Annotated in this window: 35 protein-coding genes and 3 pseudogenes (1 of these 38 cut by a window edge); 13 read left to right on the top strand and 25 right to left on the bottom strand. The window is 70.6% G+C overall.

Features of this window, described 5'->3' with window-relative positions; genetic code table 11:
- The first annotated feature begins 327 nt into the window (after window positions 1-327).
- The gene (locus ACFZDK_RS20445; RefSeq protein WP_390974223.1) at window positions 328-1,143 is read left to right on the top strand and encodes a hypothetical protein; all 816 of its coding nucleotides are present in this window, start codon (window positions 328-330) and stop codon (window positions 1,141-1,143) included.
- Between the two features lie 53 nt (window positions 1,144-1,196).
- Here the strand turns inward: ACFZDK_RS20445 and rfbC are convergent, their stop codons facing one another.
- The 5 genes from rfbC to ACFZDK_RS20420 all read right to left on the bottom strand — a co-directional run bounded on the left by rfbC (window position 1,197) and on the right by ACFZDK_RS20420 (window position 6,375).
- Window positions 1,197-1,790: a dTDP-4-dehydrorhamnose 3,5-epimerase gene (gene rfbC / locus ACFZDK_RS20440; RefSeq protein WP_355726320.1), complete on the bottom strand. Its 594-nt coding sequence runs from the start codon at window positions 1,788-1,790 to the stop codon at window positions 1,197-1,199.
- 4 nt (window positions 1,791-1,794) lie between these two features.
- The gene (locus ACFZDK_RS20435) at window positions 1,795-3,825 is read right to left on the bottom strand and encodes a glycosyltransferase (protein ID WP_390974222.1); all 2,031 of its coding nucleotides are present in this window, start codon (window positions 3,823-3,825) and stop codon (window positions 1,795-1,797) included.
- A gap of 122 nt (window positions 3,826-3,947) precedes the next feature.
- Window positions 3,948-4,532, bottom strand: coding sequence for a hydrolase (locus ACFZDK_RS20430; protein WP_390974221.1), 585 nt, complete (start codon window positions 4,530-4,532; stop codon window positions 3,948-3,950).
- Window positions 4,533-4,540: 8 nt separating this feature from the next.
- Window positions 4,541-5,941: an MFS transporter gene (locus ACFZDK_RS20425; RefSeq protein WP_390974219.1), complete on the bottom strand. Its 1,401-nt coding sequence runs from the start codon at window positions 5,939-5,941 to the stop codon at window positions 4,541-4,543.
- On the bottom strand, window positions 5,938-6,375 hold the full coding sequence (locus ACFZDK_RS20420) for a MarR family transcriptional regulator (RefSeq protein WP_390974217.1): 438 nt from the start codon (window positions 6,373-6,375) through the stop codon (window positions 5,938-5,940). Before ACFZDK_RS20420 ends, ACFZDK_RS20425 begins: the two co-directional genes overlap by 4 nt.
- A gap of 103 nt (window positions 6,376-6,478) precedes the next feature.
- Here ACFZDK_RS20420 and ACFZDK_RS20415 point away from each other — a divergent pair, with 103 nt between their 5' ends.
- Window positions 6,479-6,979, top strand: coding sequence for a YfcE family phosphodiesterase (locus tag ACFZDK_RS20415; protein ID WP_390974262.1), 501 nt, complete (start codon window positions 6,479-6,481; stop codon window positions 6,977-6,979).
- A gap of 9 nt (window positions 6,980-6,988) precedes the next feature.
- Here the strand turns inward: ACFZDK_RS20415 and ACFZDK_RS20410 are convergent, their stop codons facing one another.
- From ACFZDK_RS20410 to ACFZDK_RS20375, 8 genes are all read right to left on the bottom strand, one after another.
- A complete protein-coding gene (locus ACFZDK_RS20410; protein ID WP_390974216.1) occupies window positions 6,989-8,443 on the bottom strand; it encodes a hypothetical protein in 1,455 nt (484 codons plus the stop codon).
- 121 nt (window positions 8,444-8,564) lie between these two features.
- The gene (locus ACFZDK_RS20405) at window positions 8,565-9,179 is read right to left on the bottom strand and encodes an SRPBCC domain-containing protein (protein ID WP_390974214.1); all 615 of its coding nucleotides are present in this window, start codon (window positions 9,177-9,179) and stop codon (window positions 8,565-8,567) included.
- A gap of 15 nt (window positions 9,180-9,194) precedes the next feature.
- Window positions 9,195-10,301, bottom strand: a complete 1,107-nt coding sequence (locus ACFZDK_RS20400; RefSeq protein ID WP_390974213.1) for an XdhC family protein — start codon at window positions 10,299-10,301, stop codon at window positions 9,195-9,197.
- Window positions 10,294-11,454, bottom strand: coding sequence for a VWA domain-containing protein (locus ACFZDK_RS20395; protein WP_390974211.1), 1,161 nt, complete (start codon window positions 11,452-11,454; stop codon window positions 10,294-10,296). Before ACFZDK_RS20395 ends, ACFZDK_RS20400 begins: the two co-directional genes overlap by 8 nt.
- Window positions 11,455-11,460: 6 nt before the next feature.
- On the bottom strand, window positions 11,461-12,336 hold the full coding sequence (locus ACFZDK_RS20390; protein WP_390974210.1) for an AAA family ATPase: 876 nt from the start codon (window positions 12,334-12,336) through the stop codon (window positions 11,461-11,463).
- Window positions 12,337-12,351: 15 nt separating this feature from the next.
- Window positions 12,352-13,206 carry an FAD binding domain-containing protein gene (locus tag ACFZDK_RS20385; RefSeq protein ID WP_390974208.1) on the bottom strand — a complete coding sequence of 285 codons (855 nt, stop codon included), beginning with the start codon at window positions 13,204-13,206 and terminating at the stop codon, window positions 12,352-12,354.
- A complete protein-coding gene (locus ACFZDK_RS20380; protein WP_390974206.1) occupies window positions 13,203-15,566 on the bottom strand; it encodes a molybdopterin cofactor-binding domain-containing protein in 2,364 nt (787 codons plus the stop codon). Before ACFZDK_RS20380 ends, ACFZDK_RS20385 begins: the two co-directional genes overlap by 4 nt.
- Window positions 15,563-16,045 (bottom strand): 2Fe-2S iron-sulfur cluster-binding protein, encoded by a 483-nt coding sequence (locus tag ACFZDK_RS20375; RefSeq protein ID WP_390974205.1) that lies wholly within the window; start codon window positions 16,043-16,045, stop codon window positions 15,563-15,565. The genes ACFZDK_RS20380 and ACFZDK_RS20375 overlap by 4 nt, the downstream gene beginning before the upstream one ends.
- Before the next feature lie 283 nt (window positions 16,046-16,328).
- On the opposite strand from ACFZDK_RS20375, the gene ACFZDK_RS20370 reads away from it, so the two are divergent.
- Together ACFZDK_RS20370 and ACFZDK_RS20365 are read left to right on the top strand one after the other, a co-directional pair.
- The gene (locus ACFZDK_RS20370; protein WP_390974203.1) at window positions 16,329-18,548 is read left to right on the top strand and encodes a GTP-binding protein; all 2,220 of its coding nucleotides are present in this window, start codon (window positions 16,329-16,331) and stop codon (window positions 18,546-18,548) included.
- A 77-nt stretch (window positions 18,549-18,625) separates the two neighbouring features.
- A complete protein-coding gene (locus ACFZDK_RS20365) occupies window positions 18,626-20,482 on the top strand; it encodes a cellulase family glycosylhydrolase (RefSeq protein ID WP_390974202.1) in 1,857 nt (618 codons plus the stop codon).
- Window positions 20,483-20,550: 68 nt separating this feature from the next.
- Here the strand turns inward: ACFZDK_RS20365 and ACFZDK_RS20360 are convergent, their stop codons facing one another.
- The gene (locus ACFZDK_RS20360; RefSeq protein ID WP_390974200.1) at window positions 20,551-21,798 is read right to left on the bottom strand and encodes a YncE family protein; all 1,248 of its coding nucleotides are present in this window, start codon (window positions 21,796-21,798) and stop codon (window positions 20,551-20,553) included.
- A 174-nt stretch (window positions 21,799-21,972) separates the two neighbouring features.
- Here ACFZDK_RS20360 and ACFZDK_RS20355 point away from each other — a divergent pair, with 174 nt between their 5' ends.
- Window positions 21,973-22,638, top strand: a complete 666-nt coding sequence (locus ACFZDK_RS20355; RefSeq protein WP_390974199.1) for a TetR family transcriptional regulator — start codon at window positions 21,973-21,975, stop codon at window positions 22,636-22,638.
- A 34-nt stretch (window positions 22,639-22,672) separates the two neighbouring features.
- Here ACFZDK_RS20355 and ACFZDK_RS20350 read toward each other — a convergent pair.
- From ACFZDK_RS20350 to ACFZDK_RS20340, 3 genes and pseudogenes are all read right to left on the bottom strand, one after another.
- Window positions 22,673-23,341, bottom strand: a pseudogene (locus ACFZDK_RS20350) (glycosyltransferase); the annotation flags it as partial.
- Window positions 23,342-23,690: 349 nt separating this feature from the next.
- Window positions 23,691-24,803 carry an alkene reductase gene (locus ACFZDK_RS20345; protein ID WP_390974197.1) on the bottom strand — a complete coding sequence of 371 codons (1,113 nt, stop codon included), beginning with the start codon at window positions 24,801-24,803 and terminating at the stop codon, window positions 23,691-23,693.
- 446 nt (window positions 24,804-25,249) lie between these two features.
- Window positions 25,250-26,596, bottom strand: a complete 1,347-nt coding sequence (locus ACFZDK_RS20340) for an aldehyde dehydrogenase family protein (RefSeq protein WP_390974195.1) — start codon at window positions 26,594-26,596, stop codon at window positions 25,250-25,252.
- Between the two features lie 169 nt (window positions 26,597-26,765).
- Here ACFZDK_RS20340 and ACFZDK_RS20335 point away from each other — a divergent pair, with 169 nt between their 5' ends.
- Window positions 26,766-27,119 (top strand): helix-turn-helix transcriptional regulator, encoded by a 354-nt coding sequence (locus ACFZDK_RS20335; protein WP_099919897.1) that lies wholly within the window; start codon window positions 26,766-26,768, stop codon window positions 27,117-27,119.
- Window positions 27,120-27,757: 638 nt separating this feature from the next.
- Here ACFZDK_RS20335 and ACFZDK_RS20330 read toward each other — a convergent pair.
- A pseudogene (locus ACFZDK_RS20330) lies at window positions 27,758-28,693 on the bottom strand (NAD(P)-dependent alcohol dehydrogenase).
- Window positions 28,694-29,007: 314 nt separating this feature from the next.
- On the opposite strand from ACFZDK_RS20330, the gene ACFZDK_RS20325 reads away from it, so the two are divergent.
- The 5 genes from ACFZDK_RS20325 to ACFZDK_RS20305 all read left to right on the top strand — a co-directional run bounded on the left by ACFZDK_RS20325 (window position 29,008) and on the right by ACFZDK_RS20305 (window position 34,924).
- Window positions 29,008-30,720 (top strand): CocE/NonD family hydrolase, encoded by a 1,713-nt coding sequence (locus ACFZDK_RS20325; RefSeq protein WP_390974193.1) that lies wholly within the window; start codon window positions 29,008-29,010, stop codon window positions 30,718-30,720.
- Window positions 30,717-32,360: an AMP-binding protein gene (locus tag ACFZDK_RS20320; RefSeq protein WP_390974191.1), complete on the top strand. Its 1,644-nt coding sequence runs from the start codon at window positions 30,717-30,719 to the stop codon at window positions 32,358-32,360. Before ACFZDK_RS20325 ends, ACFZDK_RS20320 begins: the two co-directional genes overlap by 4 nt.
- Window positions 32,357-33,145 (top strand): enoyl-CoA hydratase-related protein, encoded by a 789-nt coding sequence (locus tag ACFZDK_RS20315; RefSeq protein WP_390974189.1) that lies wholly within the window; start codon window positions 32,357-32,359, stop codon window positions 33,143-33,145. Before ACFZDK_RS20320 ends, ACFZDK_RS20315 begins: the two co-directional genes overlap by 4 nt.
- A complete protein-coding gene (locus ACFZDK_RS20310) occupies window positions 33,142-33,900 on the top strand; it encodes a 3-oxoacyl-ACP reductase FabG (RefSeq protein ID WP_390974188.1) in 759 nt (252 codons plus the stop codon). The genes ACFZDK_RS20315 and ACFZDK_RS20310 overlap by 4 nt, the downstream gene beginning before the upstream one ends.
- A 334-nt stretch (window positions 33,901-34,234) precedes the next feature.
- Complete coding sequence (locus tag ACFZDK_RS20305) at window positions 34,235-34,924, top strand: TetR family transcriptional regulator (RefSeq protein WP_390974186.1); 690 nt, start codon at window positions 34,235-34,237, stop codon at window positions 34,922-34,924.
- Between the two features lie 528 nt (window positions 34,925-35,452).
- Here ACFZDK_RS20305 and ACFZDK_RS20300 read toward each other — a convergent pair.
- The 4 genes from ACFZDK_RS20300 to ACFZDK_RS20285 all read right to left on the bottom strand — a co-directional run bounded on the left by ACFZDK_RS20300 (window position 35,453) and on the right by ACFZDK_RS20285 (window position 38,897).
- The gene (locus ACFZDK_RS20300) at window positions 35,453-35,992 is read right to left on the bottom strand and encodes an NAD(P)H-dependent oxidoreductase (RefSeq protein ID WP_390974184.1); all 540 of its coding nucleotides are present in this window, start codon (window positions 35,990-35,992) and stop codon (window positions 35,453-35,455) included.
- A 130-nt stretch (window positions 35,993-36,122) separates the two neighbouring features.
- On the bottom strand, window positions 36,123-37,103 hold the full coding sequence (locus ACFZDK_RS20295; protein ID WP_390974183.1) for an aldo/keto reductase: 981 nt from the start codon (window positions 37,101-37,103) through the stop codon (window positions 36,123-36,125).
- A gap of 390 nt (window positions 37,104-37,493) precedes the next feature.
- Window positions 37,494-37,976 (bottom strand): nitroreductase/quinone reductase family protein, encoded by a 483-nt coding sequence (locus ACFZDK_RS20290; protein ID WP_390974181.1) that lies wholly within the window; start codon window positions 37,974-37,976, stop codon window positions 37,494-37,496.
- Window positions 37,977-38,051: 75 nt separating this feature from the next.
- Window positions 38,052-38,897 carry an SDR family NAD(P)-dependent oxidoreductase gene (locus tag ACFZDK_RS20285; protein ID WP_390974179.1) on the bottom strand — a complete coding sequence of 282 codons (846 nt, stop codon included), beginning with the start codon at window positions 38,895-38,897 and terminating at the stop codon, window positions 38,052-38,054.
- A 247-nt stretch (window positions 38,898-39,144) separates the two neighbouring features.
- Between ACFZDK_RS20285 and ACFZDK_RS20280 the strand changes: the two genes are divergently transcribed.
- Entirely contained in the window at window positions 39,145-40,104 is a 960-nt protein-coding gene (locus tag ACFZDK_RS20280; protein WP_390974177.1) for a helix-turn-helix domain-containing protein, read from the top strand.
- Window positions 40,105-40,356: 252 nt separating this feature from the next.
- Here the strand turns inward: ACFZDK_RS20280 and ACFZDK_RS20275 are convergent.
- Window positions 40,357-40,519 (bottom strand): annotated as a pseudogene (locus ACFZDK_RS20275) (glycosyltransferase); the annotation flags it as partial.
- A 221-nt stretch (window positions 40,520-40,740) separates the two neighbouring features.
- Here ACFZDK_RS20275 and ACFZDK_RS20270 point away from each other — a divergent pair.
- Window positions 40,741-42,720, top strand: coding sequence for a ricin-type beta-trefoil lectin domain protein (locus tag ACFZDK_RS20270; RefSeq protein ID WP_390974175.1), 1,980 nt, complete (start codon window positions 40,741-40,743; stop codon window positions 42,718-42,720).
- A 73-nt stretch (window positions 42,721-42,793) separates the two neighbouring features.
- On the opposite strand, the gene ACFZDK_RS20265 is transcribed toward ACFZDK_RS20270, so the two are convergent.
- Both ACFZDK_RS20265 and ctaD read right to left on the bottom strand, forming a co-directional pair.
- Window positions 42,794-43,129 (bottom strand): hypothetical protein, encoded by a 336-nt coding sequence (locus ACFZDK_RS20265; RefSeq protein WP_390974173.1) that lies wholly within the window; start codon window positions 43,127-43,129, stop codon window positions 42,794-42,796.
- A protein-coding gene (ctaD, locus tag ACFZDK_RS20260) for a cytochrome c oxidase subunit I (RefSeq protein WP_390974171.1) crosses the window boundary here: on the bottom strand, window positions 43,126-43,382 show its 3' portion. Its footprint extends 1,324 nt past the window's final position; the window shows 257 of its 1,581 coding nt (coding positions 1,325-1,581); the start codon falls outside the window, past its right edge; its stop codon occupies window positions 43,126-43,128. The genes ACFZDK_RS20265 and ctaD overlap by 4 nt, the downstream gene beginning before the upstream one ends.

Raw genomic sequence — 43,382 nt, 5'->3', positions numbered from 1 at the left:
GCGCCGCGACCCGGTCCGCGTCCAGGTCGTACGCCTGCCCGCCCGCTTCCTCTCCGGCCAGGCCTCGGCCCTGGTCCGGTATCTCTCCGGCGGCGGGGGGCCCCCCCCCCCCCCCCCCCCCCCCCCCCCCCCCCCCCCCCGGGGGGGCCCCCCCCCCCCCCCCCCCCCCCCCCCCCCGGCCGCCCTGTGCCGTATCACCGGAATAACGGGAGCCCGTCCGACCTTTTTTCGGTTGTCTCTGTGTTCGCCCCTTGTGGATTGCCTGGCATCACTACCATGATGCTTTGAATGTCTTGTGAGCCGGGTGCGGAAAGGATTTGTCCCGCGATGTCGATCCGAGCGACCGTGAAGTCTGTATTGGGTGAGAAGAATGTGCGGGTCCTGCGACGGGTGAAGCGGCGCTTCTCCGGCCGGCCGCCGGTGAAGCCGCCCAAGCCGACCGGACTCGACGCGATCTCCGGTGACCTGAACAAACTCGCCCAGCACTTCAAGACGGACAAGTGGGGAATACACCGCTACACCCAGCACTACCAGCGCCACCTCGGGCACCTGAAGAACGAGTCGTTCAACCTGCTGGAAATCGGCATCGGCGGCTACAACAGGCCAGGCCAGGGCGGTGCCTCGCTGCGCATGTGGAAGCAGTTCTTCCCGAAGGCGCGGATTTTCGGAATGGACATCCAGGACAAGTCATTTGTCGACGAGGATCGCATCACGACGTTCATCGGTGACCAGTCCGACCCGACGTCACTGAACACCGTCGCGGACAAGATCGGTGATCTGGACGTCATCATCGACGACGGCAGTCACCGCAGTCCTCATGTGCTCACGACGTTCGCCACGCTCTTCCCCCGGCTCAAGGACGGTGGCATCTACATCGTCGAGGACACCCAGTCCTCCTACTGGCCCGAATGGCAGGGCAGCGAGGACCTCGAAGCCGCGCACACCAGTATGGGGATGCTCAAGCGGTTGGTGGACGGGCTGAATTACGAGGAATTCGTCACGGAGAACTATCAGCCGACGTACACCGACCTCAATATCGTCGGCATGCACTTCTACCACAATCTCGTGATCATCGAGAAGGGCAGGAATGCCGAGGGCACGAACAAGCGGAGCGCGCTGAAGCAGCGTTACGCGAAGTCCTGACACGCGTTCACCGAGGAGCCGAACCCGGGCCGGGTTCGGCTCCTCGGCCGTGGTCAGCCGCGCAGTCGCTCGTAGTACGCCACGCAGTCCGCGTACGTCGGCAGCAGGCCCGAAGCCGCGGCCTCCGCGAGGGACGGCGCCTCGGCGTCCTTCTCCGACAGCACCGGTGCGAGGCCCTCGGGCCACTCGATGCCCAGCTCGGGGTCGAGCGGGTTGATGCCGTGCTCGCGGCCCGGCGCGTATCCGGCCGAGCACAGGTACACCACGGTGGCGTCGTCGGTCAGCGCCATGAAGGCGTGGCCGAGGCCTTCCGAGAGGAACACGGCGTGCCGGTTGTCGTCGTCGAGCCGGACCGCCTCCCAGTTGCCGAAGGTGGGGGAGCCGACCCGGATGTCCACGATGACGTCCAGGACGGCACCGCGTACGCACTTGACGTACTTGGACTGGCTCGGCGGCACGTCGGCGAAGTGGATGCCGCGCAGCACGCCCCGCCGGGAGACCGAGCAGTTCGCCTGGGCGAGGTCGAGGTCGTAGCCGAGGGCCTCGCGGAACTCCCCGGCCCGGAACCACTCGTGGAAGCTGCCCCGGTCGTCGGGGAAGACCTTGGGCTCCTGGATCCAGGCGCCTTCGATGCTCAGCGGTCGCACGGTGTCACTTGCCTTCCTGTCGTGCGGTGGGTGCGGTCCTGCCCCGGCCCAGGGCTCTGGCCAGGGCCCGGCGCACCGGCAGCGGCAGCTTACGGGCCAGCCTGCGGGCGGCGCTCGGCTTCGGCTTCGGCGCCGGCTTGGGCGTGGCCGCCGCGGGCTTCTTCGGCGCCGGCTTGGCGACCTTCAGGCCCTCGGGGGAGTTGCGCACGACGAGCGGCAGCGTGAAGAAGCGCGGCTCGGCGGCGTCCGCGACCAGGCACAGGGCCGGCCGCCAGCCGCCCTGCTGCAGCGACCGCACCGGCAGCGGGGCGTCCAGCACGGCCCCGCCGCCCTCGGCGGGCGACAGCGTGGCCGGCACCTCCAGCACCTCGGCGGCGGGCTTCGGACCGGTCAGCCGGAGCGCCGCCTTGACGTCACCGGCGACATGGAACGGCAGCACCGCGCGCAGCCGGTCACCGGCGACCGTGAAGTCGGCGGGCTTGAACTCGCCGAAGCCGAGCCGCTTGCCGGCCATGTCGACGTCGAGGGCGAAGTTGTTCTTGACCGTCCAGTACGGCAGCACCCGCAGGCCGCCGACGACACCCGGGACCGGCATCGCGGGGAGCGGCTCCCCGGAGACCGGGAACAGCCGGTACTCGCGGGTCCAGCCGCCGATCGTCAGCCGGACGAACGCGTCATACAGCCCGGCCGGCAGCGGGGTGCCGCTGGCGGCGGTGGCCGGGTCCACGGTCGCCGTCGCCTTCACGACCAGGCGGACCCGGTCCGGCTCGCCCTCGACGGGAACGGTCTCGCGGGTGAACTCGATCGGCTGGAAGAACTGCGCGTGGGTCTCCCGCTCGCGCATCATCAGGTCGACGTTGGCCCGGTCGAAGCGGGCGGCGGTGCCGCGCTCCAGCCATGCGATGGCCTCGGCGACGGTCGCCGACGCGCCGTCGAACGGGACGGGCGTGGTGTCGGCCGGGTAGGTCTTGGGCGCGCCGGCGGCGCTGTACTCGGCGCTGAAGTCGATCTTCAGGGTGCCGCCGTCCCAGGCGACGCTCTCCAGCGCCGTCGAGGGGCCGATGGACGCCTCCCACTCGGCGACGGCGAGCACGTCCTCGTAGCGGCCGGCGCCGGCCAGCTCGGTGGCCACCCGATGGGCCGGTTCGAGCAGGGCGAACACGGACGGGCCCATGCGTTCGGCGATCACCTTGTGGATCTCGTCGAAGAGTTCCCTGCGGTAGTCGTCCGGCAGCTTGAGGAACCGGTTGCCGCGCAGCCGCTCGCCCATCTCGCTGCGCAGCCAGCGCCGGAACATCCGGTCGCGGGTGGGGCCGGGCTCGGTGTAGCGCTCGACGACGTCCAGGGCCTCGCGCAGATTGGCGAAGTAGCCGACCGGGTCGAAGCGCTGGAAGCCGGCGTTCGAGGCGTCGTCCCGCTTGATGTGGTAGTAGCACACGTAGTCGCCGAGCACCGAGATGTTCGACGCGCGCAGGTAGGCCTCGGCGACGAAGACGTGGTCCTCCAGCCGCCTGCGGCCCTCGGGGAAGCGCAGCCCGATGCGGTCCAGGAAGGACCGGCGCAGCATCTTGTGCGGGGTCAGGCTGTCCATCAGCGGGGCGTTGTCGACGGTGGCCCGCGGGTGGTTGCGGCGGAACAGTTCCACCGGCACCGGGCGGCCCTTGCCCGCCATCTTGCCGATGATCAGGTCGGCCTCGTTCGCGACGCCGTAGTCGTACATCCGCTCCAGGGCCTCGTCGCCCAGGAAGTCGTCGTTGTCGACGAACATCACGAACTCGCCCTGGGAGGCGGCGATGCCCACGTTGCGGGGCTTGCCGGACCAGCCGGACGGCTCCTGGTGGATGACGTGGATGTGCGGGTGCTCGGCCGCGAGCGCGTCCAGCCGGGCCGGGGTCTCGTCGCTGGAGCCGTCGTCCACGAAGATCACTTCGTACTCGTCGCGAGGCAGCGACTGCCGGAGCAGCGAGGCGATGCAGTCCTCGATATAGGGCCCCGGGTTGTAGACAGGGACGACAACACTGACTTTGACCGGCATCCGGCTTCCTAGCCCCCTGGATAAAGCCGCCGGTTTCCCTGGACGGCACGTGCGTGTGGCCGAATGCTAACCCGGTCGTGGCCCAGGACTCGCCTCGGCCCGGGCCAAGACCGGGTCATGAGTCAGCTGTGCGTCTTGGCCAGCAGCTCCAGCACCTCCGCCGTGGTACCGGACTCGCCGAGGCGCGGGAAGATCCGTTCCACGGAGCCGCGGTGCGCGTCGGGGTCGGCGTCGGCCATCGCGTCCGTGGCGAGCGTCACGTGGTAGCCGTGCGCGTAGCCGTCCCGGGCGGTGGACTCCACGCCGATGCTGGTGGCGATGCCGGTCAGCACGATCTGGGTGATGCCCCGGCGGCGCAGCTGGACGTCCAGGTCGGTGCCGTGGAAGGCGCTCCAGTTGTGCTTGGTGACACGGATGTCGCCGTCGTGGCCGGACAGTTCGTCGACGACGGTGTCCCAGCCCTCCGGGAAGGCGAGGCCGCGCGCCTGGCGCTCGGTGCGGCCCGGGACGGCGTCGGCGAAGTCGGCGGCGAAGGAGACCCGGACCAGGACCACGGGCAGGCCCTTGGCGCGGAAGGCGTCGGCGAGCTCGGCCGTGCGGGCCACCACCTCGGCGCCGGAGTACGGCTGGGTGGGCATGCCCACGATGCCCTGCTGGAGGTCGATGACGACGAGCGCGGTGCGGGGGTCGAGGGTGCTCAGAGACATGGGGTGGATCAGGCCTTTCGGGGGGTGGGTGTGAGCCGGGCCAGGGACCGGTCCGGCAGCGTGATCGCCAGCAGCAGTGCCGAGCCGGCGAGCATGAACAGGGCCAGGCCGTGCAGCCCGCCCGTGTCGGCGCGGTGCGGGAAGAACGCCGCGGTCGCGGCGGAGGCTCCCAGCGCGCCGAGGTACATGAAGGTCCGCAGCAGCCCGGCCGCGGAGCCGATCCGCTCCGGGTCGGCCTGCCGGTACAGCGCGGTCTGCGCGGCGAGCCCGAGCAGCCCCTGCGGGACGCCGAGCAGCGCGCCGACCGCGAGGAGCGCCCAGACCGGGCTGTCGCCGTCGACCAGCAGCAGCGCCGCGCAGCCCGCGATCTGCAGCAGCGAGCCGACCAGCAGCTTGCCGCGGACGGCCTCCCGGCGGCCGGTGACCGTGGCGGTGACGAGCGCGGCGGCCGACAGCGGCAGCAGGACGAGTCCGGCGGCGGAGGCGCTGAGCCCGCGGCCCTGCTCCAGCCACTGCGTGTAGCCGTACAGGAAGGCGTACGAGGTGGTGTACGCGAGGAGTTGGCGCACATAGGTGACGACGAGCGGGACGTTGCCGCCGAGAACCCGCAGGTCGACGAACGGGTCGGGCACCCGCAGCTCGCGGGCCGCGAAGACGGCGGCCGCCACGAGGGTCAGCGCCGGCAGGTACCAGCGGTCGGGCCGCGGGCCCATCAGGAACAGCATCAGCGAGATCAGCAGGACGGCGAACAGGGCCATGCCGGGCAGGTCCATGCGCTGCCCCCGCTCGGGCGCCCCGGACCTCGGCAGCCACTTGACGCCGAGGACCAGACAGGCCGCGGAGAGCGGCACGTTGACGGTGAACACCATGTGCCAGCCGCCGGCGCCGATCAGCACCCCGCCCAGCGTCGGACCGACCACGGCCACGGTCTGCGCGGACACGGCGAGCGCGGTCAGCACCCCGGCCGGGCTGTCCTGCCCGGTGCGCTCGGCCTCGCTCCGGGTCAGCCGCATCGCCGCCGGATACGCCGCCGACGTGCCGAAGCCGAGCAGCACCCGCGCCGCGATCAGCACGCCCAGCGTGGGGGCCAGCGCGCCCAGCACTCCGGCGACGCCCACCAGCCCAGTCCCGACGAGGTAGAGGCGGCGCGGTCCGTACATGTCCACGAGCCGCCCGATCACCGGCTGCCTCACGGCGGTCGCCAGGTAGAGCGCGGTGACCAGCCACACCGTCTCGGCGGGCGGCGCCCCGAAGGCGATCCCGATCGGGACCAGGGCCACCGCGATCATCGAGGAGTTGATCGGGTTCAGTACGGAACCCAGCACCATCGGCGCGATCAGTCGCCGGTCGAAGCCGGCGGGGGACGGGCGGGTGCCCTTGCGGGTGGCCGCGGCCGACCGGGGTATCACGGCCGCGACAGCCGTTCGAGCAGCTCGATGGCGGTGAGCAGGGTCCGCCGCTCGTCCTCGGTGTACCGCTCCTGGAAGGCGCGGGCCAGCCACTCGTCGCGCGCCTGCCGGTTGCCTTCGACCCGGGCCTGGCCGGACTCGGTCAGGGTGACCAGCTGACGGCGGCCGTCGGTCGGGTCGGGGCTGCGGCGGATCAGTCCCTGCTGGTCGAGCGCGGCCAGCGTGGCCGCCATCGACTGCGGCCGCACCCCCTCCGCGGAGGCCAGCGCACTGGCCGTGGCCGCGCCGTGCTTCGACACCAGGGTGAGCGCCGACTCCTGCGACGGGGTGAGGTCCGCGTCCTGGGCGACCTCCCGGATACGGCGGCGCAGCCTGCTGAACATCACGCGCAGATCGCGCGCCGCGCGGGTCGCGGAATCGGTGATCTCTGCCATGCGGCCCACCCTAGGACCGACAGTCGAAACTGTCCAGCTGAAACTGTTAAGTCTGGACTGAAGATCTACGGGCGGGGTCATTGGCTACGCTGGCCGGGTGCGCCTGCGTCTGCTCCTGACCTCCGACACGCACCTCCCGCTGCGCGCCAAGCGGCTCCCGGACCAGCTGCTGGCCGAACTCCCGCGCGCCGACGTCGTGTTCCACGCCGGTGACTGGGTCGACGAGGCCACCCTCGACCTGCTGGAGCGGCACAGCCGCCGGCTGATCGGCGTGTACGGCAACAACGACGGCCCCGGCCTGCGCGCCCGGCTGCCCGAGGTGGCCTACGCCGACCTGGGCGGCCTGCGGTTCGGGACGATCCACGAGACCGGTCCCGCCCAGGGCCGCGAGACCCGCTGCGCCGCCCGCTTCCCCGACCTGGACGTCCTGGTCTTCGGGCACAGCCACATCCCCTGGGACAGCACGGCACCGGGCGGACTGCGGCTGCTCAACCCCGGCTCGCCCACCGACCGGCGCCGCCAGCCGCACTGCACCTACCTCACCGCGACCGTCGCCGACGGCGCGCTGACGGACGTCACCCTGCACCGGCTGCCGCCGCGCTGAGGTGACTCGTCAGGGGGCGATCCCGGCCCCGGCGATCCTGCTCCACCGCTTCTCCTGCGCCGCCGTCATGGCGGGCCAGTGCAGCCCGCCCGGCCGCGGGCGGACCCGGGAGGCGTAGGCGGCGGGGCGGAAGGCCGGGTCGTAGAAACAGCCCGTGGCGTAGATCCGGTCGAACGCGGCGCAGGAGTCCGCGACCGCCTGGGGCGTCGGCCTCCTGCCCGTGCGCACCCAACCGTCCAGTGCCGCGATCGAGTCGGCGTACTCCGCGTCGCTCAGCGCACTGTGCTCGGACTCGTGGGTGAACGTCTGCACGAGGTGGCGGTCCCGGTGGGCGCCGCGCAGGGTGGCCCGGTAGGCCGCCTCGTGCTCCACGAACGCCGTCGGATCGTCGATGGCGTGCAGCGTGAGCACCGGGATCGACACCCTGCCGGTGAGATCGCTGTCGTAGGACAGGTCGCGTACCGCGGTCGGATCGGCGGCGAACCGCTCGACCCCGGCGTTGAGCGCCTGGTCGTCGTGCGACCCCGAGTACCGCACGCCCCGGTTCGAGAACGGATTACGGCCGCCGAGCCGGTCGTGCACGATGTCCCGGAACGTGAAGACCGCGAACCGCAGATGCGACTCCAGGGTGCGCTCGGGGACACCGGTGACCGCGAGGATGTCGTCGAGGTTGCGCTGCTGGAGGGCGGTGCGCTCCTGCGGGGCCGAGGCGTAGCCCGTGCACTCCTGGAGCCGGGCGCGCAGTCCGGCCGTCGTCAGCGTCGAGTCCGCGCGCAGCCCCTGCCACAGCGGGTACGGGGGTTCGGTCGGCCGGGGCAGGTTGCGGCAGTAGTACTGGTAGACGACGCGGAGGTCGACGCGGTAGTCGTACCCCCGGGACCCGCCGCCGAGGACACCGCTGGTGAGCAGCGCACCGTCGTACGGTCCGCCTCGCCCGCCGTACACCTCGACCACCTTGGCGGCGACATCCCCGCCCCAGGACTGACCGTGCACATAAGTGCGTTGCGGCCTCCCGAAGTTCTCGACGAACAGCCGGCGCACGTTCTCGGTGTCCTCGGCGGCCATGCGGGTGCCGTAGCCGCCCCTGCGGTAGGACGAGCCCGCCCAGGCGTACCCCTCCTTCACCATCACCGACCAGCGGGCCAGGTCGTCGGTACTGCGCGCCGGGTCCGAGCCGGTGCCGAGGTCGGGGCCGCCGTGCGCGTGCACGACCAGGGAGCCGTTCCAGTGCCCGGGGACGGCGATGGCGTAGGCGGCGCCGTGGGCGTCCCGGCCGGTGTAACAGGTGGCCCTGCCGTCGAGTTCCGCCGGGCAGGAGAAGGCGGTCGGCGGCGGTGTCCCGGCCTGTGCGGGCGGGGCGCCGACGAAGGCGGTGGTGAGGGCCGCCGCCACGGAGGCGAGCAGTCCGGTGCGTCGGCGGCGGCCGGTCCGGCGGACCCGTACGGGGGTTCTCGACCTGTTCAAGGCGCGGCTCCCTGTCGTCGTCGGCGCTTCTTCGCGCCGTCCGCGGCGATGCTAGGGAGCGGTCCGGGACCGGAACCACGGTCCGGGCGTTGTGTTCATAGTGTTCGACGGGCGGAACAGATCATCGCCGCCTGGCGTGTTGCCGCCGACGCCGGCGCAGTCGTGCCCCCGCCACCGTGAGCACGGCGAGTACGGCGGCCACCGCCGCGGCCCGCTTGGCCACCGGCACCCCGGCCGTACGCAGCAGGTCGAGTGGCTGTGGTGCCTCGTCGTCCTCGTCCATGTGCTGTGGGCGATCGGTCAGGCGTTCCGCGAGGCAGGTCGCGAACTGGCCCACCAGGCGGTCGCCGACCTCCGCCAGGACGCCGCGGCCGAACTGGGCCGGACGGCCGGTCACCGTGAGGTCGGTGCGGACGGAGACCGCCGTGGCGCCGTCGCGTTCGGTGAGGGTGGCGGTGACCGTCGCCCGGGCCGTGCCCTGGCCGCGGGTCTCCCGGCCGCTGGCCAGCAGCACCATCCGGTGGGCGGACGCGTCCTGTTCCTCGAAGACCGCGGTGCCCCGGTAGGCCACGGTGACCGGGCCGACCTTGACCTTGACCGAGCCGGTCACGGTCTTGCCGTCGTAGTCCTCCACGACCGCGCCCGGCAGACAGGGCGCGACCCGTTCGATGTCGAGGAGGGCGCGCCAGGCCTCGTCGGCCGGGACCGGGACGGTGAACTCGTGGTGCAGCTCCATGACTTCCTCCTCGGCTCAGGGTGCGACCGGATGGTGGATGGCCCCCGCGGTCGTGGTCAGGGGGGCGCCGCTGCCGCCCCAGCGCAGCGCGACGATCTCGGCGGCGACGGACACGGCGACCTCCTCGGGGGTACGGGCGCCGAGGTCCAGGCCGAGCGGTGAGCGCAGGCGGTCCAGTTCGGCCCTGGTGAGCCCCGCCTCGGCCAGCCGGGCCCGCCGTTCGTCGTGGGTACGGCGGCTGCCCATCGCCCCGATGTAGGCGGCGGGCCGGCGCAGCGCCTCCTCCAGCAGCGGGACGTCGAACTTCGGGTCGTGGGTGAGGACGCAGATGACGGTGCGGTCGTCGGTGTCCGTGCCGCCGAGGTAGCGGTGCGGCCAGTCGACGACGACCTCGACGCCCGCCGGGAAGCGCTTCGGGGTGGCGAAGACCGGGCGGGCGTCGCACACGGTGACCCGGTAGCCGAGGAAGTCACCGATCCGGGCCACCGCCGCCGCGTAGTCGATCGCGCCGAACACCAGCATGCGGGGCGGCGGCGCGAACGACTGGAGGAAGACGGTGACCGCGTCCTCGCGGCGCTCCCCGCGCGGGCCGTAGTGCCGCAACACCGAGGCGCCGAGCGCGAGTTCGCCGCGCGCGTCCGCGGTGACGGCGATGTCGAGGCCGTCGGTGCCGAGCGTGCTCGCCGTCCGGTCCGGCCAGACGGCCAGGGTGGCGCCGCGCGGCGCGGGCCCGTCCACCACCGTGGCCACGGTCACCGGTTCGCCGCCGGCGACCGACGCGGCGACCGCGCCGAACGCCGGGTCGGACGCGGCGGTCACCGGACGGACCAGCAGGGTGATCTCGCCGCCGCAGGTCAGCCCCACCGCGAAGGCGTCCTCGTCGCTGTAGCCGAAGGTCTCCAGGCGGGGTTCGCCGCTCGCCACGACCTCCTGCGCCAGTTCGAAGACTGCGCCCTCGACACAGCCCCCGGAGACACTGCCCAGGACCTCGTCGTCCGGGCCCACCGCCATGGCGGCACCGGGCCCGCGCGGCGCGCTGCGGCTGACCGCGACCACCGTGGCCAGACCGAAGGGGATCCCGGCCGCGTGCCAGCCGGCCAGCACCGGCAGAATCTCACGCACGCTCGGCTCCTCTCTCCGCGGACGCCCCGCGCACCACCGCCGCGAGCCGCTCCAGTGCCGCCAGGCTGTGCCCCTCGACGAAGGCGTCGACGCTGGGCAGCGCCGCCGCCATCCCGGCCGCCAGCGGCGCGTAACCGGGCCGCGCCTTGCGCGGGTTCGCCCACACCACCTGGTGCGCCAGGCCGTGCAGCCGGCGCATCTGGCGTCCGAGCAGCTCCGGGTCGCCGCGCTCCCACCCGTCCGAGAGCAGCACGACGATCGCGCCGCGCGCCATGCCGCGCTGTCCCCACCGGTTCAGGAACTCGCGCAGCAGCTCGCCGAGCCGGGTGCCGCCGCGCCAGTCGGGCACCGCGGCCGCGACGGACTCCATCGCCAGATCGGGGTCCCGGTGCGACAGTTCGCGGGTCACCCGGGTGAGCCGGGTGCCGATGGTGAACACCTCCGTGCGGCCCGCGCGCACCGCCGCGTGCGCGAACCGCAGCAGCGCGTCGGCGTACGGCGCCATCGAGCCGCTCACATCGACGAGCAGCACCACCCGGCGCGGCCGGGCCACCCGCGCGTGCCGCCGCAGCAGGGCCGGTTCCCCACCGCGCCGCAGCAACTCCCGTACCGTACGGCGCGGATCGACGTCCCCGCGCCGGGCGGGCCGCCGCCGGGCCGACCGCCGGGTCTGCCCCACCAGCGCGAACGCGGCGAGCAGACGGCGCAGTTGGGCCCGTTCGGCGGCGTCGAGCTCGGTGACGTCGCGGTGCCGGAGCACCTCGGCGGAACTGGCGAGGGTGGGCGTGGGCGGAGCGGACGGCTCGCTCTCGCCAGGGGGACGGGGCGCCGCTGTCGTCTCCCTGGCGACGAGCCGTAGCCGGGGCGGGGGAGGGGTGCGCACGGGCGGCGGGGGAGGGGTCCCGGTCCGGCCGAAGTACGCGGCGAACACCCGGTCGTAGCGGTCCAGGTCGTCGTGGCCGCCGCACAGCGTCGCCCGCCCCGCCCAGTAGACGTCCGCACGCAGGCCCGGCCGCAGGGCGGCCACGGCGCGCAGGAACGCGTATCCGCGTTCGGCGCTCGCGTCCACGCCCGCGGCCCGCAACGCCCGTACGAAACCGAGCAGTACGGCATCCGCCGACACCCCGGCCGCCACCGGTACCGCCGCGTCCATGCCCGGTCACCCGCCCCGGGCCGACAGGATCGCCGCGAGATCGAGCCCCCGGGCCCGGTCCGCGTCCTCCCGGTACTTGAGCACCGACCCCAGGGTGGCCACGGCCAGCTCCGTGTCCACCTCGCTCGCGCCCAGCGCGTCCAGGGCCTCCGCCCAGTCGATCGTCTCCGCCACGCCCGGCGGCTTGAGCAGGTCCGCGCCGCGCAGCGCCTGCACCAGCGCGGTCACCTGTTCCGCCAGCCGCGCCGACACCTTCGGCAACCGGGTGCGCACGATGGCCAGTTCACGGGCGAAGGAGGGATGGTCGAACCAGTGGTAGAGGCAGCGCCGCTTCAGGGCGTCGTGCACCTCGCGGGTCCGGTTCGAGGTGAGCACGACCACCGGCGGCACCTCCGCCCGCAGCGTGCCCAGTTCGGGGATCGTGACCGAGTACTCGGAGAGCAGCTCCAGCAGGAACGCCTCGAACTCGTCGTCCGCGCGGTCGATCTCGTCGACCAGCAGGACCGCGGGATGCTGCTGCAGGGCCAGCAGCAGGGGGCGGGCGATCAGGAAACGGCGGTCGTACAGCTCGCTCTCCAGACGGTCCGCGTCCGTGACCCCGGCCGCCTCGGCGGCCCGCAGATGCAGCAGCTGGCGCGGGAAGTCCCAGTCGTACAGGGCCTGGGAGGCGTCGATGCCCTCATGGCACTGGAGCCGGATCAGCGGCGCGCCGAGCGCCTCGGCCAGGGCGGAGGCGAGCGCGGTCTTGCCCACGCCCGCGTCGCCCTCGCAGAACAGCGGCCGGTGCAGTCTCAGGGCCAGGAAGCAGGTGACGGCCAGCCCTTCGTCGACGAGATACCCCGTCTGCTCCAGGCGGGCCCGCACCTGCTCCGGGTCGTCCATGCTGGTGATCGGCGCTCACCCCATTCCGGCGGCCGTCAGCACCGCCCGCCGGGTCAGCACCCGCGCGAGGTGCTCCCGGTACTCGGGCGAGCCCGACAGGTCCTGGGACGGCCGGGTGCCCTCGGCCGCCGCCTCGGCGGCCCGGGCCACCGCCCCGGGTCCGTCGGCACCGGCGAGCGCCTCCTCGGCGGCCGTGGCCCGCAGCGGGGTCGACCCCATGTTGGTGAGCCCGATCCGCGCCTCGGCGACATGCCCGTCGTCGCGCCGCACCAGCGCCGCCACGCCGACGATCGCCCAGGCCTGCGCGACCCGCTGGAACTTCTCGTAGTGGAAGCCCCAGCCGTCCCTCTTCGGCACCCGCACCTCCACCAGCAGTTCGTCGGGGGCGAGCGCGGTGGTGAGGTAGTCGAGGAAGAAGTCGCGGGCCGGGATCGTGCGCCGGCCGCCCGGTCCGGCGGCGACCAGCTCGGCGTCCAGGGCCAGCGCCACGGCGGGCAGGTCCCCGGCCGGGTCGGCGTGCGCGAGCGAGCCGCCGAGGGTGCCCCGGTGCCGTACCGCGGGGTCGGCGACCGTGGCCGTCGCCGCGGCCAGCAGACCGGCGTGGCGGCGGACCAGCGGATCGCGGACGACGTCGTGATGCGTGGTCAGCGCGCCGATGACGAGCGCGTCGCCGTCCTCGCGGATCCCGCGCAGCTCGGGGATCCGCCCGACGTCCACGACCAGCTCCGGGAAGGCGAGCCGCAGCCGCAGCAACGGCAGCAGGCTCTGCCCGCCGGCCAGCACCTTCGCCTCCTCGCCCGCGTCGGCGAGCACGCGCACCGTCTCGTCGACGCTCGCCGGACGGGCGTACTCGAATGCCGGGGGAATCATGCCGACGCCTCCTTCACCGCGCGCCACACCCGCTCCGGGGTGCAGGGCATCCGCACATCCGTCACGCCCAGCGGACGCAGCGCGTCCACCACGGCGTTGACCACGGCCGGCGTCGACGCGATCGTCCCGGCCTCGCCGACCCCCTTGACGCCCAGGGCGTTCGAGGACGCCGGGGTCTCCGTCCGGTCGGTCACGAAGTCCGGCAGATCCGGCGCCGACGGCACCAGATAGTCGGCCATGGTCCCGGAGACGAGGTTGCCCTCGTCGTCGTACACGGCCTCCTCGTACAGCGCCTGCGCGATGCCCTGCGCAAGGCCGCCGTGCACCTGGCCCTCCACGATCATCGGGTTGACGACATGACCGACGTCGTCGACGCAGACGTACGACCGGATCCGGGTCCGCCCGGTCTCCATGTCCACCTCGACCGCGCACAGGTGGGTGCCGTGCGGGTAGGAGAAGTTCTCCGGGTCGACCACGGTCTCGGCGTTGATGGACGGCTCGACGCCGTCCGGCAGGTCGTGGTTGGTGAACGTCTCGAAGGCGATCTCCTGGATGGTCTTGCGGGCCTCCGGAGAGCCCTTCACGGAGAACACGCCGCCGGTGAACTCCAGGTCCTGCTCGCTCGCCTCCAGCAGATGCGCGGCGACCTTGCGGGCCTTGGCGACCACCTTCGTCGCCGCCCGGTGCACGGCCTCGCCGCCGACCGCCAGCGACCGCGATCCGTAGGTGTCCATGCCCTGCGGGGCGGCCAACGTGTCGCCGTGCACCACCTCGACGTCGTCGAACGGCACCCCGAGCACGTCGGCCGCGATCTGGCTCCAGCAGGTCACATGCCCCTGCCCGTGCGGACTGGTGCCGGTGACCACCTCGACCTTGCCGGTGGGCAGCATGCGGATGCTCGCCGCCTCCCAGCCGCCGGCCGCGTACCGCAGGTCCCGCAGGACCCGGCTCGGGGCCAGCCCGCACATCTCCGTGAACGTGGACACGCCGATGCCGAGGCGTACGGTGTCGCCGCGTTCGTTGCGCTTGTGCTGCTCGGCGCGCAGGTCGTCGTACCCGAACAGGGCGAGGGCCTTGTCGGTGGCCGCCTCGTAGTTGCCGCTGTCGTAGGTCAGCCCCGCGATGGTGGTGTACGGGAACTCCTCGTGCCGGATCCAGTTCCGGCGCCGCAACTCCACGGGGTCCAGGCCGAGTTCGGCGGCGAGTTCGTCCATGATCCGCTCGATGGCGAAGGTCGCCTCCGGGCGTCCGGCGCCGCGGTAGGCGTCGGTGGGCGTGCGGGTGGTGAAGACGCCGGTGCAGGTGAAGTCGTAGGCGTCCATCTTGTAGATCGCCGGGTACATGAAGGCGCCGAGGATCGGGATGCCCGGGGTGACGAGCATCAGGTAGGCGCCCATGTCGGCGAGCAGGTCCACCTTCAGGCCGAGCAGCCTCCCCTCGCGGGTGGCGGCGATCTCGATGTCCTGGATCATGCCGCGGCCGTGGTGGGTGGCGAGGTAGCCCTCGGAGCGGGACTCGGTCCACTTCACCGGGCGGCCGAGTTTGCGGGCGACCGCCAGGGCCAGGGCCTCCTCGCCGTAGACCTGGAGCTTGGAGCCGAAGCCGCCGCCCACGTCCGGGGCGATCACGCGGAGTTTCTGCTCGGGGATCCCGGTGACCGTGGCCAGCATGATCCGCAGGATGTGCGGGATCTGGGTCGCCGAGTAGACCGTGTACTCACCGGAGGCGGCGATCGGCGTGACCACGACCGCGCGCGGCTCCATGGCGTTGGGGATCAGCCGCTGCTGGTGGTAGCGGCGCTTGAGGGTCACGTCGGCGCGCTGCCGTACCGAGTCGAAGCTCTCGCCGGTGGCGAGCGGCCAGGTGTAGCAGCGGTTGGTGCCCTTGTCCGAGTGGACCAGCGGGGCGTCGTCGGCGAGCGCGGCCTCCAGGTCGAGGACCGGGGGCAGCGGGTCGTAGTCGACCTCGACCGCCTCCAGCGCGTCGGCGGCCGCGTACCGGTCGCGGGCCACGACGACGGCCACCGGGTCGCCGGCGTGGCGGACCTCGTCGACGGCGATCGGCGGGTGGTCCGGCAGCACGATGTCCTCGGTCACCGGCCAGGCGCAGGGCAGGGAGCCAAGGCCCTCTGCGAGGTCGGCGCCGCTGAACGCGGCGACGACACCGGGGCGTTCAAGGGCGGGGGAGACGTCGACGCGGGTGACGCGGGCGTGCGCCATCGGGCTGCGCAGCACGGCCAGGTGGAGCAGTCCGGCGACCTGGATGTTGTCGGTCCAGTTGGTCTGGCCGGTGATCAGCCGGGCGTCCTCCTTGCGCAGCCGGGCGCGCCCGACCTCGTGTTCGACGGCCTGATCGGTCATGCCGTGGCCTCCTCGGGTACGGACTGCCCGGAGGCGGCGAGCACCGCGCGGACGATGTTCTGGTAGCCGGTGCACCGGCACAGGTTGCCCTCCAGTGCCTCCCGGACCTCGTCCGAGGAGGGGTGCGGGTTCTCGCGCAGCAGATCCCGGGCCGCCATGATCATCCCCGGGGTGCAGTAACCGCACTGCAGACCGTGCCGCTCGTGGAAGGCGTGCTGCAGCGCCGTCCACTCGCCGTCCCTGGCCAGCCCCTGGACCGTGGTGACCGTGCCGCCGTCCGCCTGGACGGCGAGGACCGAGCAGCTCTTGACGGTCTCCCCGTCCAGGTCGACTGTGCACGCGCCGCAGTTCGAGGTGTCGCAGCCGATCGGGGTGCCGGTCAGGCCGAGGCGGTCGCGCAGGTAGTGGGCCAGCAGCAGACGGGGTTCGACCTCGTCCTCGTAGGGCGTGCCGTCCACGTTCAGCTTGATGTGGGTCATGTGCCCTCCAGGCCGTGCGGGCAGGAGTGAGGGAAACGACAGGAAACGCAGCAAAGGCGTCACGGTGGCGTGATGTAGGTCACTCTATGGCCGGGCCCTGGAGGCGGCGAGTGCTGCGGCAGGGGTTTCGTTGAGCATTAATCCATTGCTGTCGAGCGGGCGGTCCTGCTGCACTGCTCCCGACCCGACGTCACCGAGAGAGGATCACCGATGCGCGCTGCGTGCATGTCCACCCAGGAAGGCCAGGAAGGAATCCCACCCATGCCGAAGGACATCACGCTCAGTGCACCTGCTCAATCTCGGAATTCTCGCGCATGTCGACGCAGGTAAGACCAGCCTGACCGAACGGCTGCTGTACACGGCCGGGGTCATCGACGAGCTCGGCAGCGTCGACGACGGAAACACCAGTACCGACACCCTCGCCCTGGAGCGGCAGCGCGGCATCACCATCAAGTCCGCCGTGGTGTCCTTCCCGCTCGACGGGGTGACCGTCAACCTCATCGACACCCCGGGACACCCGGACTTCATCGCCGAGGTGGAACGCGTCCTCGGTGTGCTGGACGGCGCGGTGCTCGTCGTCTCGGCCGTGGAGGGCGTCCAGGCGCAGACCCGGGTGCTGATGCGGACCCTGCGGCGGCTGCGCATCCCCACGCTGATCTTCGTCAACAAGATCGACCGGCGGGGTGCCCGCGACGGGGCCGTCCTCGACGGGCTGGCCCGCAGGCTCGCCGTCCCGCTCGTCCCGATGGGGCGGCCCGCCGCGCTCGGCACGCGCGCCGCCCGCTTCGTACCCGGCCTCGGCCCGGCCGCGCTGGACGCGCTCGCCGACCACGACGACGACCTGCTCGTCGCCTACCTGGACGGCGGGGTCCCCGACGCGCGGCTGCGCGCCGCCCTCGCCGACCAGACCCGGCGGGCCCTGGTCCATCCGGTGTACTTCGGCTCCGCCGTCACGGGCGCCGGGGTGCCCGAGCTGATCGCGGGCGTCGAACGGCTGCTGCCCGTGGCCGACGGCGATCCGGCGGGACCGCTGTCGGCCACCGTCTTCAAGGTGGAACGGGGCCCGGCGGGGGAGAAGATCGCCTACGCGCGGATCCACGCGGGCACGCTGCGGGTACGTGAGCGGATCCCGTTCGGGGGCGACCGCGCGGAAGACGGCGGCGGTGGGGCCGACGGGGGTGTCCCGGGGGCCGCGACCGGCTGGGACGACCGGATCGCCGAGGCGCATGACGAAGGCGAGAAGCATCGGGTCGTGGGTCGGCGCGGGTCGGGCCGGGCCGAAGCCGTCCGCGAGCGGCGCCCTGTCGAAGCCGTCCGTGCGGGGGAGGACGACGGAGTCCGTGGCGACGGGCAAGCGGGTCGTCGCAGTGCCGACGGGCGGGTCGCCGGCGGCCCGGTGGAGGGCCGGGTCACCGGGCTCGCCGTGTTCGACCGGGGTGGCGAGCTCCGGCAGGACGCTGCCGGGGCCGGGCGGATCGTCAAGGTGTGGGGGCTCGGCGGAGTCCGGATCGGTGACGCGCTCGGCCTGCCCGGGCGCGTGTACGAGCACCACTTCGCGCCCCCGACCCTGGAGACCGTCGTCGTCCCCGGGCCCGGCACCGACCGGCGCTCCCTGCACGTCGCCCTCACCCAACTCGCCGAGCAGGACCCGCTGATCGACGTCCGGCACGACGAGGTACGGCAGGAGACCTCCGTCTCCCTCTACGGCGAGGTGCAGAAGGAGGTCGTCCAGGCGACCCTCGCCGAGGAGTACGGCCTCGACGTCGGTTTCCGGGAGACCACGACCATCTGCGTCGAACGGGTCACCGGCACCGGGGCGGCCGTCGAGTTCAACAAGAAGGACGGCAACCCCTTCCTGGCGACGGTGGGCCTGCGGGTGGAGCCGGCCCCGCCCGGCACGGGCGTCGGCTTCCGGCTGGAGGTGGAGCTGGGCTCGATGCCGTACGCCTTCTTCAAGGCCGTCGAGGACACCGTGCGCGAGACCCTCGGCCAGGGGCTGCACGGCTGGCGGATCCCGGACTGCACGGTGACCATGACCCACTCCGGCTACTCGCCCCGGCAGAGCCATGCGCACCAGGGCTTCGACAAGAGCATGTCGAGCACCGGACACGACTTCCGGGGGCTGACCCCGCTCGTGCTGACCGAGGCGCTGCGCCGGGCCGGCACCCGGGTGCACGAGCCGATGCACCGCTTCCGGCTGGAGGCCCCGGCGGACACGCTGGGCGCGCTGCTGCCGGTGCTCACCCGGCTCGGCGCACTGCCCCGGGACACCAGGACGGAGGGGCAGCTCGGCGTTCTGGAGGGCGCGGTACCGGCCGCCCGGGTGCACCGGCTGGAGCAGCTGCTGCCGGGGCTGACCCGGGGTGAGGGCGAGCTGGAGAGCGCCTTCGACCACTACGCGCCCCTGGCGCGCGGCACGGTCCCCGAACGCGCGCGCACCGACCACAACCCGCTCAACCGCCGGGAGTACCTGTTGAACGTGACCGGTCGAGTGGGCGGCTGAGCGACAAGTGTCGGGCAGGTATTCAACTTACTCATGAGTCAGAAGTATTGACGGTGTCCGGAAATCACCGGACTGTAATGAACATGACCACAATCCGGGCGCGTTTGATCGTTGTCCTGGTCGTCCTCTGCGGATTCCTCGCGGTGGCGGGCGCTCCGTCCGCCACCGCGGCCACCCCGTCCGACTCCCTCTGGTTCGACGGCACCTCGCTCACCGTCCAGAACGGCCGTTTCGTCGACGGCCAGGGCCGTGAGGTCGTGCTGCGCGGCTACAACGTCTCCGGCGAGACCAAGCTGGAGGAGAACAGCGGCCTGCCGTTCGCCTCCGTCGCCGACGCGAAGAAGTCCGCGACCGCGCTGCGTGCCCTCGGCGGCGGCAACGCCGTGCGCTTCCTGCTCTCCTGGGCGCACGCCGAACCCGTCCAGGGCCAGGTCTCCACCACCTACCTGGCCGCCGTCACCGCGCAGATGCAGGCGTTCCTCGACGCCGGCATCCGCGTCTTCCCCGACTTCCACCAGGACCTGTACTCCCGCTACCTGTTCAACTCCGGCAGCTGGTACACCGGCGACGGCGCCCCCAAGTGGGCCGTGGCGCTGGGGAGTTACCCGAGCGAGTCGTGCGGCATCTGCCTCTTCTGGGGCCAGAACATCACCCAGAACGCGGCCGTCCAGGAGGCCCAGTACGACTTCTGGCACAACAACTACGGCCTCCAGGACTACTTCCTGGCCACCGCCCAGACCACCATGACCTACCTGGCCCAGCACCTGACGTCCGACGAGTTCGCGGGCGTGGTGGGCTTCGACCCGTACAACGAGCCGTACGCCGGTTCCTACGACTCCGGCGAGACCTCCCGCACCTGGGAGCAGAACCGGCTCTGGCCCTTCTACCAGAAGTTCCGGGCCCGGATGGACGCCGCCGGCTGGACCAGCAAGCCCGCGCTCATCGAGCCCAACCTCTACTGGAACGGCAACGTCACCCACCAGGAGGGCGGCCTGCTCGACGTGGGCACGCTCGGCTCGCGGTACGTCTTCAACACCCACTTCTACGACCAGAAGGCCATCTCCGGCATCCTGATGTGGGGCAACGCCGCCGACGGCCAGTACTCGACCGACTTCGGCACCATCCGTGACCGCGCCTCGGCCACCGGGACCACGGCGGTCGTCAGCGAGTTCGGGCACCCGCTGTCCGGCACCACCGCCGGCAAGGCGCCGACCGTCGACAAGGCCATGTACCAGGCCCTCGACTCCCGCCTCTCCGGGGCGAACTGGTGGTCCACCCCGGCGACCTCCGGCCCGGTCCTGTCCGGCACCCAGTGGCAGTGGGACATCTACAACGGCCGTCACCACGAGCTGATGAACGACAACGCCGGCAAGGTCCTCACCTCGGGCGACGCCTGGAACGACGAGGACCTGTCGGCCGTCAACATGACCGACAGCGGTACGGTGACGCTCCGTCAGGACGCCCGGCTGCTCGACCGGATCTACCCGGGCGCCACCTCCGGCACCACCCTCGCCTTCACCTACGAGGACCGCTCCCGGGACGGCTCGACGACCCTGACCTGGAACCCGGTGCCCAGCTCGCTGCCGAACGTGTCCGCGCTGGTCGGCTCCGGCCAGTACGCCGTCCAGGTCTGGCGCTCCAGCAGTGCCACCGCACCGACCGACCTCCATCTGCCGGCCTCCTTCGCGACCGCCTCCACCACCGTGGTCTCCGACCTGGGCACGGCCTACGCACCCCCGTCGTACACGTCCTCCACCCCCGTCGGTGTCGCCGCCGAACCGGGTGGGACGGGCAGCCGCCGACTGCTGCTCACCGACTCGGACTCCGGCGTGCTGCACTTCGCGCTGGTGACCAACGGGGCCACCTCGCCGAGCTCCACCCTGCTGAACGCGGCCAAGGCGGAACTGGCCGCCTGGGTGGCGGCGAAGTTCTGAGTGTTCCGGGCAGGGCTTCGGCCTCCGGGGTGCCGCGCATCCCGGAGGCCGAAGTATCGGACCCTCTGTCAACTGCCGCTCGCACCGGTCCAGCCGGCCTGCACATGGCCGAGCCGGACGCGCTGCGGGTGGTCGCCGACCGGGACCGAGGTCACCTTCTGGCTGGTGCCGAAGTCGATGGCCGTCACCTGGTCGGCGCCCGCCTCCGAGATGATGCAGTCCTTGCCGTCACCGCTGACCGTTGCCCAGTACGGGGTGGACGCGGTGATCAGCGGACCCTCCTGCAGGGTGGCCCGGTCCACGACGGTCGCGTAGTTGTCCATCGTCCCGGCGACGCACAGCTTGGTGCCGTCCGGCTTCATCGAGATGCCGTGGTGGCGGGAGTCCAGGAGCCAGGTGGTGCGGTCCGTGCTGGTCGCCGGGTTCGCCGGCAGGGTCTTCACCCGGGTGATCTTGTCGGTGGCGATGTCGTACTCCAGGAAGCCGTTGAAGAACGACACCTGGAAGTACATCTTCGACCAGTCGGGGGTGAAGGCCGCGGGCCGCACCGCGTCCGAGAAGTCCGTCAGGCCGATCGCGTCCAGCCGGGCCCGCATGTCGATCGTCTTGACCTGCTTGTAGGTGGTGGCGTCCGCGACGGTGATGTGGCGGTCGCCCTTGGTCCAGTCCCAGATCGGGTCGTCGAGCGAGGTGGTGACCTCGCCGATCGCCATGTTCCAGATGTACTTCCCGTCGGGGCTGAAGACGTTCTCGTGCGGCTTGTCACCGGTGTCGAACTCGCCCAGCTCCTTGCCGGTGTTGATGTCCAGGACCTGCACCTTGTTCGCGGTGGACGCCGAGACCGCGACCTTGGTGCCGTCGGGGGAGACGGCCATGTGGTCGGCACGGTAACCGGCCACCGGGAACCGCCAGTTGATTTTGTCGGTGGCCAGGTCGATGGAGACGACGTCCGCGAAGCTCGGACGCGAGACCACCACGGACTTGCCGTCCGGCGTGGAGTACATGTCGTCCACGTACTGGTCGTGGCCCTGTCCGACCTCGTTGCGGATCGACGTGTAGTAGATCCACTTGATCGGGTCCGCGTTGATCTCGGCGATCCGCGCGTCCTTGTCCGGGATGACGTTGAGCTGGCCGACCTTGGCGAAGTCGCCGGACGAGTTCAGGACGGTCGCGGTGCCGTCCCAGTTGTTGCCGACAAAGAGCACCTCGCGCAGGGCGGCGTCCGTCGCGGCGGTGGCGGCGGTCGCGGGTGCGGCGACGGTCAGGACGAGGGCGGCGGCTACGGAGCAAAGGTGCCTGGGTCTGAAGGCAGGCATGACTGCTCTCTCCTCTGATGGGGGGGTGGGGACGCGCGTGCAGGCTCGGGTCGCTGAATCTGAACACGGGCGCGTTCAAAACGAACTTACTGAAAAGTAAGGAGGGGGCGGCTTACTTCACAAGAGGCGTACACGACAAAATTGGCCAACGGGCGGACGACGGAGGGGGCGGTCTTGGCGGGCAGGCTCAAGGCACCGACGGGACGGTACGGCGGGCGGTCCGCCGAGGAACGCAAGGCGGAGCGGCGTCGGCGCTTCCTGGAGGCGGCGCTCCAGCTCTTCGGCGACGCACCGGGATTTCGCGCCACGACCGTCGCCGCGCTGAGCCAGACGGCGGGTCTGTCGACGCGTCAGTTCTACGAGGAGTTCCACACGTTGGAGGACGTGCTCGCCGCCCTGCACCTGGAGGTCAACGGGTGGGCCGAGCAGGCGGTGGTGGCCGCGTTCGCCGAGGCGGAGCCGTTGCCGTTGGTGGAACGGGTCACGGTGCTCTTCCGTGCGTACGCGCGTGACGTGACGTCGGATCCCCGGCGCATCCGGATCACCTTCGTCGAGATCATCGGGGTCAGTCCCCGGCTGGAGGAGCAGCGGCTGGCGCGGCGGGCGCGGTGGGTGGAGCTGATATGCACCGAGGCGAACGCGGCGGTCGCGCGCGGGGACGCGGCACCGCGCGACTACCGGCTGGCGGCGACGGCGTTCATCGGCAGCGTCAACGGCCTGCTGCACGACTGGAGTGCGGGGTGGGTGGACGCGAGTCTCGACGACGTCGTGGAGGAGCTGGTGCGGTTGCTGGTGGGGATCCTGCGGCCGGAGGGGTGGACGCCGGAGGGGGCTCGGTAGTCGCTCGGGTGTGGGCGTGTGGTGGCCGGTCGCGCTATCTGCGCGCTCCCCAAAGAGGCGCTGCCAGCGCCGCCGTGACCGGTGCGATCCCGTCCTCCGCGCGGATGCGTGCGCCCGACGTCCTCGCCCTGTCGGCGAATTCGGGCTGACGCGTCGCTCGCCGCAGCGCCCCCCCCGCCAGCGCGTCGACGGTCAGCCCCCGCAACGGCACCGCCGCTGGAGCCACCCCCAACGTCACCAGCCGCGCTGCCCAGAGCCCCTCGTCGAACTGGATCGGGACCGGTACCGCCGGCACCCCGGCCCGCAGTCACGCCGTCGTGGTGCCCGCGCCCGCGTGGTGGACCACGGCCGCCATGCGGGGGAAGAGGGCCGAGTGGGGCAGCTCGCCGGCGGTCAGCATGTCGTCGCCGTCGGCGGCCAGGCCGCCCCAGCCGCGCTGGATCACCCCGCGCAGCCCGGCCTTCCGCAGCGCCGCCGCGACCTGGCCGCTCAGGTGCGCGGCGTCGGGCACGGTGGCGTTGCCGAGGCCGACGAACACCGGTGGCGGGCCCGCGTCGAGGAACGCCCGGATCTCGGCGGGGAGCCGGGGTTCGCCGTCGTACGGCCACCAGTAGCCGCAGACCCCGAGGCCCCGGCGCCGGTCGCGGGGGCGCGGGACCACCAGCGGGCTGAAGCCGTGCTGGACGGGCCACTCCTGCCGTTCCACCGTTATGGATGGGGTTTCGTTCTGTCCGTTGTCCACTGCGGGCACGGCTCAGGGCCCTCCGGCGTGAAGGGCCCTGGACCAGTGGTGGCGTCGGTTGGGGAGCCGTTGACGAGCGGCGAATCAGGTGCCAAGTAACTCGTGAACCGCCTCCGAGGTCGCCGAGGTCACCGAACGCAGGCTGCTGACCAGGAACCTGCGGACCGTCAACGCCCTGACGGACCCGACGGTCCTCGAGCCGGTGATCGCCGGTGTGACCGCGGGCTCAAAGGGGTGGGCACAGTGTCGCCGGTCGGGCGCCTGTCCATGTGTGAGGGGGGTGCGGCATGGACAGGCGTGAGAGTGGGCCTCAAGCCGCTTCGAGGAAGGGGTAGTCGGTGTAGCCCTCGGCGCCCGGCCCGTAGAACAGTTCCGGCCGCGGCTCGTTCTCCGGGTGGCCACCCTGCCAGCGCGCGACCAGGTCGGGGTTGGCGATGAGAGCCCGGCCCACGACCACGGCGTCGGCGTGGTCGGCCTCGATCTGCTGGAGCGCCTGCTCGCGGGTGGTCTGCCCCCCGAAGGGGCCGCTGTTGACGATCAGCTTGCCGTCGAAGCGCCGCCGCAGCTCCTGTACCAGGTCGCCGCCCGGCTCGGCGTGCAGCACGGAGAGGTAGGCCAGGCCCAGCGGGCGCAGCTGGTCGAGCAGGGTGCCGTAGGTGGCCAGGACGTCGTCCCGGTCGGTCTCGAAGACGTCCCCGAGGTCGACCTCCGGCGAGATCCGCAGCCCGACCCGCTCGGCACCGACGGCCTGGGCGATGGCCGTGACGACCTCGACGACGAAGCGGGCGCGGTTGTGCGGCGAGCCGCCGTATCCATCGGTGCGCTGGTTGGCCGCCGGGGAGAGGAACTCCTGGAGCAGGTAGCCGTTGGCGCCGTGGATTTCCACGCCGTCCGCTCCCGCCTCGACGGCCCGGCGGGCCGCGGCGACGAAGTCCTCCAGAGCTGCCCGGATCTCCGCGGTGGTCATCGCTTCCGGTACGGGGTAGGGCTGCTCGCCCTTCTCGGTGAACGTCTTGTTGTCGATGGCGATCGCGCTGGGGGCGAGGATGCGGCGGCCGCCGTTGATGTCGGGGTGGGTGCCGCGGCCGGCGTGCATGATCTGCAGGACGATGCGGCCGCCCTCGGCGTGCACCGCCTCGAACACCCGCTGCCAGCCGGCCGCCTGCTCGTCGGTGGCGATGCCCGGCTCACCGACATACCCCTGCGACGCGTGGTCGGGGTAGGTGCCCTCGGTGATGATCATTCCGACGCTCGCCCGCTGCCGGTAGTACTCGACCATCAGGTCCCCGGGGATGCCGGAGGAACCGGCCCGGACCCGGGTCAGCGGTGCCATGACGATGCGGTTGGCGAGCTCGATCTTCCCGAGAGAGACGGGAGAGAAAAGCGATGGAACGGGCGAAACTTCTGAAGTATTGACAGACATGGCTTTCTTTCTTTCTACAATACGGAGGAAAACGGTATGAATGTCTGCGATGCAGGTGGTCTACGCTGTTCGGGCGGAGGCGCGGATGCGGTCCTCGGGCAGGCGCGGGCCCGCTGACGGTGACGCGGTTCCAGGACCGCGATCGGGGTGTGGGTGGTGTGGGCGGCGAACGCGGTGAGAGCCGCATGCCGTCGGCGTCGGGGTGTCGACGCCGGTCAAGCGCAACTGCCCGCCGGAGTACGGGTGTTCGCTCCTTGCGCACGATCAGCAGGCAGCCAGGTGACGTAGTCATGGGTGCCGCCGCGAAGAGGACCGATATGCGGCTTCACCTGGAACGCGCTTCTGGCGGTGGCGGGAACAGCGATATCAGCGATCCTCATTCTCGGCTTGAGGCACTTCCGCCGCCCGATCGCCCATCGGACAGCCTGCCTCACCAAAGCGCGAGGCTAGCTGAGCGGTACGTCCGCGACAGCCTTGAGGTGGCTGAACGTCTCGAGGGAGTACCGGCCGTGGTAGCGGCCCATGCCGCTTTCGCCGACGCCGCCGAAGGGCAGGCCGGGCATGAGCAGTTGCATCACCGGCTGGCCCCAGGCGACGCCGCCGGAGGACGTCTCGTTCACGAGGCGCGACTTGGTGGCCTCGGACGTGGTGAAGGCGTAGAGCGCGAGGGGCTTGTCGCGTTCGTTGATGAAGGCGATGGCGGCATCGAGGTCTGCGACTTCGACGACGGGGAGGATCGGACCGAAGATCTCCTCCTGCATGATGGGCGATGCGGGGTCGACATCGGTGAGCACGGTCGGTGCGATGAACAGGTCGTCGCGGTCGTGCCGGCCTCCCACCGCCGGCCGGCCGGAGTCCAGCAGACGGGTGAGCCGGTCGAAGTGCCGCTCGTTGATGATCCGGCCGAAGTCGGGTGAGGTCTGCGGGGTGGTGCCGAACTGGGCGTCGACCGCCGCGCGGAGGGCGGGGACCAGTGCGGCGGCGGTGGCGGGATCGGCCAGGACGTAGTCGGGGGCTATGCACTGCTGCCCCGCGTTGCCGAACTTGGCGCCGACCAGCCTCTTCGCGGTCTCGTCCACGTCGGCGTCGGGCGCCACGAAGACCGGTGACTTGCCTCCGAGTTCGAGCGTGACGGGGGTGAGGTTCTTGGCGGCTGCGGCCATGACGATCCGGCCGACGGTGCCGTTGCCGGTGTAGAAGATGTGGTCGAAGCGTTGTGCCAGGAGGGCCGTGGTCTCCTCGGCGCCCCCCTCGACGACGGTGAGCACGTCGGCGTCGAAGTACTGTCGCAGGAGGCGTGAAGCGACCGCCGAGGTGTGCACCGACATCTCGCTCGGCTTGGCCACCACGGTGTTCCCGGCGGCCAGTGCGCCGATGATGGGGTCGATGAGCAGGTGCAGCGGGAAATTCCACGGGGCGATCACCAGGACGACCCCGAGCGGGTCGTACGTGGTGTAGGCCGTGGTCGTGGGACCGAAGTGGGCGGGAACCTCCACCGGGCGAGGCTGAAGCCAGCTCTCGAGATTCGCCAGCGTCTCGTCGATGTCGGCGACGGTGAAGTCGATCTCCTGCATCTTCGCCTCGGCGGGGTTCTTCCTCAGGTCCGCCCAGAGGGCTTCGATCAGTTCCTGCTCGTTCTCGACCAGCAGTGCCCGCAGCCGCCGCAGTTGGCTGACGCGCCAGTCCAGTGGGCGGGTGACGCCGGTGTTGAACGTCGCACGAAGGCGGCCGACCACCTCCGCGGCCGTTTCCGTCTGGTGGGTTCTCGGCTCGGTCGCCTGTGTTGTGGTCATGGGGTGTGCTCCGTTCTTGATGCAGGCCGCGCCGTCAAAGGCGTTGGCGGCATGCCGTGGTACCGGTGATGGGCAACCCGGTGGATGACGGATGAAGAGTCAATCCGTGCGTTCACTGTAACTCATGTTCGCGTCGACGCGAACATGAGGCCGGGGTTATCCTTCCCTCATGGCCAGTCGCACCGCGTCACCCCTCGTCCACCCCGACACGGACGACCTCGACCTCTTCAAGATCATGAGCGCGCTGACCGACGAGACCCGGCTCACCATCGTCGTCACCCTCTCCGTCTCCCCCGGCCTGGCCTGCAGCGGCTTCACCCAGGACGTCACCGCGTCCGTACTCACCCGCCACTTCCGCGTCCTGCGCGAGGCCGGCCTCATCCGGCAGCACGACGTCGGCACCCGCCGTTTCAACACCCTGCGCAAGGAAGATCTGGACCAGCGCTTCCCCGGACTGCTCGACCTCGTCCTCAAGGAGAGCGTCGGCCGCGTGGAGCCCTACGTGAACGCCGAGAGCGCCTGACCCTCCGGGGCACCCCTCCGTGGCCGCGACGAACCGGACCCACCGCAGCCAGGCATCCAGCTTGCGGCCGACTTCGATCACCTCGAACGACACCCCGGACACAACGTCGACCAGGCCACGGCCGAGTTGGGCGAGGGGGGCCTCCCGCCCGCCGAGTGACCGTAACCCGTGCACCAGCAAGGCGATAGGCCACCCACCCCGCCGTACCACCTACACAGACTGGTCACTGACCGCCTATACGCACATGCGGATCGGACCGGATCGACTCCACCGGCACGAAGACCTGGATCTCGATGGCCTTCGCCGTGTGCAGCGGCAGCTCCCGCAGCAGGTGGCGCGGCGCTTTCGAGGATGGCGAGCTGAGCGGGGCGGCGACAGTCGTCAGCCCCCCTGTCTACCCTTGGTTCACTTGCGGGTCGGGATACCGGCTCACCCCTCTCGGCGAAGGGCTGTGCGACGTCCGCGATGCCATGGCCGGCTGAGCCCTGGCTGTCCCCACGACGAGCCAGCACTCACCGTGTGACTGTCGGGGCCGGCTGACGAGCACACCTCGGTGTCCCAGACGCTCACCTGGACGGTGCCCACAGTCGAGGGCCCCGGCGGATGATCCGCCGGGACCTTTGTGCGTGCGACGGGTCTCAGATGGTCGCGTTGTCGACCACGAACCGGTACCGCACGTCGCTCGCCAGCACCCGCTCGTACGTCTCGTTGATCTCGGAGGCGGCGACCCGCTCGATCTCCGCGCCAATCCCGTGCTCGGCGCAGAAGTCCAGCATCTCCTGGGTCTCGGGGATGCCGCCGATCATCGATCCGGCGAGGATCTTGTTGCCACCGATGAGGGAGGGCGGGCGGAAGGCGATGGGCTCCTCCGGGACGCCCACGTTCACCAGGGCGCCGCCCGTCTTCAGCACTGTGGAGACGATGAGGTCGAAGGAGCCGGCGAGCTCTTCGAACGTTTTCGGGTCACTGGTCGCGTAGTAGTGGTCGGCGCCCAGCTTCAGGCCGTCGTCCTTCTTGCGCAGCGACTGGGACAGGACCGTGACCTCCGCGCCGAGCGCGTGCGCGATCCTGACGCCCACGTGGCCGAGACCGCCCAGGCCGACCATGGCAACTTTCGTGCCGGGGCCCGCGCCCCACTGCTTGAGCGGTGCGTACGTGGTGATGCCCGCGCACAGCAGCGGCGCGGCGGCGTCCAGGGACAAGCCCGTCGGGGATACGGACGACGAAGTTCTCGTCGACGACGACATGCGTGGCGTAGCCGCCGTAGGTGATCTCGCCGTCCTTGCCGATGGCGTTGTACGTCTGGACAGCCCCTCATACACAGTGCTGTTCCTGGCCGGCCTTGCAGTTCTCGCACTCGCGGCACGAGTCGACCATGCAGCCGACGCCCACACGGTCGCCGACCTTGTACTTGCTCACGCCGGGGCCGACCTCGGAGACGACGCCCGCGATCTCGTGGCCCGGGACCTCGGGAAGATCGCCTGGCCAAAGCCCTCGCGGACCAGGTGGACGATGGTGGTGCGCTCCAGTGGAGCGTTGGCGGCGGGTGCGGCGCAGGCAGCAACAGTGGTCATGCCGTGGTTCTCCTGGCGGGGGTTGCGCGCCCGGCTGCCTTCGTCCGGCCGGGTGCGTTTTCACCGTAACTTATGTTCGCGTCAGTGCGAACATGAGCCCATCACCCCTTCCCTTGCAGGCGGGGGGCGGCGTCGGCGGCGACCAGCCCCGTCGCCGACACCGTTGCCTACGGCGAATCGCCAGAGGTCGGCCTTCATGTGGTAATTGACAGGGTACGAACGTACCTCATAACGTACCCACAGCCGGGGCAACGCAGCCAGCTCGACGAGGAGCACCGATGCAGCACCTGTACGAGATAGATGTCCGAGTTCCGATGCGTGACGGTGCAGCCCTCGCCGCCAACGTGTGGCATCCAGCCGAGGGGAAGGCTCCGACGCTGCTCGTGCGCATGCCCTACGGCAAAGACGTGTTCGGCATCACCCTGGGCGGGGTCATGCCCGACCTCATGGCTTTGCTGGAGGCGGGCTACGCGGTGGTGGTGCAGGACTGCCGGGGAACCCACCGCTCGGAAGGCGAGTTCGTTCCTCATATGGCCGACAGGGCCGACGGCGAGGACACCGTCGCCTGGATCACTGACCAGCCGTGGTCGGACGGCACGGTGGGCATGTACGGGGCGTCCTACCTCGGAATGGTCCAGTGGGAGACCGCCGTGACCGGCGCCCCGGGCCTCAAGGCGATCGCGCCGGCCTTCACCTCGATCGACAACTACGAAGCGCCCTGGTACGGCGCGGGCGGGGCGCTCTCACTGAGCCTGGTCACGCTGTGGAACGCCATGATGTACACGGCCGACGCCCAGCGGTCCCTGGCGGCCGGCGAGGGCTCCGTGTCCCAGCTGCAGCAGCTCGGTCAGGCTCTCCTGTTCCCGGAGCCGCTGAACGACGTGCTGCCGACGGCCGAGGTTCCGGTCCTGGCGGAGTACGGGAAGTGGTGGGACGACTGGATGGCCCACCCCTCCCACGACGCCTACTGGGACGCCATGGAGCTCACGCCCGAGCTCAAGAACGTCACCGCCCCGGCGCTCAACATCGGCGGCTGGTACGACCTCTACATCGGGCAGACCGTACGCACCTACACCACCGCCCGCCAGAAGGCAGGAAGTGCGCAAGCACGCGAGGGGCAACGGCTGATCATTGGTCCGTGGGACCACATATCCCAGACCGGCGTCTATCCCGACCGCTCCTTCGGCCCGCTGGCCAGTGCCCAGATGCTGGGCCTGACCGGCCTGCACGTGAAGTTCTTCGACCGCTGGCTCCGCGACGACACCACCGCACTGGACGACGTGGCACCGGTGAAGATCTTCGTCATGGGCATCGACCAGTGGCGCGACGAGCAGGAGTGGCCGCTGCCCGACACGCAGTGGACCGACTACCACCTCACCAGCGCCGGCCATGCCAACACAGCGGGCGGTGACGGCGCGTTGACGACCGAGCCGCCGACCCGGGCCGGGCGCGACACCTACCTCTACGACCCGCGCCGCCCGGTTCCCACGGCCGGCGGGGCGTCCATGCCGGTGACACTGGAACTCTGCGGCCCGGTCGACCAGCGGACCGTCACCGGCCGCGAGGACGTCCTGTGCTTCGCCACGCCCGTACTCGAGGAGGCTGTCGAGGTCACGGGTCCGGTCAGCCTGACCCTGTTCGTCTCCTCGTCGGCGGTGGACACCGACTTCACCGCCAAGCTCGTCGACGTCTTCCCCGACGGCAAGGCGATCAACCTGTGCGACGGCATCCTGCGCACCCGCTACCGGGGCGGCCTCTCCACAGAAGAGTTCATGGAGCCCGGCACGGTCTACGAGATCACCATCGACATGACCGCCACGTCCAACGTGTTCCTTCCCGGTCACCGCATCCGCGTGGACGTCTCCAGCAGCAACTTCCCCCGCTACGACCGCAACACCAACACTGGCGGCGTCATCGCCCGCGAGAGCGAGGAGCAGATGATTCCCGCGATCAACCACATCCATCACGGGCCGAACCACCCCAGCCGTCTGGTCCTGCCGGTCATCGACCGCAAGGACCAGTCGTGAGCGCCGCCGACCGGGTCGCCGAGCTGACCGCGACCTTCGCGGCTCCTTCCCTCGACGTGGCCGGGCTGCTGTGCGACCGGCACCCCGCCGACCGGGTCGCGTTCACCGTCCTCGACGGCGACGGCAAGGCTTCCACGCTGACCTTCGGCGAGCTCGCCGCCAACTCGCACCGGTACGCGCGGGCGCTGCAAGGGCTCGGGGTCGGTCCCGGTGACCGGGTGGCAACCCTGATGGGCAAGAGCACCGACCTGGTCACCGTCATCCTCGCGATCTGGCGGCTCGGCGCTGTCTACGTCCCGCTGTTCACCGCGTTCGCACCCCAGGCCATCACCCTGCGGCTGGAGGGCGCGGGTGCGCACGTCGTCGTCGTCGACCCTGACCAGCGCCACAAACTCGACCCGGGCCCCGACATGCCGGACGACCCCGAGCGAAGGGTCGTCGTCACCGGAACGAGCACGGCGCGCGGTGACCTGTCGCTGGCCGATCTCGTCGCGGCCGCGTCCCCCGAGCCGGTGCCCGCGGTCATCACGAGCGGGGACGGACCGCTGGTGCACATGTTCACCTCCGGCACCACCGGCAAGCCCAAGGGCGTCATCCACCCCGTCTCCTACATCACGGGCTGGCAGATCTACCTGGAATACGGTCTCGGCGTCACCCCGGACAGCAGCTACTGGTGCGCCGCCGACCCCGGCTGGGCCTACGGGCTGTACTCAGCCATCGTCGCTCCGATGGCCGCCGGCATCCCCAGCCTGCTGTTGACCGGCGGGTTCTCCCCGGAGACGACCTGGCGCACCCTCGTAAACCACAAGGTCACCGACTTCACCGCCGCCCCCACCGTCTACCGGGGACTGCGCTCCTCGTCGGTGCCGGTGCCCAAGGGGCTGCGGCTGGAGCGGGCGTCCAGCGCGGGCGAGCCCCTGACTCCCGAGGTCAACGAGTGGGCCGGCGCCGCGCTCGGCCTGGCCGTGCACGACCACTTCGGCCAGACCGAGGTCGGCATGCCCCTGGCCAACCACCATCACCCCGAACTCGCCCGTCCCCTCAAGGCCGGATCGATGGGCCGGCCGGTACCCGGCTGGAGCCTCACCGTCCTGGCCGACGAGAAGGACGAGCCGGCCGGACCGGGCGTGCTCGGCCGGGTCGCGATAGACGTCGCGGCGAGTCCGCTCATGACCTTCCGCGACTACCAGATCCCAGGCCAGAGTGGCGCCAAGTTCACCGCCGACGGCCGCTATTACCTCACCGGCGACGCCGGGCGGATCGACGCCGACGGCGACTTCTTCTTCTCCTCCCGCGACGACGACGTCATCATCATGGCCGGTTACCGGATCGGGCCGTTCGAGATCGAGAGCGTGCTCGCCCAGCATCCCGCGGTCGCCGAGTGCAGCGTGATCGGGGCACCCGACGACGTCCGCGGCGAGGTCATCGAGGCGTACGTCGTCCTCCGCGACGGCCGCGACGCCTCACCGGAACTGGCCACCGAGCTCCAGCAGTTGGTCAAGACCCGCTACGCCGCCCACGCATACCCGCGCACGATCCACTTCATCGACGCCCTGCCCAAGACACCCAGCGGCAAGACCCAGCGCTACCTGCTGCGCAAACGCCGACGCACCGAACTCACCACCCCGGAGCCACGTTGACCGACCCCGAACCCCTGCTCGTCGAACAACGCGGTCCCGTCCGATGGCTGCTGCTCAACCGCCCCGAGCGGCGCAACGCCCTCGACGCCACCCTCATAGAAGCCCTGGACAAGCAGATCACCAGCGCCGAGGCCGACCCCGACACCGCGGTCATCGCCGTGGCAGGCAACGGACCGAGCTTCTGCGCCGGAGGAGACTTCCACCAGTTCCTCCAACTGCACGACCGCGGCGACAACCCGGTCGGCTTCCTGACCGACGTGTCGGCCTGCTTCAGCCGTATCGCGGCCAGCCCGAAACCATGGGTCGCCGTGCTGCACGGTCACGCCGTTGCCGGGGGCCTCGAACTCGCCCTGGCCTGCGATGTCGTCGTCGCCGCCGACACCACGCTCATCGGCGACGGCCACCTCAACCGGCGCCTGGTACCGGCCGGCGGGTCCAGCGTCCGGCTGCCCGGTGCGGTCGGACGGGGCCTGTCCCGCTGGCTCCTGCTCACCGGTGAACTGCTCCCGGCGACCGCCTTCGCACACACCGGCTGGATCCGCGCGATCGTGCCCGAGGCCGACCTCGACGCCACCGCCACCCGTATCTGCCACCAGTTGGCCGACCGCCACAGCCCCGCCCAGCAACGCCTCAAGACACTCCTGCACCGGATCGACGGCATGGCCCCCGAGCAGGCCCTGCGCGAGGAACTGGCCACCTTCGCCGACAACTGGTCGGCCAGCTCGGTGGCCGACTCCCTGCGGGACTTCCTCACTCCCCCCACCACGAAAGCAGACACCACGTGAACCGCTACCACGGACGCGTCGTCGCCATCACCGGCGCCGCGCAAGGACTCGGCCTCGCCATGGCGACCCGGTTCGCCGCCGAGGGCGCCACGGTTGCGCTGGCCGACGTCAACGAACAGGCCCTCACCGACGCAGCCGGGACCATCACCGACGCCCACGACGCGAAACTCCGCACCGAAAGGGTGGACGTGACCGACTCCGCCCAGGTCAACGCCTGGATCGACCGGGTCACCACCGACCTCGGCCGCCTCGACGTGCTGGTCAACAACGCCGGCATCATCCGCGACAACCGCCTCGAGGACATCACCGACGACGACTGGCACGCGGTCGTCGACGTCAGCCTCACCGGCGGCTTCCACTGCGCCCGCGCCGCGTTCGGCCCCATGAAACGCCAGGGCTACGGACGCATCGTCAGCTTCTCCTCCATGTCATGGCGCGGCAACTTCGGCCAGACCAACTACGTGGCCGCCAAGGCCGGCATCGTCGGCATGACCCGCACCCTCGCACTCGAGGGCGCCCGCCACGGCATCACCGCCAACGCCATCGCCCCCGGCCTCATCGAGACCCCCATGCTCGCCTCCATGAACGGCCCCGCACGCGACAAGCTCACCAACAAGATCCCCATGCGCCACACCGGCAGGCCCGAGGACATCGCCGAAGCCGCGGCCTTCCTCGCCAGCGAAGCCGCCGGCTACATCACCGGCATCGTCCTGGACGTGGACGGCGGCATCTCCATCGGCTCCTCCATCCGGTAACCGCGAGCCTGGGGCGAGCAGGTGTTCATCCACGGCAATCGACCGTCGTCCGGCCCAGCCACACTGACCGGGCCGCAGTGACAACGCCCTGATCGCCGATATCGACCCATTCGCCGGGCCGTCGCAGTTGTGCAAGCACGCCGTTGTTTTATGGCCCTTAAAACCGGCTGGCGCGTCCCGAACAGTTCCTCCGCCCTGCCTGAACATCACCCCCGGGACTCAGTGTGGGTACGTTAGGCGGTACGCTCGTACCCATACGCCAGGGGCAGGTCGGCTTTCCGGCCCGCAACTACTCTCCGCTTCCGGGCGGGGACGCTCAGGGGAGACTGCTGCGGTGACGGCCCAAACTGACTCGCGTGACCGACGTCCGCGCCGAACGGCTCGCAGGCGGGTTGTCGATACTGGTCGGCGGGAGGAACTGCTGCGTCAGGCCGAGGCGATCATCCTGGCCGAAGGCTTCACCTCTGTGACCATGGATGAGCTCGCCCAGCGACTGGGGTGCTCCAAGGCGACGCTGTACAGTCTCGCCTCCACGAAGGAACAGCTGGTGCTGGCGGTCACCCGTGCCTTCTTCCGGGACGCTACAGCCGAGATCGAGCAGGCAGTCCAGGCCGAGCCCGACGCCAGGCAGCGCATCCGGGTCTACCTCAACGGCGTCGGCACCGCCATGCGCCGCCATTCCCACGCCTTCTACGACGACATGGTCGGCTACGAACCGACCGCACAGATCTACCGCAAGAACTCCGCCGCCGCCGCGCACCGAGTCCACGAACTCATCGAGGAGGGCGTGCAGACCGGCGTCTTCCGCGCACTCAACGGCCACTTCGCCGCCCATGTCGTGGCAGTCACCATCGACGCGGTCCAGTCGGGGGTCCTCCTGGAGAGGACCGGCCTGACCGCCGGTGACGCCTTCTCCGAGCTCGGGGACCTCCTGCTGGACGGGCTCAGCTCGGGACAGGGCGCTTCCGCGCCTCCTTCCACAGCCGGCCGCTCGCACAGGGGCCAGGTCTCGACACCCAGGTAAAGCGCGGAGAAGAGGGGTGCACTTCGCGGATCGTCTCTGAGCGAGAGCACGACAGGTGCGACGCCTGCGCCCCCTCTGGATGCATGCGTCGGACTCTCGCCGGAGAGGCGGGGGTCAAGACGCCGTCTCGCGCGAGCGGTACGCCCCTCCCCACACCGACCGCTCCGGTAGCGGCCTCCTGGTTCGCGGCGGTGAGGATCCCGCGCCCCGACGTGTCGGACTGAGCTGCGAAGCCGCCTCTCACAACATCTTCCCCCGGAGAAGATGCGGCCGCGGCAGCGATGTCGCGAGGGGCGGGTGTTCGGTCCGCGCCCTGACGGGACTGGAGCATGACCAGGTCGGGACGCGCGAAGGGGATCCTGCACAAGCCGTCCGGCTTGATTTATGCGCTGTTGGACGTGCTCACGCTGCAACTCCAGATCCGCCGAGCCGACGGTGCTCGGCGACGAGCGGTCGCAGTTTCACGAAGACCAGACCATCACGGCTGCGTCGCGGACGGCGAGGGCGACTGTCCTCGTGGGAGTGCGGTCAGGCGGCGAAGGAGGCGAGCAGTTCGTTGTACTGCTTGGCGGCGGTGGCCAGGTCTTCGTCGGAGAGGCCGAAGGCGGTTCCGTACAGCTTGACCATCGGCTGGATGTCGAACTGGCAGAGCCGCAGGGTGGCGTGCCAGCTGCTGAGCAGTGTCTCGATGGTGGCCTGATTCGAGCCTTCGGGGGTGTAATGCTCGGCGGGGACGCCGGTGGTGACGGCGACGACGGCCTTCTTGCCGGCCAGCTGCGAGGCGGAGCCGTCCATGGTGAAGGCCCAGCCGAGGGTGAGGACCCTGTCCTGCCACTGCTTGAACAGAGGGGTGGTGTTGTACCAGAACACCGGGTGCTGGAAGACGACCACGTCGTGTTCGGCCAGCAGTGCCTGCTCGGCGTCGACGTCGATCTGGAAGTCGGGGTAGGTGGCGTAGAGGTCGTGCACGGTGACATGGGCCAGCTCGCGGACGGCGTCCACGAGCGCCGCGTTGGCCCTCGACTGGGACAGGTCGGGGTGGCCGACGACAAGAAGAACCTTGGACATGGTGAGCCTTTTCAGTGATCAGGGAGAGGGTGAAGGGACGCGGATTGGTCGGTGTGACGGGTCAGGGACCTTCGCCGGGGCGCCGGACCGTCGCGAAGTCCAGGAGCGCGGGCTTGGCCAGGCACAGCGGTCAGTGGTCGATGCTGGCCATGTTGGCCTCGTCGTGGCGTTCGCCGGCGGCGGGTGTGAGGTTGTTGAGGCGGTCGAGCTGGTCGGCGGTGAGTTCGATGCCGTCGGCGGCGGTGTTTTCTTCGACGCGGGTGACCCGCCGGGTTCCGGGGATGGGTGCGATGTCGTCGCCGCGGGTCAGCAGCCAGGCCAGTGCGGTCTGTGCGGGGGTGGCGCCGATCTCGGCGCCGATGGCCCGCACCTCGTCGACGATGCGTAGGTTGCGCTGGAAGTTCTCGCCGGTGAAGCGCGGGTTGGTCTTGCGCCAGTCGTCGTCGGCGAAGTCGTCGACGGTGCGGATTTGCCCGGTCAGCAGGCCGTGGCCGAGCGGGGAGTAGGGCACGAATCCGATGCCGAGCTCGCGCAGCAGCGGGAGGATTTCGGCCTCGACGTCGCGGGTCCACAGGGAGTATTCGGTCTGCAGCGCGGCCACCGGATGGACGGCGTGTGCCCGGCGGATCGTCTCGGGGCCGGCCTCGGAGAGGCCGATGTGGCGCACCTTGCCCTCGGCGACCAGTTCGGCCAGCGCGCCGACGGTCTCCTCGATGGGGGTGTTCGGGTCGACGCGGTGCTGGTAGTAGAGGTCGATGTGGTCGGTGCCGAGCCGCAGGAGTGAGCCTTCGACGGCGGTCTTCACGTTGGCGGGGCTGCTGTCGATGACGCCGGGGCCGTTGCCGGTGTGCGAGACGAGACCGAACTTCGTCGCGATGACGACGTCGTCGCGGCGGCCCTTGATGGCCTGGCCGACGATTTCCTCGCTGTGGAAGGGGCCGTAGATCTCGGCGGTGTCGATGTGGGTGACCCCGAGGTCCAGCGCACGGTGGATGGTGCGGATCGACTCGGCGTCATCGAGGTCCCCGCCCGTGGTGTAGGTGCCGGCCATGGTCATGGCTCCCAGGCCGATGCGGGAGACACCGAGCCCGCCCAGTGATACGTGCTTCATCAGGTACTCCTTGTCGTGACGGCCGTCAGGCCGGTCGGTGGTCGTGCGTAGTGGGGTGCGCCAACCGTTGGCGGGCCGTGCTGGGGTGATCCGCGCGCTGTCGACGCGGGCGCCGTTGGCCGGGTCGCGGGTCGCGGGTCGGGGCCGTAGGCGTCACCCGGTGGCTGCCGGCCTCGGCCTGGCGTGGTGCTCAGACGTGGATGTCGTCGCAGGTCAGGCTGCCGAGGACATCCGTGCCGCAGTCGTCCGTGATGTGCTCGTCCAGGCAAGCCGGGCGCGCACCCGGCCGATCACGGGGGATGCGAACCGGCCGCTGTCAGGTGGGGTCCGACGCTGGTGTTGGCAGGACCAGCCGGCGGGGGATCCGTGGGTTGGCCCGGCTGCGCCGGGTCAGTGCTCGGGGGCTGCCGGCTCCAGAACGAGGACCGGTATCTCACGGTCCGTGTTCTTCTGGTACTCGGCATAGTCAGGGAAGGCCTCGACGGCTCGGGCCCACCACAAGGCCTTCTCGTCCCCGGTCACCTCGCGTGCCAGCATGTCCTGGCGCACCGGGCCGTCCTGCAGCTCGACCCGGGGATCGGCCACCGCGTTGTGGTACCAGACGGGGTGGGTGGGGGCTCCCGCCATGGAGGCGACCGCGGCGTAGGAGCCGTCGTGCTCCACCCGCATGACCGGCGTCTTGCGGATCTTGCCGCTCTTCGCGCCCAGGGTGGTCAGGATGACGACGGGCAGGTCCCGGAGCCTCTCGTCCTCTTCCCGTGCGACCAGGACACTCAGCGTCGTTCCCTGCGTACCGCCGGAGCTTTCGTACAGCTCCACCTGGTCACGCACAAACTGCGCCTTGCTCGGCTCGTACTCGCCTTTGAGGGGCATGTTGACTCTCTCCGTGCTGTCGAAAAGGCACCCGGCAGCCGTCCTCCGTCCCGGCAGGGGTGCGGGGCGTGGTGCTCAGACGTGAGCGTCGTCGTAGGCCAGGCGGCCGCCCAGCTCGCGGGATGCCTCGGCCTGGGCAAGGAGCTCCTTCGCCTTGACCTCGGCAGCCTCGATGGCGTCCGCACCGGCGACGAACCGCAGCAGCGGCTTGTCCTGGCCGACGATGGTCAGCAGGGCGCGGGCGAGCTTGGCCGGGTCGCCGGGCTGCTGGCCGTTCATGCTCTTCATGCCCTCGATCCGCGGGGCGGTGCGCGGGGCGTAGTCGTCGATGGACAGCTCGGGCCAGTTGGTGGAGCCGTCCACGAGGAGTTCGGTGCGGAAGTAGCCGGGCTCCACAATCGTGGTGTTGATGTTGTACGGCTCGACGTCGTGACGCAGGGACTCCATCCAGCCCTCTTCCGCGAACTTGGAGGCCGCATAGGCGGAGGTGAACTCCATGCCGACCAGGCCGGCGGTCGAGGTGATGGTGATGATGTGGCCTGCACGCTGCTTGCGCAGGATGGGCAGGACGGCGCGGGTGACGTTCATCGGGCCGAAGAGGTTGGTCTCGAACTGCCGGCGCATCTGCGCCGGCGAGATCTCCTCGAAGTACCCGGTGAAGAGGTTCCCGGCGTTGTTGATCAGGACGTCGATGCGGCCGAAGCGGTCGACGGCTGCCTGCGCGGCGGCCTCGGCCTCCTCCAGGCTGGTGACGTCGAGCCTGGTGACCAGCAGATTGTCCTGCGGCCCTCCGAGGGTCTTCTCGACCTCTTCGGGGCGGCGGCCGGTGGCGACGACCTGGTGGCCGGCGGTGAGGGCCTCGCGGGCGATGTCCGTGCCCAGACCGCGTCCGGCACCGGTGACGAGAATGACCTTGCTCATGGGGGGTTTCCTTTCAGGCGCCGAGATCCGGCACCCGCTGTCTGCGGGGATGATGCGTTGCAGCGCGGAGAGCGCCGCAGAGGAGGCTGGGACCGGCGGCACGAACGCCGTCTGTCTGGACGGTTCACACCGCCGTGGGCGGTGCACCACCAACAAAACCGGCTGTCACGCGAGGGCGGGAGTCCCTGATGAGGGGGTCACTGACAGGGCCCCCCAACCCGGCGGATGCGCTCGTAGAGTGAAGCGCATGGCAGGCAGAAACGACCCCAACGGCACAAACCGCGACATTCGCGATGATTTCCGCGCGGAGATCCGGGAATTCCTCGGCACGCGACGGGCCAAGGTCACCCCCGAGCAGGCCGGCCTGCCCCTGTACGGCGGAGAGCGCCGACGGGTCACCGGGCTGCGCCGCGAGGAGGTCGCCCTCCTCGCGGGCATCTCCAGCGAGTACTACACCCGGCTGGAGCGCGGCAACGCCACCGGCGTCTCCGAGAGCGTCATCGAAGGCATCGCGCAAGCACTTCAGCTCGACGAGGCCGAACGCATCCACCTGCTCGACCTCCTACGCGGCGCCGGCACGACCCGCCCGCCACGCCGCCGCCCGGCCCAGCAGCGTGTACGGCCCGCGGTGCAGCGCGTCCTTGACTCAATGGCCGGCACACCCGCTTTCATCCTCAGCGGGCGCGGGGACATCCTGGCCGCCAACGACCTCGGGCGCGCCCTGTTCTCCCCCGTGTACGCCGACCCGGAACGGCCCCCCAACAACGCACGGTTCGTCTTTCTCAGCACGCACGCGACCGCGTTCTTCCGCCACTGGGACGAAGTCGCAGGCGACACGGTCGCCATGCTGCGCGCCGAGGCCGGCCGCGACCTCTACGACCGACGGCTGACGGACCTGATCGGGGAGCTGTCCACCCGCAGCGAGGAATTCCGTCGCCGCTGGGCGGCCCACAACGTCCGCATGCACACCACCGGCGTGAAACTCCTCCACCACCCGGTCGTCGGCGACCTCGACCTGCCCTTCGAAACCTTCCCGCTCCCCGACGGCCCCAGCCAGTTCCTCCTCACCTACACCGCTGAACCCCACTCACCGTCGCAGGACGCCCTGAACCTGCTGGCCAGCTGGGCCGCGACCAACGACGACATCGAGCGGTCCGCGCCGGTCAACGACTCCCAGCCCGCCGACTCGGGCGAGACACCGGACTGACCGACGAGCCACGCGAGTCGATCTGCGGCCCGGGACCGCTGGGGTGACCTTGCACTCCAGCTCGCGGCACTGCGGACAAACGGACAACTGCCAACCCCCCCCCGCCATGACTTCTGTTCCGCGACCAGGTGCCCCGGCAGCGTCGCGCCGTAGGGGCCGGGCCCCCGAGCGAGACCGGCGAACGGATCACTGAACTCCCGTATGAACGGGGTCACTTCGCGTGGCCGTGCCAGTTCCCGGCGAGTGAAGTGAAGGAAGGGGATGGGAGCCGACCCCGGACCCGTCCACCAGCTCCGCGAAACGGGCGTGGGTGACCAGGGTGACCTCGTGTCCGGCCAGGCTCAGCCCGTGCCCGAGACCGGTGTAGGGGGGCCACATCGCCCCGGGAACCCGCCGTCGTGATCGCTACGCGCACGAGCGGCAGTATGGCGGTGCGCGGGTCCTCGTGGGTCCTCGTGGGTCCTCGTGGGGGGTGAACGGCCCGAAGGAGGCGCCGAGTTCACCCCTGTCACAGCCGTTGACTTCACCCTCCGGCGGCTCTACGTTCGGCGCGCGACACGTTCGGAACATCGATCCAAGTTCGAAATCACGAACGTTTCGGGTCGGACACCCCGTGCACCCCCGTGGAGGAGCCGCATGTACCCCCCGCCCAGATCGACCGGCCGCGGTCTCGTACGACACCTGTGGGCCGCCGCCGTACGCGCCCTCGCCCTGACCCTGACGGCCGCCGCCGCGCTGCTCTTCGCCTCGCCGGGACCGGCCCAGGCGGCGACCGTGGCGCAGGTCTCGGTGCCCACCGCCCCGATGGGCTGGGCCTCCTGGAACAGCTTCGCGTCGAAGATCGACTACGACGTCATCAAGGCGCAGGTCGACGCGTTCGTCGCGGCCGGGCTGCCCGCCGCCGGCTACAAGTACATCAACATCGACGAGGGCTGGTGGCAGGGCACCCGGGACAGCGACGGCAACATCACCGTCGACACCAGTGAGTGGCCCGGCGGCATGAGCGCCATCGCCGACTACATCCACAGCAAGGGCCTCAAGGCCGGCATCTACACCGACGCCGGCTACAACGGCTGCGGCTACTACTACCCGACCGGCCGCCCCGCCGCCGCCAACACCGGCAGCGAGGGGCACTACGCCCAGGACATGCTCCAGTTCTCGAAGTGGGGCTTCGACTTCGTGAAGGTCGACTGGTGCGGCGGCGACGCCGAGGGCCTGGACGCGGCCACCACCTACAAGTCGATCAGCTCGGCCGTCAGCACGGCCGCCGCGACCACCGGCCGCCCGCTGACCCTGTCCATCTGCAACTGGGGCTACCAGAACACCTGGAACTGGGCGACGGGCCTCGCCCCCATGTGGCGGACCAGCACGGACATCTACTACTACGGCGGCACCGCGTCCCAGTCGGCCGTCCTGTCCAACTTCGACCAGACCCTGCACCCGGCCGCCCAGCACACCGGCTACTACAACGACCCCGACATGCTCACCGTCGGCATGTCCGGCCTCACGGCCGCCCAGAACCGCACCCACATGGCCCTGTGGGCGATCTCCGGCGCCCCGCTCCTGGCCGGCAACGACCTCACCACGATGACCAGTGAGACGGCCGCCATCCTCAAGAACTCCGACGTCATCGCCGTCGACCAGGACGCGCGCGGGCTGCAGGGCGTCAAGGTCGCCGAGGACACCACCGGTCTGCAGGTCTACAGCAAGGTCCTCGCCGGCACCGGCAACCGCGCGGTCGTGCTGCTCAACCGCACCTCCTCCGCCGCGAACATCACCGCCCGCTGGTCCGACCTCGGCCTGACCAGCGCGTCCGCGACGGTCCGCGACCTGTGGGCGCAGTCGAACCTCGGGTCGTACAGCACCAGTTACACCGCCGGCGTGCCGGCCGGCGGCTCGGTCATGCTCAAGGTCAGCGGGGGCACGGAGGCGTCCGGCACGAGCTACAGCGCCACCTCCACCGGCAAGTACACGAGCGTGAGCGCGGCGAGCACCGGGCTGAGCGTCGTCGACGTCGCCTACACCAACACCGGCTCCACCGCCGTCACCGGCACGCTCCAGGTCAACAGCCAGACCGCCACGACCGTCTCCTTCCCGCCGACCGGGTCCTCGCAGGGCACCGTCTCGGTACAGGTCGACCTGAGCAAGGGGTCGGGCAACTCGCTGACCTTCACCGGGAGTTCGCTGCCGACGCTCGGTTCGATCGTGGTGAGTCCGGTTCCGGGCGCCAACGGCACACTCCTCGTCGGCAAGCAGTCCAGCCGGTGCGCCGACATCTACAACAACACCATCACCAACGGCACCCAGGCGGAGATCTGGGACTGCAACGGTGGCCAGAACCAGGCCTGGACGTACACCTCCCGCAAGGAGTTCGTGGTGTACGGCAACAAGTGCCTGGACGCGTACAACCTGGGCACCACCAACGGCACCAAGGTCGTGATCTGGGACTGCAACGGGCAGAACAACCAGAAGTGGAACGTCAATTCGGACGGGACGATCACGAACGTCAATGCCGGGTTGTGCCTGGATGTGTATGGGGCGGCGACCAGTAACGGGAGCTCGCTGGTGTTGTGGACCTGCAATGGCGGGACCAATCAGCAGTGGAGTCAGAGCTGAGTCGAGTGGGTTGTTCGTCGGGCGCGGGTGAGTTGTGGCTGGTCGCGCAGTTCCCCGCGCCCCTTTGGGGCGCTCATGTGGCGAGCGTCAGTAGTGTGGTTGCCGTCAGCAGGGCGCAGAGTAGGACGAAGCCGGCCATCAGTTGCTGCCGGAGTGTTCGGTATCTGGCTTCGTACTCGCCTCTCAGTTCCTCGCCGCGTTCCGCTGTGCGGTGCCAGGAGGTGCGGGCCAGGCCGAGGTACTCGGTTTCCAACTGGCGTTCCAGATCCTCCCGTTGCGGGTCCGTCAGCCAGCCGAGCCGGTCCGCCGTTCTGGCCGCCGCCGCACGGCACTCCTCCTGGGCCGACGCCAGCAGCAGATGTCCCTCGATCTCGGCGACCAGCGCCCGCTCCTCCTCCTGTGCCGTCATCGTGTGGTCAGCTCCCGCTCGTCGAACGCCGGGGACTCGCTGCGTATCCGCGGCAGGGACGTGAAGTTGTGGCGTGGCGGTGGGCAGGAGGTCGTCCACTCGAGTGAACGGCCGTAGCCCCACGGGTCGTCGACCTCGACGCTCTTTCCGTACTTCGCCGTCTTCCAGACGTTGTAGAAGAACGGGAGCAGGGAGGAGCCCAGCAGGAACGAGAAGATCGTCGAGATGGTGTTGAGGGTGGTGAACCCCTCGA

This window comes from Streptomyces sp. NPDC007901 (genome assembly GCF_042959465.1).
Taxonomy (GTDB): Bacteria; Actinomycetota; Actinomycetes; order Streptomycetales; family Streptomycetaceae; genus Streptomyces.
The sequence above is the reverse complement of the archived record's forward strand: the minus strand, read 5'-3'. Positions and strand labels throughout refer to the sequence as shown.

Coding starts and splice junctions, on each gene's coding strand:
- ACFZDK_RS20445 (WP_390974223.1), top strand. CDS start 328: ATGTCGATCCGAGCGACCGTGAAGTCTGTATTGGGTGAGAAGAATGTG.
- ACFZDK_RS20435 (WP_390974222.1), bottom strand. CDS start 3,825: ATGCCGGTCAAAGTCAGTGTTGTCGTCCCTGTCTACAACCCGGGGCCC.
- ACFZDK_RS20430 (WP_390974221.1), bottom strand. CDS start 4,532: ATGTCTCTGAGCACCCTCGACCCCCGCACCGCGCTCGTCGTCATCGAC.
- ACFZDK_RS20420 (WP_390974217.1), bottom strand. CDS start 6,375: ATGGCAGAGATCACCGATTCCGCGACCCGCGCGGCGCGCGATCTGCGC.
- ACFZDK_RS20405 (WP_390974214.1), bottom strand. CDS start 9,179: ATGGAGCTGCACCACGAGTTCACCGTCCCGGTCCCGGCCGACGAGGCC.
- ACFZDK_RS20395 (WP_390974211.1), bottom strand. CDS start 11,454: ATGGACGCGGCGGTACCGGTGGCGGCCGGGGTGTCGGCGGATGCCGTA.
- ACFZDK_RS20390 (WP_390974210.1), bottom strand. CDS start 12,336: ATGGACGACCCGGAGCAGGTGCGGGCCCGCCTGGAGCAGACGGGGTAT.
- ACFZDK_RS20385 (WP_390974208.1), bottom strand. CDS start 13,206: ATGATTCCCCCGGCATTCGAGTACGCCCGTCCGGCGAGCGTCGACGAG.
- ACFZDK_RS20380 (WP_390974206.1), bottom strand. CDS start 15,566: ATGACCGATCAGGCCGTCGAACACGAGGTCGGGCGCGCCCGGCTGCGC.
- ACFZDK_RS20375 (WP_390974205.1), bottom strand. CDS start 16,045: ATGACCCACATCAAGCTGAACGTGGACGGCACGCCCTACGAGGACGAG.
- ACFZDK_RS20365 (WP_390974202.1), top strand. CDS start 18,626: ATGAACATGACCACAATCCGGGCGCGTTTGATCGTTGTCCTGGTCGTC.
- ACFZDK_RS20360 (WP_390974200.1), bottom strand. CDS start 21,798: ATGCCTGCCTTCAGACCCAGGCACCTTTGCTCCGTAGCCGCCGCCCTC.
- ACFZDK_RS20345 (WP_390974197.1), bottom strand. CDS start 24,803: ATGTCTGTCAATACTTCAGAAGTTTCGCCCGTTCCATCGCTTTTCTCT.
- ACFZDK_RS20340 (WP_390974195.1), bottom strand. CDS start 26,596: ATGACCACAACACAGGCGACCGAGCCGAGAACCCACCAGACGGAAACG.
- ACFZDK_RS20335 (WP_099919897.1), top strand. CDS start 26,766: ATGGCCAGTCGCACCGCGTCACCCCTCGTCCACCCCGACACGGACGAC.
- ACFZDK_RS20325 (WP_390974193.1), top strand. CDS start 29,008: ATGCGTGACGGTGCAGCCCTCGCCGCCAACGTGTGGCATCCAGCCGAG.
- ACFZDK_RS20300 (WP_390974184.1), bottom strand. CDS start 35,992: ATGTCCAAGGTTCTTCTTGTCGTCGGCCACCCCGACCTGTCCCAGTCG.
- ACFZDK_RS20295 (WP_390974183.1), bottom strand. CDS start 37,103: ATGAAGCACGTATCACTGGGCGGGCTCGGTGTCTCCCGCATCGGCCTG.
- ACFZDK_RS20290 (WP_390974181.1), bottom strand. CDS start 37,976: ATGCCCCTCAAAGGCGAGTACGAGCCGAGCAAGGCGCAGTTTGTGCGT.
- ACFZDK_RS20285 (WP_390974179.1), bottom strand. CDS start 38,897: ATGAGCAAGGTCATTCTCGTCACCGGTGCCGGACGCGGTCTGGGCACG.
- ACFZDK_RS20280 (WP_390974177.1), top strand. CDS start 39,145: ATGGCAGGCAGAAACGACCCCAACGGCACAAACCGCGACATTCGCGAT.
- ACFZDK_RS20270 (WP_390974175.1), top strand. CDS start 40,741: ATGTACCCCCCGCCCAGATCGACCGGCCGCGGTCTCGTACGACACCTG.
- ACFZDK_RS20265 (WP_390974173.1), bottom strand. CDS start 43,129: ATGACGGCACAGGAGGAGGAGCGGGCGCTGGTCGCCGAGATCGAGGGA.